The 54,712-nt window shown below is 65.5% G+C and carries 53 protein-coding genes (2 of these 53 running past the window's edge); 28 read left to right on the top strand and 25 right to left on the bottom strand.

The annotated features are described in order from the left end of the window. A protein-coding gene (locus AC1D0O_RS21705) for a phosphonate utilization associated transcriptional regulator (RefSeq protein ID WP_477655569.1) crosses the window boundary here: on the bottom strand, window positions 1-613 show its 5' portion. 197 nt of this gene lie to the left of the window's left edge; 613 of the gene's 810 nt are visible here — the first part of the coding sequence; the start codon lies at window positions 611-613; its stop codon lies off the left edge, out of view. 184 nt (window positions 614-797) lie between these two features. On the opposite strand from AC1D0O_RS21705, the gene AC1D0O_RS21700 reads away from it, so the two are divergent. From AC1D0O_RS21700 to AC1D0O_RS21685, 4 genes are all read left to right on the top strand, one after another. After that, window positions 798-1,847, top strand: a complete 1,050-nt coding sequence (locus AC1D0O_RS21700) for a putative 2-aminoethylphosphonate ABC transporter substrate-binding protein (RefSeq protein ID WP_477655568.1) — start codon at window positions 798-800, stop codon at window positions 1,845-1,847. A 133-nt stretch (window positions 1,848-1,980) separates the two neighbouring features. Continuing rightward, window positions 1,981-3,033, top strand: coding sequence for a putative 2-aminoethylphosphonate ABC transporter ATP-binding protein (locus AC1D0O_RS21695; protein ID WP_477655567.1), 1,053 nt, complete (start codon window positions 1,981-1,983; stop codon window positions 3,031-3,033). Beyond that, on the top strand, window positions 3,033-4,748 hold the full coding sequence (locus AC1D0O_RS21690) for a putative 2-aminoethylphosphonate ABC transporter permease subunit (protein ID WP_477655566.1): 1,716 nt from the start codon (window positions 3,033-3,035) through the stop codon (window positions 4,746-4,748). Before AC1D0O_RS21695 ends, AC1D0O_RS21690 begins: the two co-directional genes overlap by 1 nt. 48 nt (window positions 4,749-4,796) lie before the next feature. Next, window positions 4,797-5,915 (top strand): 2-aminoethylphosphonate--pyruvate transaminase, encoded by a 1,119-nt coding sequence (locus tag AC1D0O_RS21685; protein ID WP_477655565.1) that lies wholly within the window; start codon window positions 4,797-4,799, stop codon window positions 5,913-5,915. A gap of 141 nt (window positions 5,916-6,056) precedes the next feature. Here AC1D0O_RS21685 and AC1D0O_RS21680 read toward each other — a convergent pair whose 3' ends face one another. Then, window positions 6,057-7,013 (bottom strand): helix-turn-helix domain-containing protein, encoded by a 957-nt coding sequence (locus AC1D0O_RS21680; RefSeq protein WP_477655564.1) that lies wholly within the window; start codon window positions 7,011-7,013, stop codon window positions 6,057-6,059. A 190-nt stretch (window positions 7,014-7,203) separates the two neighbouring features. On the opposite strand from AC1D0O_RS21680, the gene AC1D0O_RS21675 reads away from it, so the two are divergent. The 8 genes from AC1D0O_RS21675 (at window position 7,204) to AC1D0O_RS21640 (ending at window position 15,918) form a co-directional block, all read left to right on the top strand. After that, window positions 7,204-8,694 carry an amino acid permease gene (locus AC1D0O_RS21675; RefSeq protein ID WP_477655563.1) on the top strand — a complete coding sequence of 497 codons (1,491 nt, stop codon included), beginning with the start codon at window positions 7,204-7,206 and terminating at the stop codon, window positions 8,692-8,694. A gap of 20 nt (window positions 8,695-8,714) precedes the next feature. After that, complete coding sequence (locus AC1D0O_RS21670) at window positions 8,715-10,100, top strand: glutamine synthetase family protein (RefSeq protein ID WP_477655562.1); 1,386 nt, start codon at window positions 8,715-8,717, stop codon at window positions 10,098-10,100. Between the two features lie 7 nt (window positions 10,101-10,107). Continuing rightward, entirely contained in the window at window positions 10,108-10,617 is a 510-nt protein-coding gene (locus tag AC1D0O_RS21665; protein ID WP_477655561.1) for an N-acetyltransferase family protein, read from the top strand. Between the two features lie 28 nt (window positions 10,618-10,645). Then, complete coding sequence (locus AC1D0O_RS21660; RefSeq protein WP_477655560.1) at window positions 10,646-11,779, top strand: iron-containing alcohol dehydrogenase; 1,134 nt, start codon at window positions 10,646-10,648, stop codon at window positions 11,777-11,779. Further along, window positions 11,776-12,576, top strand: coding sequence for a gamma-glutamyl-gamma-aminobutyrate hydrolase family protein (locus AC1D0O_RS21655; protein ID WP_477655559.1), 801 nt, complete (start codon window positions 11,776-11,778; stop codon window positions 12,574-12,576). The genes AC1D0O_RS21660 and AC1D0O_RS21655 overlap by 4 nt, the downstream gene beginning before the upstream one ends. Next, complete coding sequence (locus AC1D0O_RS21650; protein ID WP_477655558.1) at window positions 12,573-13,946, top strand: aldehyde dehydrogenase family protein; 1,374 nt, start codon at window positions 12,573-12,575, stop codon at window positions 13,944-13,946. The genes AC1D0O_RS21655 and AC1D0O_RS21650 overlap by 4 nt, the downstream gene beginning before the upstream one ends. A gap of 4 nt (window positions 13,947-13,950) precedes the next feature. Then, window positions 13,951-14,610, top strand: a complete 660-nt coding sequence (locus AC1D0O_RS21645; RefSeq protein ID WP_477655557.1) for an HAD family hydrolase — start codon at window positions 13,951-13,953, stop codon at window positions 14,608-14,610. Between the two features lie 87 nt (window positions 14,611-14,697). Beyond that, window positions 14,698-15,918 carry an MFS transporter gene (locus AC1D0O_RS21640; RefSeq protein ID WP_477655556.1) on the top strand — a complete coding sequence of 407 codons (1,221 nt, stop codon included), beginning with the start codon at window positions 14,698-14,700 and terminating at the stop codon, window positions 15,916-15,918. Window positions 15,919-15,943: 25 nt separating this feature from the next. Here the strand turns inward: AC1D0O_RS21640 and AC1D0O_RS21635 are convergent, their stop codons facing one another. Together AC1D0O_RS21635 and AC1D0O_RS21630 are read right to left on the bottom strand one after the other, a co-directional pair. Continuing rightward, a complete protein-coding gene (locus tag AC1D0O_RS21635; RefSeq protein WP_477655555.1) occupies window positions 15,944-18,898 on the bottom strand; it encodes a DNA topoisomerase III in 2,955 nt (984 codons plus the stop codon). Continuing rightward, complete coding sequence (locus tag AC1D0O_RS21630; RefSeq protein ID WP_477655554.1) at window positions 18,895-19,416, bottom strand: TlpA disulfide reductase family protein; 522 nt, start codon at window positions 19,414-19,416, stop codon at window positions 18,895-18,897. The genes AC1D0O_RS21635 and AC1D0O_RS21630 overlap by 4 nt, the downstream gene beginning before the upstream one ends. Window positions 19,417-19,590: 174 nt before the next feature. Here AC1D0O_RS21630 and AC1D0O_RS21625 point away from each other — a divergent pair, with 174 nt between their 5' ends. The 3 genes from AC1D0O_RS21625 (at window position 19,591) to AC1D0O_RS21615 (ending at window position 21,811) form a co-directional block, all read left to right on the top strand. Further along, window positions 19,591-20,202: an SET domain-containing protein gene (locus AC1D0O_RS21625; protein WP_477655553.1), complete on the top strand. Its 612-nt coding sequence runs from the start codon at window positions 19,591-19,593 to the stop codon at window positions 20,200-20,202. 65 nt (window positions 20,203-20,267) lie between these two features. Further along, window positions 20,268-21,149, top strand: a complete 882-nt coding sequence (locus AC1D0O_RS21620; RefSeq protein WP_477655552.1) for a biotin--[acetyl-CoA-carboxylase] ligase — start codon at window positions 20,268-20,270, stop codon at window positions 21,147-21,149. Further along, a complete protein-coding gene (locus AC1D0O_RS21615; protein WP_477655551.1) occupies window positions 21,143-21,811 on the top strand; it encodes an SPOR domain-containing protein in 669 nt (222 codons plus the stop codon). Before AC1D0O_RS21620 ends, AC1D0O_RS21615 begins: the two co-directional genes overlap by 7 nt. Before the next feature lie 4 nt (window positions 21,812-21,815). Here AC1D0O_RS21615 and ypfH read toward each other — a convergent pair whose 3' ends face one another. The 3 genes from ypfH to AC1D0O_RS21600 all read right to left on the bottom strand — a co-directional run bounded on the left by ypfH (window position 21,816) and on the right by AC1D0O_RS21600 (window position 23,928). Further along, a complete protein-coding gene (ypfH, locus tag AC1D0O_RS21610) occupies window positions 21,816-22,463 on the bottom strand; it encodes an esterase (protein WP_477655550.1) in 648 nt (215 codons plus the stop codon). Between the two features lie 78 nt (window positions 22,464-22,541). After that, window positions 22,542-23,465 (bottom strand): NAD(P)/FAD-dependent oxidoreductase, encoded by a 924-nt coding sequence (locus AC1D0O_RS21605; RefSeq protein ID WP_477655549.1) that lies wholly within the window; start codon window positions 23,463-23,465, stop codon window positions 22,542-22,544. Continuing rightward, entirely contained in the window at window positions 23,455-23,928 is a 474-nt protein-coding gene (locus AC1D0O_RS21600; protein WP_477655548.1) for an Rrf2 family transcriptional regulator, read from the bottom strand. The genes AC1D0O_RS21605 and AC1D0O_RS21600 overlap by 11 nt, the downstream gene beginning before the upstream one ends. 174 nt (window positions 23,929-24,102) lie before the next feature. Between AC1D0O_RS21600 and AC1D0O_RS21595 the strand changes: the two genes are divergently transcribed. After that, window positions 24,103-24,579 carry an FKBP-type peptidyl-prolyl cis-trans isomerase gene (locus AC1D0O_RS21595; RefSeq protein ID WP_477655547.1) on the top strand — a complete coding sequence of 159 codons (477 nt, stop codon included), beginning with the start codon at window positions 24,103-24,105 and terminating at the stop codon, window positions 24,577-24,579. Window positions 24,580-24,748: 169 nt separating this feature from the next. After that, window positions 24,749-25,147 carry a response regulator gene (locus AC1D0O_RS21590; RefSeq protein WP_477655546.1) on the top strand — a complete coding sequence of 133 codons (399 nt, stop codon included), beginning with the start codon at window positions 24,749-24,751 and terminating at the stop codon, window positions 25,145-25,147. A gap of 647 nt (window positions 25,148-25,794) precedes the next feature. Here the strand turns inward: AC1D0O_RS21590 and AC1D0O_RS21585 are convergent. The 4 genes from AC1D0O_RS21585 to speD form a co-directional block, all read right to left on the bottom strand. Beyond that, complete coding sequence (locus tag AC1D0O_RS21585; protein ID WP_477655545.1) at window positions 25,795-26,541, bottom strand: FkbM family methyltransferase; 747 nt, start codon at window positions 26,539-26,541, stop codon at window positions 25,795-25,797. Window positions 26,542-26,694: 153 nt separating this feature from the next. Beyond that, window positions 26,695-28,086, bottom strand: coding sequence for an aminopeptidase P N-terminal domain-containing protein (locus tag AC1D0O_RS21580; RefSeq protein ID WP_477655544.1), 1,392 nt, complete (start codon window positions 28,084-28,086; stop codon window positions 26,695-26,697). 21 nt (window positions 28,087-28,107) lie between these two features. Next, window positions 28,108-28,818, bottom strand: a complete 711-nt coding sequence (gene murU, locus AC1D0O_RS21575) for an N-acetylmuramate alpha-1-phosphate uridylyltransferase MurU (RefSeq protein ID WP_477655543.1) — start codon at window positions 28,816-28,818, stop codon at window positions 28,108-28,110. 20 nt (window positions 28,819-28,838) lie between these two features. Then, window positions 28,839-29,216, bottom strand: coding sequence for an adenosylmethionine decarboxylase (gene speD / locus AC1D0O_RS21570; protein WP_477655542.1), 378 nt, complete (start codon window positions 29,214-29,216; stop codon window positions 28,839-28,841). A gap of 132 nt (window positions 29,217-29,348) precedes the next feature. Here speD and tkt point away from each other — a divergent pair, with 132 nt between their 5' ends. From tkt to AC1D0O_RS21555, 3 genes are all read left to right on the top strand, one after another. Then, window positions 29,349-31,391 carry a transketolase gene (gene tkt, locus AC1D0O_RS21565; RefSeq protein WP_477655541.1) on the top strand — a complete coding sequence of 681 codons (2,043 nt, stop codon included), beginning with the start codon at window positions 29,349-29,351 and terminating at the stop codon, window positions 31,389-31,391. Between the two features lie 64 nt (window positions 31,392-31,455). Further along, window positions 31,456-32,454, top strand: coding sequence for a type I glyceraldehyde-3-phosphate dehydrogenase (gene gap / locus AC1D0O_RS21560; protein WP_477655540.1), 999 nt, complete (start codon window positions 31,456-31,458; stop codon window positions 32,452-32,454). A 164-nt stretch (window positions 32,455-32,618) separates the two neighbouring features. Continuing rightward, window positions 32,619-33,872, top strand: a complete 1,254-nt coding sequence (locus AC1D0O_RS21555; RefSeq protein ID WP_477655539.1) for an adenylate/guanylate cyclase domain-containing protein — start codon at window positions 32,619-32,621, stop codon at window positions 33,870-33,872. A 15-nt stretch (window positions 33,873-33,887) separates the two neighbouring features. Here the strand turns inward: AC1D0O_RS21555 and AC1D0O_RS21550 are convergent, their stop codons facing one another. Beyond that, entirely contained in the window at window positions 33,888-34,349 is a 462-nt protein-coding gene (locus AC1D0O_RS21550; RefSeq protein ID WP_477655538.1) for a hypothetical protein, read from the bottom strand. A gap of 9 nt (window positions 34,350-34,358) precedes the next feature. Here AC1D0O_RS21550 and AC1D0O_RS21545 point away from each other — a divergent pair, with 9 nt between their 5' ends. Further along, window positions 34,359-37,334: a CHAT domain-containing protein gene (locus AC1D0O_RS21545; protein WP_477655537.1), complete on the top strand. Its 2,976-nt coding sequence runs from the start codon at window positions 34,359-34,361 to the stop codon at window positions 37,332-37,334. Window positions 37,335-37,364: 30 nt separating this feature from the next. On the opposite strand, the gene AC1D0O_RS21540 is transcribed toward AC1D0O_RS21545, so the two are convergent. The 8 genes from AC1D0O_RS21540 to AC1D0O_RS21505 all read right to left on the bottom strand — a co-directional run bounded on the left by AC1D0O_RS21540 (window position 37,365) and on the right by AC1D0O_RS21505 (window position 42,845). Next, entirely contained in the window at window positions 37,365-38,453 is a 1,089-nt protein-coding gene (locus AC1D0O_RS21540) for a pirin family protein (protein WP_477655536.1), read from the bottom strand. A gap of 100 nt (window positions 38,454-38,553) precedes the next feature. Then, a complete protein-coding gene (locus AC1D0O_RS21535; protein ID WP_477655535.1) occupies window positions 38,554-39,315 on the bottom strand; it encodes an ABC transporter permease in 762 nt (253 codons plus the stop codon). Then, window positions 39,312-40,271, bottom strand: a complete 960-nt coding sequence (locus tag AC1D0O_RS21530; RefSeq protein ID WP_477655534.1) for an ABC transporter ATP-binding protein — start codon at window positions 40,269-40,271, stop codon at window positions 39,312-39,314. Before AC1D0O_RS21530 ends, AC1D0O_RS21535 begins: the two co-directional genes overlap by 4 nt. Window positions 40,272-40,442: 171 nt before the next feature. After that, complete coding sequence (locus AC1D0O_RS21525) at window positions 40,443-41,063, bottom strand: glutathione S-transferase family protein (protein ID WP_477655533.1); 621 nt, start codon at window positions 41,061-41,063, stop codon at window positions 40,443-40,445. 22 nt (window positions 41,064-41,085) lie between these two features. After that, entirely contained in the window at window positions 41,086-41,433 is a 348-nt protein-coding gene (locus AC1D0O_RS21520) for a YciI family protein (protein ID WP_477655532.1), read from the bottom strand. 13 nt (window positions 41,434-41,446) lie between these two features. Further along, a complete protein-coding gene (locus tag AC1D0O_RS21515; protein ID WP_477655531.1) occupies window positions 41,447-41,881 on the bottom strand; it encodes a VOC family protein in 435 nt (144 codons plus the stop codon). A gap of 40 nt (window positions 41,882-41,921) precedes the next feature. Then, on the bottom strand, window positions 41,922-42,338 hold the full coding sequence (locus tag AC1D0O_RS21510; RefSeq protein ID WP_477655530.1) for a nuclear transport factor 2 family protein: 417 nt from the start codon (window positions 42,336-42,338) through the stop codon (window positions 41,922-41,924). Between the two features lie 33 nt (window positions 42,339-42,371). Continuing rightward, window positions 42,372-42,845, bottom strand: a complete 474-nt coding sequence (locus AC1D0O_RS21505; RefSeq protein ID WP_477655529.1) for a VOC family protein — start codon at window positions 42,843-42,845, stop codon at window positions 42,372-42,374. A 146-nt stretch (window positions 42,846-42,991) separates the two neighbouring features. Here AC1D0O_RS21505 and AC1D0O_RS21500 point away from each other — a divergent pair, with 146 nt between their 5' ends. After that, entirely contained in the window at window positions 42,992-43,660 is a 669-nt protein-coding gene (locus AC1D0O_RS21500) for a TetR/AcrR family transcriptional regulator (RefSeq protein ID WP_477655528.1), read from the top strand. 7 nt (window positions 43,661-43,667) lie between these two features. On the opposite strand, the gene AC1D0O_RS21495 is transcribed toward AC1D0O_RS21500, so the two are convergent. Continuing rightward, a complete protein-coding gene (locus AC1D0O_RS21495) occupies window positions 43,668-44,621 on the bottom strand; it encodes a LysR family transcriptional regulator (protein WP_477655527.1) in 954 nt (317 codons plus the stop codon). Between the two features lie 120 nt (window positions 44,622-44,741). Here AC1D0O_RS21495 and AC1D0O_RS21490 point away from each other — a divergent pair, with 120 nt between their 5' ends. Then, window positions 44,742-45,950, top strand: coding sequence for an MFS transporter (locus tag AC1D0O_RS21490; protein WP_477655526.1), 1,209 nt, complete (start codon window positions 44,742-44,744; stop codon window positions 45,948-45,950). Window positions 45,951-46,024: 74 nt separating this feature from the next. Here AC1D0O_RS21490 and AC1D0O_RS21485 read toward each other — a convergent pair whose 3' ends face one another. After that, window positions 46,025-46,891, bottom strand: a complete 867-nt coding sequence (locus AC1D0O_RS21485) for an oxidoreductase (protein WP_477655525.1) — start codon at window positions 46,889-46,891, stop codon at window positions 46,025-46,027. A gap of 132 nt (window positions 46,892-47,023) precedes the next feature. Between AC1D0O_RS21485 and AC1D0O_RS21480 the strand changes: the two genes are divergently transcribed. Continuing rightward, window positions 47,024-47,989 (top strand): LysR family transcriptional regulator, encoded by a 966-nt coding sequence (locus AC1D0O_RS21480; protein ID WP_477655524.1) that lies wholly within the window; start codon window positions 47,024-47,026, stop codon window positions 47,987-47,989. 16 nt (window positions 47,990-48,005) lie between these two features. Here AC1D0O_RS21480 and AC1D0O_RS21475 read toward each other — a convergent pair whose 3' ends face one another. Next, complete coding sequence (locus tag AC1D0O_RS21475; protein ID WP_477655523.1) at window positions 48,006-48,608, bottom strand: DUF4142 domain-containing protein; 603 nt, start codon at window positions 48,606-48,608, stop codon at window positions 48,006-48,008. Between the two features lie 296 nt (window positions 48,609-48,904). Here AC1D0O_RS21475 and AC1D0O_RS21470 point away from each other — a divergent pair, with 296 nt between their 5' ends. After that, the gene (locus tag AC1D0O_RS21470) at window positions 48,905-51,328 is read left to right on the top strand and encodes a glucose/quinate/shikimate family membrane-bound PQQ-dependent dehydrogenase (protein WP_477655522.1); all 2,424 of its coding nucleotides are present in this window, start codon (window positions 48,905-48,907) and stop codon (window positions 51,326-51,328) included. An 11-nt stretch (window positions 51,329-51,339) separates the two neighbouring features. Here the strand turns inward: AC1D0O_RS21470 and AC1D0O_RS21465 are convergent, their stop codons facing one another. Then, window positions 51,340-52,236, bottom strand: coding sequence for a LysR family transcriptional regulator (locus AC1D0O_RS21465; protein ID WP_477655521.1), 897 nt, complete (start codon window positions 52,234-52,236; stop codon window positions 51,340-51,342). Between the two features lie 168 nt (window positions 52,237-52,404). Here AC1D0O_RS21465 and AC1D0O_RS21460 point away from each other — a divergent pair, with 168 nt between their 5' ends. From AC1D0O_RS21460 to AC1D0O_RS21450, 3 genes are all read left to right on the top strand, one after another. Next, the gene (locus tag AC1D0O_RS21460; RefSeq protein WP_477655520.1) at window positions 52,405-53,157 is read left to right on the top strand and encodes a glucose 1-dehydrogenase; all 753 of its coding nucleotides are present in this window, start codon (window positions 52,405-52,407) and stop codon (window positions 53,155-53,157) included. A 57-nt stretch (window positions 53,158-53,214) separates the two neighbouring features. Beyond that, window positions 53,215-54,114, top strand: a complete 900-nt coding sequence (locus AC1D0O_RS21455) for an SDR family oxidoreductase (RefSeq protein ID WP_477655519.1) — start codon at window positions 53,215-53,217, stop codon at window positions 54,112-54,114. Window positions 54,115-54,190: 76 nt separating this feature from the next. Further along, a complete protein-coding gene (locus tag AC1D0O_RS21450) occupies window positions 54,191-54,532 on the top strand; it encodes a hypothetical protein (protein ID WP_477655518.1) in 342 nt (113 codons plus the stop codon). Here AC1D0O_RS21450 and AC1D0O_RS21445 read toward each other — a convergent pair. After that, on the bottom strand, window positions 54,498-54,712 hold the end of the coding sequence (locus AC1D0O_RS21445; RefSeq protein ID WP_477655517.1) for an AraC family transcriptional regulator. Its footprint extends 679 nt past the window's final position; the window shows 215 of its 894 coding nt (coding positions 680-894); the start codon falls outside the window, past its right edge — the gene reads right to left on this strand; its stop codon occupies window positions 54,498-54,500. The genes AC1D0O_RS21450 and AC1D0O_RS21445 overlap by 35 nt on opposite strands.

Raw genomic sequence — 54,712 nt, 5'->3', positions numbered from 1 at the left:
GGCCGGCCGCATCCGCGTCGCCCGAGGCGATGGCCTTGACGATCAGCCGGTGTTCATTGGCCGACATCGGCATGAGCCAGCCGTCCGCGAGGTTCAGGCGCCGGAACAGCGAAAGCTCCTTGATGAGCTTGCGGTAGATCTCGGTCAGTTTGCGGTTACCCGCCATCTCAACCATGCGGTCGTGGAAGGTGAGGTTCAGCAGGTGGTAGGCATGGGGGTCTTCGGCCTTGACCGCTTTCTCCATGGCATCGACAAGCGCCTTGAGCTCCTTGACCTCCGCCGCGGTGATGTTTTCCGCGAGGCGGCGACCGACGAGTTCATCCATGGCCGCGCGCAGGTCGAAAATCTCGACGGCCTCGTCGATGGGAATGTCGCGCACGAAGACGCCGCGGTTTTTCTCGGTGCGCACCAGGCCGGCCTCTTCGAGCATGCGAAAGGCCTCGCGCACCGGACCGCGCGAGACGCCCATTTTTTCAGCCAGCGTGGCTTCGATCAATTTGCTGCCGGGCTCGTATTCGCCGGCAAGGATGGCACGCTCGATTTCCTGCTGCACCACTGTGGTGAGGGAGCTGTTCTGGAGTTGCGCGATGGTGGGATGCAAAGCAGCGTTCATGCCCTGAATTGAAGCACAAAAATGTAGATTGTCAACAATCTGCAATAAACAATTGACAAGATAGAAGGGTCGGCGTTAAATAAAAAATGAGCTGGGTTGGCAGCCTGTACACAGGTGGTCATCGCAGTGTCACCCCCGACACGAACGAGTCACAACATTGCAGGCTTTCCACAAAGGACTTTTTATGCAGCTGGCTACCCAACTCAAATCCCTGTCAAAGGCGATTGCCCTCCTCGGTCTGCTCGCCGCCTCCACCGGCGCCTTCGCCCAGAAAACCCAGTTGCTGGTGTACACCGCGCTGGAAACCGACCAGATCAAGGCCTACCAGGAAGGCTTCAACAAGGTCTACCCCGACATCGAGATCAAATGGGTTCGCGACTCGACCGGGGTGATCACCGCCAAGCTGCTCGCCGAAAAGTCCAACCCGCAAGCCGACACCATCATGGGCGTGGCCGCCTCCAGCCTGGCGCTGCTCGACAAGCAGGGCATGCTCGAGCCCTATGCGCCCATCAATCTTGATGGGATCATGAGTCAGTACCGTGACAAGAAAAAGGTTCCCGCCTGGTTCGGCATGGACGTGTGGGGCGCCACCGTGTGCTTCAACACCGTCGAAGCCAAGAAGAAGAACATCCCCACGCCGGAAACCTGGCAGGACCTCACCAAGCCCATCTACAAAGGCCAGATCGTCATGCCCAACCCTGCCTCGAGCGGCACCGGTTACTTCGACGTGACCGCCTGGCTCACGCTGTTCGGCGACAAGGACGGCAAAGGCGGCGGCTGGAAGTACATGGACGCGCTGCATGAAAACATCGCGCAGTACACCCACTCGGGCTCCAAGCCCTGCAACATGGCGGCCGCCGGCGAGTTCCTGGCCGGCATCTCGTTCGAGTACCGCGGCAACACCAATAGAGCCAAAGGCGCGCCCATCGACCTGGTGTTCCCCAAGGAAGGCCTGGGCTGGGACCTGGAAGCGTTTGCCATCCACAAGGGCACCAAGAAGCTGGACGCCGCCAAGAAACTGGCCGACTGGGCGTCGAGCAAGGACGCCATGATGCTCTACGGCAAGAACTTCGCGATCACCGCGCAGCCCGGCCTGGCACCGCCGCTGGCCAATGTGCCGAAAGACTATGAAGCCCGCCTCGTCAAGATGGACTTCAGCTGGGCCGCCGACAACCGCGAGCGCATCCTGAACGAGTGGACCAAGCGCTATAACTCCAAAACCGAAAAAAAGTAGCCCCCTGTCAGCGGCCTTTGGCCGCTGTCTCCCCCTCAGGGGGACACCAGCTGTGGCCCGGCAAAGCCGGTTCCACGCTGGTGCTTGCTTGATAGCGCGCCGCCTGTCCAGGTAATCCACGTATGGCCCACGAATGACCCAAGACACCTTTCTGAACCTGCGCCACATCCGCAAGGAGTTCGGCGGCTTCACCGCGCTGCAAGACATCAACCTGGACATCCGCAAAGGCGAGTTTGTCTGCTTCCTCGGGCCTTCGGGCTGCGGCAAAACGACGCTGCTGCGCATCATCGCGGGCCTGGAGGTGCAGACCTCGGGTGAGGTGCACCAGGGCGGGCGCGACATTTCGCGGCTGCCGCCGGCCTTGCGCGACTACGGCATCGTGTTCCAGAGTTATGCGCTGTTTCCGAATCTCAGCGTGGCCGACAACGTGGCCTACGGGCTGGTCAACCGCAAGACGCCGAAGGCCGAAGCGGCCAAACGTGTGAGCGAACTCGTCAAGCTCGTGGGCCTGCCGGGCAGCGAAGCCAAATACCCGAGCCAGCTCTCGGGCGGCCAGCAGCAGCGCATCGCGCTGGCGCGGGCGCTGGCCACTTCGCCGGGCCTGCTGTTGTTGGATGAGCCTCTGTCGGCGCTGGATGCGCTGGAGCGCGTGCGCTTGCGCCAGGAAATCCGCGCGCTGCAGCAAAAGCTGGGCGTCACCACCATCATGGTGACGCACGACCAGGAGGAAGCCCTGAGCGTGGCCGACCGCATCGTGGTCATGAACCACGGCCTCATTGAGCAGGTCGGCACGCCCATGGAAATCTATCGCGAGCCGGCTTCGCCCTTTGTGGCGGACTTTGTCGGCAAGGTCAACGTGATGCCGGTGAAGGTGAGCGGTGGCGAAATGAAATTCGGCGCGCTGTGCCTGCCCTGCGACGGCGCCGACCGCGAAGCCAAGATCTACCTGCGGCCCGAAGACGTGCTGGCACGGCCGATTGCCGCCGGCGACGCCCATGTGTTTGACGCGACCATCGAGAAGATCGAGTTCCTGGGCTCCTTCTGCCATGTGCACGTGGCCTCGCCCGCGCTGGGCGGGCACAAGCTCACGGTCTACCTCTCGCTCAATTTCCTGTCGGAGCAGTCGCTGGAGATCGGCTCCTCGCTGCCCCTCAAGCTGCTGCCCGAGCGCATCAAGGTGTTCTGATGCCGGTCTTCACGCCTCCCGCGCCACCCATGGTCAGGCAGCGCGCGCACTGGATAGACCACATCGCCTACGCGGCCCTGGCGCTGGTCGCCCTGGTCCTGGTCGCCTTCCTCGCCGCGCCGCTGCTGGCCATCCTGCAGCAGGCCCTGCTCGACAAATCCGGCGGCTTCGTCTGGTTCGACAACTTCATCGAGTACGCCAAGACGCCCGCCTTGCTTGAAAGCCTGTGGAACAGCCTTTGGGTGTCGGCGGTCGTCACGCTGGTCGCCGTGCCGCTGGCCTTTGGGTTTGCCTACGCACTGGCGCGTTCCTGCATGCAGTACAAGGCGCTGTTTCGCGGCATCACGCTGATCCCGCTGCTGGCACCCTCGCTGCTGTCGGCGATTTCGCTGATCTACTGGTTCGGCAACCAGGGCGTGCTCAAGGGCTGGATGCAGGGCATCGGCATAGACCAGATCTACGGCGCACCCGGCATCGTGGTGGCCGAATGTTTCGCGGTGTTCCCGCATGCACTGATGATCCTGGTCACGGCGCTGACGCTGTCGGACGCGCGCCTCTATGAAGCTGCCGACGCCATGGGCACCAGCGCCAGGCGCAAGTTCTTCACCATCACCCTGCCCGGCGCCAAGTACGGCCTGATCTCGGCGGCGCTGGTCACCTTCACGCTGGTCATGACCGACTTCGGCATTCCGAAGGTGATAGGCGGCAACTTCAACGTGCTGGCCACCGACGTCTTCAAGCTGGTCATAGGCCAGCAGGACTTCGCCAAGGGCGCGGTGGTCGCCATCCTGCTGCTGGCGCCGGCCGTGCTGACCTTCGCGGTCGACAAATACGTCAGCAAGCGCCAGACCGCGATGCTGACGGCGCGCGCCGTCCCTTACCGGCCCACACCCTCGCGCGGCTACGACTGGGCCATGACGCTGTACTGCTGCACCATTGCTTTCCTGGTGCTGGCCATGCTGGGCATGGCGGTGTTCGCCTCCTTCGCGAGCTTCTGGCCCTACAACCTCACGCCCAGCCTGCGCCACTACACCATGGGCCTGGTCGACGCGGAAGTCGGCGTCGGCTTCGTCAACAGCCTGAAGATGGCGGCGGGCACGGCTTTCTTCGGCACGGCGCTGGTGTTCGTCAGCGCCTATCTTCTCGAAAAAACCAAGGGAATGGACGGCCTGCGCGGTTTTGTGCGCATGCTGGCCATGCTGCCCATGGCGGTGCCCGGCCTGGTGCTGGGCCTGGGCTATATCTTTTTCTTCAACGCACCCGACAACCCGCTGAACGGCCTGTACCACACGCTGACCCTGCTCACGCTGTGCACCATCGCGCACTTCTACACCACCGGCCACCTCACGGCGGTGACGGCCCTGAAGGCGCTCGACGGTGAATTCGAAGCCGTCAGCGCCTCGCTCAAGGTACCCTTTTTCAAGACCTTCTGGCGCGTGACATTGCCGATCTGCACGCCGGCGCTGGTCGACATCGCGCGCTATTTCTTCATCAACGCGATGACGACGATCTCCGCCGTCGTCTTCCTCTACTCGCCTGAAACCAAGGTCGCCTCCATCGCCATCCTGAACCTCGACGAGGCCGGCGAAATCGGCGCCGCGGCGGCCATGGCGGTGCTGATCGGCGCAGCCTCGAGCATTGCCACCCTGCTGTTCATGGCGCTCGCATGGTGGGTCAATCGCCGCACACAAGCCTGGCGCACCAGTTCACGCTGACAACCTTCACCGCTTCCGTTCCCCGCGACTTCCATAAAGAGACAACCCATGGATAGAGACAAAATCCTTTTGACACCGGGTCCCCTGACCACCACCTTGCGCACCAAGCTCGCGATGCTCAAGGACTGGGGTTCCTGGGACAGCGACTTCAACGCCGTCACCGCCAGTGTGCGCAAAAGCCTGCTGGACGTCATCCACGGCCAGGATTCGCACGTCGTCGTGCCGCTCCAGGGCAGCGGCACCTTCAGCGTGGAGGCGGCGGTGGCCACCGTGGTGCCGCGCGACGGCCATGTGCTGGTGATGGACAACGGCGCCTACTGCAAACGCGCGGCCAAACTCACCACGCTGATGGGCCGGCGCTGCACCGTCATGCCTTTTGACGAAGCCGCCCAAGTCTCCCCGGCCGCGCTGGACGCCATGCTGGAGGCCGACACCAGCATCACCCACGTCATGCTGATCCATTGCGAGACCGGCGCCGGCGTGCTCAACCCGTTCAAGGAAGTGGCCGACATCTGCAAGACCCATGGCAAGGGCCTGCTGGTGGACGCCATGAGTTCCTTCGCCGCGATTGAAATCGACGCGCGCAAGGTGCACTTCGATGCGCTGGTAGCCGCCAGCGGCAAATGCCTGGAGGGTGTGCCCGGCATGGGCTTCGTCTTTATCCGCAAGGCGGTGCTCGACGGCTGCGCCGGCCGCAGCCAGTCGCTGGCCATGGACCTGCACGACCAATACGCCTATATGGAAAAAACCACGCAGTGGCGCTTCACGCCGCCCACCCACGTGGTGGTGGCGCTGGCCGAGGCGATTGCACAGTTCGAGGAAGAGGGCGGCCAGCCCGCGCGCCTGGCACGCTATGAAAGCAACTACCGCACGCTGATCGACGGCATGGCGAAACTCGGCTTCAAGCCCTTCCTGGATCCGGCTATCCAGGCGCCCATCATCGTGACCTTCCACGCACCAGCCGACAGCCGCTACGACTTCAAGAAGTTCTATGCCGCCGCGCGAGATCGCGGTTTTGTCCTATACCCGGGCAAGCTGACCCAGGTGGAAACTTTCCGGGTCGGCTGCATAGGCGCGATAGGCCCGAACGAGATGGCACAGGCAGTCCAGGCCGTAGCGGGTGCCCTGCAGGACATGGGCATCACCTCAGCCGCTCCAGCCGCCTGAACAGAGATCCCACGCTCGCGGGTCGTAGGACCTGGCAACGTGTCTTCACCAGCAGGGGCCGCGGAACCGGCTTTGCCGGGCCGCAGGCGCAGCGGCCCCCTCGGGGGGCAGCGAACCACACGAAGTGGGGAGCGTGGGGGCCTAATGGCTTCGGCGAAATGCTTCGGAGGGCAATTCGCCAAACATTTGCTGGTAGTCGTGCGCGAAATGACCAAAATGCCAAAACCCCAGGTCGGTTGCAGCCGCCGTCACGGACGTAGCGGTCTTGAGCGCCTGCCTGGCGGCGTTCAGGCGCACGGCGCGCAGATAGGCCAATGGGCTGATGCCCAGCGCCGTCTGAAAACCGTTTTGCAAGGTTCGCCGGCTCACGCCGAGTTGCTCACACAGCGCCAGCACCGTGGGCGGTTGATCGAGTTGCGCATGCACCAGCTCGCGGGCGCGCCGCGTCAGCGCCCAATGCCCATGGGTGCCGACAGAATCGACGCAACCCGTCGGGGCAAGAACCCGGCCGAGTTGCTCCATCACGCTGTCGAGCATGGCGGCCTGCACGGCAGGCGACTGCAGCAGCGCAGGGGCCGCCTCCACCGTATCCAGCACGCCGGTCACGCACTGCCTGAGCCCCGCCTGCGCCGCGCCATCCAGCCGGCGCAAGCCGGCCTGCGCGCCGAGCCGGGCCTGCAGCGCCGGATCGTGCTCACCGCAGCGGCGCCAGGCGGCTTCATCAAGCTCCAGCCCCAGCATCACATGGCGGCGAGACGAGCGGAACTCAAAACCCGACTCACCCGAAAACACATGCAGCGCCCCTGCATCACTGGGTGCACCGCAAAACACGCTGGGCCCATCAACCTGCAGCGGCAAACCCAAGGCCAGCGCACCATCACGGATCTGGCCGGTCTGGTAGACCGATTCCCGCAGGCTTTCCACAAAGAGTCGCAAGCCCGCGAATTCCAGCTGCCGCACCTCCCCACCAAAAGCCCCGCGCGAAAGCTGCAGGTAGCTCTGGTTCCAGCCCGTGAGCGCAGCTGCCTGCTCGTCCGCGTCGGCAAACGACGCGTGGGACAACAGAGCCGGCAGGGCGGTATCGGAAGGACGTGCCATCGCCGCATTCTTGCAGGATTCGTGCCGCATGCAAGCTACGCTTTGAAACAGTTCGACTTACTTTCGCTCACTTTGCCGGCGCCTCATCCACGCAACTTGCCGAAATGGGATTTCAGCGCGTCCACCCCCGCCCTAGGATGCAAGGCGGCCCCACCGGGCCCTCAACCCTGCAAGCTCTAAGGAGGTACCCATGTCAGAACGTTCCAGCGTCCAGTACGCGAAAGTCGACGGCAGCTACTTTGAAAAGAGGGGACTGCGCCGCTATGCCGGCGTCTGGTCGCTCTGGGCCCTCGGTGTGGGCGCCGTGATCTCGGGCCACTTCGCCGGCTGGAACCTGGGCCTGGCTACCGGCTGGGGCAGCATGCTGCTGGCCACCATCATCATTTCCGTGATGTACCTGGGGCTGACCTTTTCGCTGGCCGAAATGTCGCCCGCGCTGCCGCACACCGGCGGTGCCTACTCCTTCGCCCGCACCGCCATGGGGCCCTGGGGCGGCTTCCTGACCGGGCTGGCCGAGAACGTGGAGTACGTGCTGACGCCGGCCGTCATCGTGTTTTTCATCGGCAGCTACATGGGCAGCATCTTCGGCACGCCGCCGGCCTGGCAGCCGCTGTGGTGGATAGGTTTTTACGTCGTCTTCATCGGCCTGAACATCGTCGGTGTCGAGCTGTCCTTCAAGATCACGCTGGCCGTCACGCTGCTGGCGCTGGCCTGCCTGGTGGCCTTCTGGGTCAGCGCCCTGCCGAAGATCGACTTTGCGCGCTGGGCCATGAACGTGGGCGCCGGCGGCGCCGTGCTGCCCGAGGGCCGCGGCCCCTTCCTGCCGATGGGTTTCGGCGGCGTGCTCGCGGCCCTGCCTTTTGCCGTGTGGCTGTTCCTGGCGATCGAGCAGCTGCCGCTGGCCGCCGAAGAATCGGTGGACCCGCGCCGCGACATGCCGCGCGGCATCATCGCCGGCATCTTCACGCTGATTGTTTCCGCCTTCATGATCCTGTGGCTCAACCCCTCGGTCGCCGGCATAGGCTCGCACGCGCTCAGCACCTCGGCCGAGCCGCTGCTGGACGGCTTCAAGGCGATTTACGGCAGCGGCATCGCCAAGGTGCTGGCGCTGGTGGCGGTGCTGGGCCTGGTGGCGAGTTTCCACACCATCATCTTCGCCAAGGGCCGGCAGATCTATTCGCTGAGCCGGGCCGGCTACTTTCCCTCGGCCTTATCGGTCACCCACGGCAGCCGCAAGACGCCCCACATCGCCATGATCGTCGGCTCGGTGGTCGCGCTGGTGGTGATGTTTGTGCTGTGGTTCACGCTGGGCGTCGACAAGGGCTCCGCCGTGATCGGCGGGACCTTGCTGAACATGGCGGTGTTCGGCGCCATGTTTTCCTATGTGATGCAGGCGCTGTCCTTTATCCGGCTGCGCAGCAAGCTGCCGCACATGGAGCGCCCCTACCGCAGCCCGCTGGGCGTGCCGGGCGCCGTGCTGACCCTGCTGATCGCACTGGTCACCATCTACTTCCAGCTCAGCGACCCGGTCTACCGCATCGGCGTGCTCTGGGTCGCGCTGTGGTTCGCCATCGGCGTCAGCTACTTCGCGGTGATGGGCCGGCACCGGCTGATCCTCTCGCCCGAAGAAGAATTCGCGATCAGCCTGGCCGAAAAGGGCCGGGCCGCCGCCCATCCCTGAACCACAAGGCGACCCACACCATGGCCAAAAAAGCTCCCACCCCCTCCGCCTCACGCGGCGTGCTCGACGCGCTGCGCAAGTCGGGGGCCAACAAGATGAAGGTCGCCGTCAGCGACATCGACGGCGTGCTGCGCGGCAAATACCTGCACAAGGACAAATTCTTCGGCGCGGCCGAACCCTATCCCGGCGGCGGCTTCGGTTTTTGCGACGTGGTGCTGGGCTGGGACATGATGGACAACTGCTACGACAACACCACGGTGACCGGCTGGCAGCACGGCTTTCCCGACGCGCTGGCCCGGCTGGATCTGGCCACGCTGCGCCACGTGCCCTGGGACAACAAAGTGCCTTTTGTGCTGGGCGAGTTCGTCAACGCAGACGGCACGCCGCATGCCGTCTGCCCGCGCCAGACGCTCAAGCGGGTACTCAAGCGCGCCGAAAAGATGGGCCTCATGCCCATGACGGGCATGGAGTTCGAGTGGTTCAACTTCCTGGAGACGCCGCAGAGCTGGGCCGCCAAGAACGGCGTGGGCGCCGAAAAACTCACACCCGGCATGTTCGGCTATTCGCTGCTGCGCATGAACCAGAACCAGGGCTTCTTCAACGCCATCATGGACGAGATGCTGGCCTTCGGCATCCCGATCGAGGGCCTGCACACCGAGACCGGCCCCGGCGTCTACGAAGTCGCCATCGCCTTCAGCGAAGCGCTGGAGCAGGCCGACCGCGCCATCCTGTTCAAAACCGGCGCCAAGGAAATCGGCTCGCGTTTCGGCATCATGCCCAGCTTCATGGCCAAACCGCACCAGCAGCTGCCGGGTTGCAGCGGCCACATCCACCAGAGCCTGTCCGACGGCAAGAACAACCTGTTCTACGACGCGAAAAACCCGCGCAAGATGAGCAAGCTGTTCGAAAGCTATATCGCCGGCCAGGTCGCCTGCATGATGGAGTTCGGCCCCATGATCTGGCCCACCATCAACAGCTACAAGCGCCTGGTCGACGGCTTCTGGGCGCCCGTCAAGCCGACCTGGGGCATGGACAACCGCACCGCGAGCTTTCGCGTGATCGCCGGCAGCCCCAAGGCCACCCGGCTGGAGACCCGCTGCCCGGGCGCCGACGTCAACCCCTACCTGGCCATGGCGGCGGTGATCGCGGCCGGCCTGCACGGCGTTGAAAAAGGCCTGAAGCTGGGCGCGCCCATCACCGGCACCAACGCCGGGGCCGAGCACATCGCGCGCGCGCCGCGCACGCTGATAGAAACCACGCGGATTTTCCAGAAATCGGCGATTGCGCGCGACTGGCTGGGCGATACTTTCGTGGACCACTTCTCGGCCACGCGCGAGTGGGAATGGCGCCAGTGGCTGGACGCCGTGACCGACTGGGAAATGAAACGCTATTTTGAAATCATCTAAGGACTTGATGCAGATCCGCCGCCTTGAAATCTCCGACGCACCGGTGTACCGGGAACTGCGCCTGCGCGGCCTGCGCGAACACCCCGACGCCTTCACTTCCAGCTTCGAGGAAGAAACCCTGCGCCCGCCGGCCGACACCGAAAAGCGCCTGTCCGCTACATCGGACACTGTCATGTGGGGCGGCTTTATCGACGGCACCCTGGCCGGCGTGGTCGGCATGACGCGCGAAACCCGGCTGAAAAACAGCCACAAGGCCACGCTGGTCGCCATGTACGTCGCGCCCGAATACGGCGGCCGGGGCCTGGGCTTGGCCCTGGTCAACACCGTCGTGCAGACGGCCAAAGCCGCGGGCGTAGAACTGCTGGTCCTGACCGTGACCGAAGGCAACCGGCAAGCCGCTGCCCTGTATGAACGCGCCGGCTTCGCGGCTTTTGGCGTGGAGCCCGACGCCATCCGCGTGAACGGCGTACCGTACGGAAAACGGCATATGTATTTGCAACTGACTTCCGCCACCTGACCCTTACCGCAACCCGAAAAAACACCCCATGAGCACCACCAACTTTTCCTTCCCCACCGCCATCCGTTTCGGCGCCGGCGCGCGCAAACAGGTTGCCGAAACCCTGCTGGCCGCCGGCTGCAAGCGCCCGCTGATCGTGACCGACAAGGCACTCGGCGCGCTGCCCGTGCTCGCCGAGTTCAAGACCCACCTGGCCGGCCTCGACGTGGCCGTGTTCTCGGGCGTCTTCGGCAACCCGACCTGCAGCCAGGTCATGGACGGCGCCGCGGCCTATAAAGCCCACAAGGCCGACTGCGTGATCGGCTTCGGCGGCGGCGCGGCGTTGGACGTGGCCAAGGTGGTGGGCATCGCCGCCACGCACGAGGGCGACATCCTCGAATACGTCTGGGACCACCCGAAGGTGCGGCCCATCGTCAACGAACTTCCTTATTTCGTCGCCCTGCCCACCACCTCGGGCACCGGCTCCGAAGTCGGCCGCTCCTCGGTCGTGAGCGAAAACGACACGCACATCAAACGCGTGGTGTTCAGCCCCAAGATCCTGGCCAAGGTGGTGTTCGCCGACCCGGAACTCACGCTGGGCCTGCCGCCGCACGTGACGGCCGCCACCGGCATGGACGCGCTCACCCACAACATCGAAAGCTATCTTTCGCCGGCCTACCACCCGCTGTGCGACGGCATTGCGCTTGAAGGCACACGCATCGCCGCGCGCGCGCTGCTCACCGCCGTCAAGGAACCCTCCAACCTGCAGGCGCGCAGCGACATGATGATGGCCTCCATGATGGGCGCCATCGCCTTCCAGAAAGACCTGGGCGCGGTGCATTCCTGCGCGCATGCGCTGGGCACCGTCTGCGACCTGCACCACGGCCTGGCCAATGCGCTGATGATTGACACCGTGCTGGCCTGGAACTATGAATCCGCGCCCGCCAAGTTCGACGAGTTGGCCCATGTCTGCGGCGTGGCCGGTGGCGGCAAGGCCCTGGTGCCCTGGCTCAAACAGCTGAAGGAAAGCGTGGGCATCACCGGTTCGCTATCAGCCCACGGCGTCAAGCGTGAGCACCTGCCGCGCCTGGTGGAGATCGCCACGGCCGATATCTGCCACCAGACCAACCCACGCCCTTGCAAGGCCGAGGACTTCCAACGATTATTTGAGGCAGCCCTATGATCGCCGCCAGCCGCTTGAAGATTGGTCTGTCAGCGTGCTTCTCGCACGCCGACCCGACACGCTCCTACTTCACCGGCAAGACGCTGCAATACGTCGAACAGTCGATTGCGCACTGGGTCATGTCCTCGGGCGCCATGGTCGTCATGGTGCCTTGCCCCACGGGCAGCACGCAGCGCGGCGACGTGACCTACGAACATTACGCACAGTGGCTGGACGGCTTGGTGCTGCACGGCGGCGCCGACGTCTGGCCCGGCAGCTACGGCGAGGATCCGCTGGAAGAAAAATGGTCGGGCGACCGCGTGCGCGATGAATACGACAAGGCCCTGGTGGCCGCGTTTGAACGAGCCGGCAAGCCGGTCTTCGGCGTCTGCCGCGGCTTGCAACTGCTCAATGTGGCTTTCGGCGGCACGCTGTACCAGGACATCAACACCCAGGTGCCCGACTCCTTTGTGCACCGCGACGCCGCGACCTACGACCAGAACTTCCACAGCGTCAACATCGTCCAGGGCTCACGGCTGTCGGCGCTGTACCCCGGCGTGGAGCGCGCGCGCGTCAACAGCATCCACCACCAGGGCATCAAGGACCTGTCGCCCGAATTCGAAGCCGAGGCCTTCAGCGTGGACGACGGCATCGTGGAGGCCATACGCCGCAAGGACAAGACCAAAAGCTACATCGCCGCCACCCAGTGGCACCCTGAATTCCACAAACCCGGCTCCGACACCATAGACGACGCCGCCGTGCTCGACGATTTCCTCACGGCCGTGGCCGCCGCCAAACACAAAACCAGACCAGCATGAACACACTCACCATCCAGAATCCCGCCACCGGCGCGCTGATCGCCGAACTGCCCGCCGACGACGCGGCCTCCGTCGCCGCCAAGGCCAAACGCGCGCGCGCCGCGCAGCCCGCCTGGGTGGCCGTGCCCCTGGCCGAACGCAAGGCCTGCATCACGCGCTTTCGCGCGGGCATCGTCGCCGAGCTCGACGCGCTGGCCGCCGTCATGACGCGCGAGACCGGCAAGCCGCTCAAGATGTCGCGCAACGAACTCAATGGCCTGCTGGGACGCATCGACTTCTTCCTGGCCGAGGCCGCCGGCGCCACCGACACCCAGACAGTGTTCAACGAAGGCGGCATGACCGAGCAGATCGAGCACACGCCGCTGGGCGTGGTCGCCAACATTTCGGCCTGGAACTACCCCTGGTTCGTCGGCGGCAACGTCTTCATCCCAGCGTTGCTCACGGGCAATGCGGTGCTCTACAAGCCTTCGGAATACGCCGCCATGACCGGCGTGGCGATCGCGCGCCTGCTGCATGCGGCCGGCGTGCCGCAGGACGTGTTCATCCCGCTGATAGGCGGCGGCGCGGTGGGCGCGGCCCTGATGGAGCAGAAAATCGACGGCCTTTTCTTCACCGGGTCGTATGCGACAGGCGCGAAGATCGCGCAGGCCATGGGCCCGCGCATGGCCAAGCTGCAGCTCGAGCTGGGCGGCAAGGACCCGACCTATGTCAGCGAAGACGCCAACGTCAAGAACGCCGCCGAGTCGCTGGCCGACGGCGCGATGTACAACACCGGCCAGAGCTGCTGTTCGGTCGAACGCATCTATGTGCACGAGAAAATTTACGACGCCTTCGTCACCGCCTTCCTGGAAACGGTGAAGACCTTCAAGATGGGCGACCCCATGAGTGAAGACACTTACATTGGCGCCATCACGCGCGCGCCGCAGCTCGACGTGCTGGACGCCCAGGTTGCCGACGCCAAAGCCAAGGGCGCAACCCTGCTGGCCGGCGGCAAGCGCGGTGCCGGCCCCGGCAACTGGTATGAGCCCACGGTTTTCAGCAACGTGAACCACAGCATGGAACTGATGCGCGAGGAAAGCTTCGGCCCCCTGATCGGCATCCAGAAGGTTTCGGGCGATGCCGAGGCGGTGAAGCTCATGAACGACACGCGCTACGGCCTGACCGCCGGCGTGTTCACGCCCGACGAAGCACGCGCCAGGGCCCTGCTGGCCCAGGTCAACGCCGGCAGCGTCTACTGGAACTGCTGCGACCGCGTGAGCCCGCGCCTGCCCTGGAGCGGGTATGGCGACTCGGGCGTGGGCTTGACCTTGTCGACTTACGGAATACAAACCTTCACAAGGCCCAAAGCCTGGCATCTTCGCCAGGCTTGACCCCATGAAGCTCACCCTCTTCGACCTGGACCACACCGTGCTCAACGGTGACAGCGACGTGCTGTGGTGCGATTTCCTGATCAAGAAGGGCATCCTGGGGAAAACCGAGTTCACCGCGCGTAACGCCGACATGGCGGCGCGCTACAAGGCCGGCACCGTCGGGCTCAAGGAGTTCGCCGATTTTTACGTGGGCACGCTGGCCGGGCGAACGGCGGAGGAGTGGGAGCCGCTGCGGCAGGAATTCCTGGCCGACTGGATCGTGCCGCGCGTGACGCCCGCCGCGCTGGCGCTGGTCGATAAACACCTCGAAGCGGGCGACCTGGTCGTCCTGACCACCGCCACCAACCGCTTCATCACCGAACTCACGGCCATCTATTTCGACATCGAGCACCTGATCGCCACCGAGCCCGAGATGCGCGGCGACTTGTTTACCGGCAGCACCACCGGCGTGCTCAATATGCGCGAAGGAAAAGTGGAACGCCTGCATGCCTGGCTCGCCGCGCGCGGCTTGCATTTCAAGGACTGCAAGAGCACGGCCTACAGTGATTCCATCAACGACCTGCCGCTGCTCGAAGCCGTCAAGCACCCGGTGACGGTGAATGCCGACGCGACGCTGGCCGCCATCGGCGGCAAGCGAGGCTGGCCGGCGCTACAACTACATTGAGAGCCGCACCAAGGCCTTCGCAGGTCCGATAACGGCCAGCGCGATAACGCGGCCCCGTGCAGAATGTGAGCCTCATACCGCTTGCAGATGCACACCCCACTCCCCGTCCCCTTCCAGCGCCTGGCCTGGTCCAACCTCGCGGCCCAATCGGCCGAACAGCTGAGCCTGGCGGCCGTGCCGCTGGTCGCGGTGCTGGTACTGGGCGCCGGACCGGGCGAGATCGGCCTGCTGGCGGCGCTGCAGACCCTGCCTTTCCTGCTGCTGGCCATCCCCCTGGGCTTGCTGGCCGACCGGGTCTCGCGCTGCCGCCTGATGGTGGCGGCCGAAACCTTGCGTGCGCTGTCCTTGCTGGCGCTGCTGGCCATGGTGCTCACGAGCCAGCTGTCGATCGCCGGGCTGGCGCTGCTGGGTTTTATCGGCGCCGTGGGCACCGTGTGCTTCAGCGTGGCCGCGCCCGCGCTGGTGCCGGCCATCGTGCCGCGTGAAGCGCTGGCACGCGCCAACGGCCGGCTGGAGTTGGCGCGCAGCATGGCTTTCGCGGCCGGGCCGGCGCTGGCCGGTGCGCTCGTCGCCTGGGCCGGGGCGCCGGCGGCCTTTGTGCTGGCGGCGATTTTGTCAGCCTCGGCCGCCGGCCTGCTGTTCAGCCTGCGCGAGCCGGCCCGCACGCCGGCCGTGGGCCGCCATGCCTTGCTGGAAATCCGCGACGGCGCGCAGTTTGTCTGGCGCCAACCCTATCTGCGCCCTATGGTGCTCACCGGCATCGTCTGGAACATCGCCTGGTTTGTGCTGCAGGCGGCTTATGTGCCTTATGCGGTGCGCGTGCTGGGCCTGACGGCACAGGGCGTGGGCATCACGCTGGGCGCTTACGGCGCGGGCATGGTGCTGGGCGCGCTGCTTTCGCCGCGCGTAGTGGCGGCCATGCCTTTCGGCCGCGCCATCCAGCTCGGCCCGGCCGTGTCGGTGCTGGCCGCCGCGACCATGGTGGCCACGCTGTTTGTTCCCAGCGGCGTGCTGGCGGGCATGGCGTTTTTCCTGTTCGGCGTGGGCCCCATTGTCTGGACCATCACCTCCACCACCCTGCGCCAGAGCATCACACCCCACGCCATGCTGGGCCGCGTCTCGGCCGTATTCCTGGCCGTCAATGCCGGCTCACGGCCCATAGGCGCGGCACTGGGCGGCGTGGTCGGTGCATCCTGGGGCGAAGCCGCCTGCCTGTGGCTGGCGCTGGCGGGCTTTGCCTTGCAGGCGATCGTGATCTTCGGCTCGCAGTTGCACGCACTGCGGCAGCTACCCGAGCCGGTGGCCTGAAAGACCGCCGGCTCTCCGCGAGGCCTTATTCCGCTGTAAGGTGCTTGCCGACGATGCCGGCGAGTTCGAACATCGTGACCTGCGGCTTGCCGAACACCGGCAACAGCTTGGCGTCGGCATTGATGGCACGCTTGTTGGCCGCGTCCTGCAGGCCTTCGGCCTTGATGTAGTCCCAGAGCTTTTTGATGACCTGGGTGCGCGCCACCGGTTCGACGCCTATCACCGCGGCCAGCGCGGCGCTGGGCTTGAGGCCTGCGCCCGGCTTGGCGACGCGCGGTGTTTTGGGCTTGGCGGTTTTGGCGGCGGGGGCCTTCTTGGCCGCCACCTTCTTCGCGGCCGGTGCTTTCGCGGCTTTCACCGCGACTGTCTTGCCGAAGGGCGTTTTCACCGTGCCGGTCTTGGCGGCCGCCGGTTTGCGCGGCGGGAATTTCGACGGCGCGAACTCGAAGTTCACCTTGTCGGCCTCCTTGTCCCAGGCCAGCATGGCCTTGAAGGGACGGCGCGTGCGCATGGAGACAAACTTGTCGAGCAGGTCGGTCTTGCCGGTTTCCAGCAGCTTGTGCATCTGCTCGCGTTCTATGGGCTGCTGCAGAATGACCTGGCCGGTCTTGAAGGTGCAGCTGGGTGTGGGTTGCGCCAGCGTGGGCACGGATTTTTCGCAGACGTAGTTCTTGCCGAGCTCGAACACGCGCGAGGCGCAGCGTGGGCAGGGGCCCAGCGACTGCTGCTCGCCGAAATCGACGATCTCGCCGGTTTCACCGTTCTTGTCGTCGCCGAAGTCGAACTCGAGCTTGTAGTTCTTCGTCTCTTCGTCGAACTTGATCACCATCTCGGCGGTGAAAGGCCAGCCGGCCTTGGAGCGGAAGCCGTCCAGCGGGCCGATTTTTTTGTCGCGCAGGAACTGCTCGACCTCGGCCACTTCAAAGGTGCGTCCGGCCGGCGTCTTGCCGAAGCTGAAGCCGCAGCCGTCATCGCCTTTTTTGCCGGTGCAGGTGTAGCGGCGGTAGTTTTCCTTGATCACGCCGCCGCAGTTGGGGCAGGGCGCCGACAGCGTGGCGTAGTCGCCGGGTATCGTGTCCTTGTCATAGCCCTTGGCCTTGTTGACGAGGTTTTCCGTCATGGCGGCGATCTCGGCCATAAAGGTCTCGCGGCTCAGCTGGCCGTGCTCCATCTGCGCCAGCTTGTGTTCCCACTCGCCGGTCAGCTCGGCCTTGGAGAGTTCTTCCACGCCCAGGCCGCGCAGCAAGGTCATGAGCTGGAAGGCCTTGGCCGTGGGGATCAGCTCGCGGCCTTCGCGCAGCATGTATTTCTCGGCGATCAGACCTTCAATCGTGGCGGCGCGCGTGGCCGGCGTGCCCAGGCCTTTTTCCTGCATGGCTTCACGCAGCTCGTCGTCGTCAATCGTCTTGCCGGCGCCTTCCATGGCGCCCAGCAGCGTGGCTTCCGAATAGCGGGCGGGCGGGCGGGTCTTCAGGCCCTTGGCCTCGACGGTTTCGGCGCGCACCATCTCGCCGGGCTTGACCGGCACCAGGCTCTGGCCCTTGTCGCCGTCCTTGGCGTCGGCCACTTCGTCGGCGGCTTCCTTGCCGTAAATCGCGAGCCAGCCCGGCTTGACCAGCACCTTGCCCTCGGTCTTGAAGCTGTGGCCGACGGCCTGCGAAATGCGCGTGGTCACCAGGTATTCGGCGCTCGGGAAGAACACCGCCATGAAGCGGCGCACCACCAGGTCGTAAAGCTTTTGTTCGGCTTCGCTGAGGCCGCTGGGCGCCTGCAGCGTGGGGATGATGGCGAAGTGGTCGCTGACCTTGGCGTTGTCGAAGATGCGCTTGCTGGGCTTGATGTAATTGCCCTTGATGGCCGTCGCCGCATGCGGCGCCAGGTGGCGCATGCCGCTGTCGGCCAGCATCTCAAAGGTCTGCTTGACCACCGGCAGGTAGTCTTCGGGCAGCGCGCGCGAATCGGTACGCGGGTAGGTCAGCGCCTTGTGGCGTTCATACAGGCTTTGCGCTATCGACAGCGTGGTCTTGGCCGAGAAGCCGAACTTGCCGTTGGCCTCGCGCTGCAAGGAGGTCAGGTCGAACAGCAGGCCGGCCGCCTGCGTGGTGGGCTTGCTTTCTTCCGTCACCGTGGCGGCCTTGCCGCGCACGGCCTCGGCAATCGCCAGCGCTTCGCGCTCGGACCAGACGCGGTCGGCCCTCAGCTCGGCGTCGGGTTCCGTGTTGTCGGCATTGGCCGCGGCTTTCTTCCATTTCGGGTCGAACCATTTGGCCGGGTATTCACCGGCCTCGGCCAGAAAGCTCGCGTGGATTTCCCAGTAGTCGCGGCTCACGAACTTGCGGATTTTTTCCTCACGCTCCACCACCACCGACAGCGTCGGCGTCTGCACGCGGCCCACGGTGGTCAGGAAGAAACCGCCGTCGCGCGAGTTGAAGGCCGTCATGGCCCGGGTGCCGTTGATGCCGACCATCCAGTCGGCTTCGGAGCGCGAACGCGCCGCGTCGGCCAGTCCTTGCATCTGCTTTTCGCTGCGCAGGCTGTCAAAGCCCTCGCGGATCGCGGCCGGCGTCATGGACTGCAGCCACAGGCGCTTGACCGGCAGCTTGCTGCCCGCGTACTGCTGGATCAGGCGAAAAATCAGCTCGCCTTCGCGGCCCGCATCGCAGGCGTTGACGAGGTTGCCCACGTCCTTGCGCTTGGCCAGCTTGACGATGGCGTTAAGCCGCGTCTTGGTCTTGTCGATGGGCTTCAAGTCAAAGTAGGGCGGGATCACCGGCAGGTTGGCGAAACTCCACTTGCCGCGCTTGACGTCGAACTCCTCGGGCGCCTGGATTTCGACCAGGTGGCCGACGGCCGAGGTGACCAGCCAGTCGTCGCTCTCGAAATATTCATCGTGTTTTTCAAACTTGCCGGCCGTCGGCGTGATGGCGCGGACGATGTCCTGCGCCACCGAGGGCTTTTCTGCAATCACAAGGGTTTTCATATGTACTTCTTCAAACCTTCTACATCTTCAGGGAACATTTCCCCGCTTTCAGCGAATACGACTTTGCCTTCACGGCCATCCGCCGACACCTTGAGCACCACCACCACGGGCAGGCCCACCGGCTTGGGCAGGAATTTGGCGACTTCGGGGGTCAGCATCCCGGCGGGAAAGCTGTAGCCCTTGGTCTTCATATATGTGGCCGCGGCGGCCGGCTGCTTATCGATGGACAGCGCCAGCACCTCCAGGCCCTGGGCCTTCCAGGCGCGCCACAGTGCTTCTATATGGGGCGATTGCACCGCGCAAAAAGGGCACCAGCTGGCCCACCAGTACACCACAAGCGTCTTTCCGCCCACCCCGGAGGGCCTCCAGGCGCTGCCGTCCAGCAGCGCCACGGGCGGCAAAGCCAGGGTGGCGCCAACCTTGGGCAGGGGGCTTTCCCCGCCCTTGGCCCACGCCGGCAGGCCCAGCCCGGCCGCGAGGGCGGCGGTCGTCTGCAGCAGGTTTCGGCGTTTGAACATGAGAGGCTCCTGGGGGACTTCGCGAGGCATCACTACAATAGCGGCTTCTCGCGCATGTACGCGCGCGGGTGCGCACGCATACGCGCGCACGCGCACATGCATGAATTAACCATACCAAAAAAATACGTCGTGTCAAAAAACCAGGCTTCCGCGTCGCTCGCGCCACTCTCTTCCATGCCCACCGCACCGGCTCCCGCCACCGACGGCCGGCGCATCCAGACACGGCGCTCCGGCGTGCACGGCAAGGGCGTCTTCGCCGTGCAGGACCTGGCCGAAGGCGAGACCCTGATCGAATACGTCGGCGAGATCATCAACTGGAAAGAGGCGCTGCGCCGCCACCCGCATGATCCCAAGGACCCGAACCACACCTTCTACTTCCACATCGACGAAGAGCATGTGATCGACGCCAAGCACGGCGGCAACTCCTCGCGCTGGATCAACCACAGCTGCAAGCCCAACTGCGAAGCCGACGAGGAAGGCGGCCGCGTCTTCATCAAGGCGCTGCGCAACATCAAGGCCGGCGAAGAACTGTTCTACGACTACGGGCTGATCATCGACGCGCCCTATACCAAGAAGCTGCTGGCCGAATACCCCTGCTGGTGCGGCGCCAAAAACTGCCGCGGCACGCTGCTGGCGCCCAAGGACGACGACAAGAAGTCCAAGGGCAAGAAGAAGTCGGCCAAAAAAGCCGATAAAAAGGCCGAGGCCAAGGCGGACAAAAAGAAGGCGGAAAAGAAGGCTGAAAAAAAAGCCGACAAAAAGCCCAAGAAGAAAAAGAAGGACTGAGCAGGCCCCTCACCCGCGCCAGCCGCCGGTCCCGGCCGCCGGCCACGCCCGGACCCTGAGCTTTCATGAGCACGCCCCCTCCTTCCCCCATCCGATGGCCCGCCGAAGCGCTCTGGGAGGCCCTGGCGCCCTCGCTGCCGGGCTTTACGGTGGAGGTGCTGCCCGAGATCGACTCCAGCAACACCGAACTGATGCGCCGCTTCCGCGGCAGCCCCACCGCCGAACCCCGGCCCGAGCCGTTGCTGCTGGTGGCCGAGCAGCAGACCGCCGGGCGCGGCCGCTTGGGCCGCCAGTGGCAAAGCCGGCGCGGCGACAGCCTGACCTTTTCCCTGGGCCTGCCGCTGGCGCCCGCCGACTGGTCCGGCCTGTCGCTGGTGGCAGGTGTCAGCGTGGCCGACAGCCTGGAGCCCCTCACCGCCAGTCCCGGCGGCAAGCCGCGCATAGGCCTCAAATGGCCCAACGACCTCTGGCTGTCCACACCCCAAGGTGAACGCAAGCTGGCCGGCATCCTGGTCGAGACCGCCAGCTGGGAAGGCCTGCGTTATGTGGTCATCGGCATAGGCATCAACATCCGTGCCGTGACGCTCGACGCCCCGCCGGCCCCGGCCGCCGCGCTGCCCGCCATCCCGCCGGGCAGCCTGCAGGAGTTGCTGCCCGACATCGATGCACCAGCCACGCTGCTGCGCGTTATCCCGCCGCTGGTGCAGGCCGTGCAGGCGTTTGAGCGCTTTGGCTTCGCGCCCTTCCAGGCGCGTTTCGCGGCCCGCGACGTGCTGGCCGGCCGGGCCGTGCAGCTCTCCGACGGCACCACCGGCACGGCCCACGGCGCGGGCGAAAACGGCGCGCTGCTGGTGCATACTGCGGCTGGCATGAAAGAAATCACCAGCTCCGAAGTCAGCGTGCGGCCCGCGGCGGCACACACCCCGCAAGGCGCGCGCCCATGCTGAGGCTGCTGGTGCTGGTGTTGCTGCTGGCCAATGCCGGCTACTTCGCCTGGACGCAGGGCCTGCTGGCCGACTACGGTTTTGCCCCGGCCGTCCAGGCCGAACCGCAGCGCCTGGCCCAGCAGGTACGGCCCCAGGCCATGCAGCTGCTGACGGCCGCCGACGCGCGCCAGCTCGAAAACGCCGCATCCCCCGCCGCCCCGGCGCAAGCCGCCGCCGAATGCCTGCAGGCCGGCCTGTTCAGCCCCGAACAAAGCACCGCCCTGCGCACCGGCCTCGAAAGCAGCCTGCCCATCGGCAGCTGGACGCTGGAAAGCAGCGTGGAGCCGGGCCGCTGGATCGTCTACATGGGCAAGTACAACAGCGAAGACGCCCTCGTCAAAAAACGCACCGAGTTGCGCGGCCTGGGCGTGTCCTTTGAGGCCCTGGTCAACCCCGCGCTGGGGCCCGGCCTGTCGCTGGGCCACTACAGCTCGCAGGCCGAGGCCGAGCGCGAACTGGCCAAGGCCGCCACGCGCGGCGTTCGCACCGCCAAGGTGGTGCTGGAGCGGCCCGAGGCACGCGGCCAGCTGCTGAAGCTGCCGGCCGCCGATGCGGCGATCAAGGCGAAACTGGACGCGCTCAAGCCACAACTGGCAGGCAGAGCGCTCCAGGCTTGCCAATAACTTTCTAGACGGCTTTCCAGGCGCGTAGCGGCACGCAAGTCTGCAGCCGCGTCACCGCCTGATCCATCAGCGCCGGATGCAGCTCATGGCCCAGCGAGCGGGCCACGTCCAGCGTCGCGTCGGCGCCCAGTTCCATCAGGTGATCAAAATCGCTGCGCGTGCGCGCCAGCGGCACGACCTCGTCGTTCTGGCCGTGCAGCAGGTGCAGGGTGGTCAGCGCGGGCGCGCGGGCCGGCCAGACCTGGTAGCCGCCGCCGAAGGACAGCAGGCGGCCCGCCAGGCCGTCGTGCGCGTCGCTGAAAGCCAGCGCCAGGCTGGCGCCCGCGCCAAAACCGGCCAGCGCCGTGTCCGACTGCAGGATCTCAAAACGCTGCTGCTGCGCGCGCACAAAGGCGGCCAGCGCTTCCACGCGCGCGGCCAGGGCCGCCGCATCGTCCAGCCCGGCCGCCGCGGCGCCCGCCGCATCGGCGTGCGGGCCCGACAGGCCCTCGGGGATCAGCACGGCGGCCCCGGGAAAAGCGCCGCCCAGCAGGTTGCCCAGCTCCAGCATGTCGGCGGCAGAGCCGCCCGCGTCGTGCAGCAGCACAAACAGCTGGCGCGGCGTGGCGCCGGCGGGCAGCAGTTCAATGGTTTCGGTATCGAGCGGGTTCATGGCGGGCGGGCGTTGAGGCAGGGTCAAAAAAGGCACTTGGGGCCTCCGCGGCGGCTTTCAAGCACTGTACCCGGCCCGCTATGCCGGCGCCATGCGGTGGGCGTCCTCCATCACCAGCGAGGCATGCAGGCCTATGCCGGCCGCCACCCCACCGGCGCAGGCAAAGGTGATGCTGTGCGGCACGCGGGCCATGTCGCCGCCCGCGTAGACGCCGGCCACGCTGGTCAGGCCCCAGGCGTCGATGCGCACGATGGGACCGAAGGGCGAATCGTCAAACGCGCAGCCCAGCGCCGCCGCCAGTGGGCTGGTCATGCGCACCTGCGTGCCCACCAGCAAGGCCTTGATCGCCACCTGCCGGCCGTCCCGCAGCAGCACGCCGTCCAGCGCGGGCGCGGCCCCCTGCAGTTCGGCGATAGGGCTGGACTCGACCTTGACCTTGCGCGCGGCCAGCAGCGCCTGCTCTTCGGCAGACACCGCCACCACGCCCTGGGTGAACAGCGTCACCTCGCCCCAGTCGGCGAACAGCACGGCCTGGTGCACCGACATCGGCCCGGTTCCCAGCACGCCGATGGCGCCGCCGCCGATCTCATAACCATGGCAATAGGGGCAGTGCACCACGGTTTTGCCCCAGCGTTCCTGGAGGCCGGGAAGCTCGGGCAGCACGTCGGCCACGCCGGTGGCCAGCAGCAGGCGACGCCCGGTGAACCAGCGCATGCCGTCCTCGGCCTCGACGACAAAGCCCGCCTCGCCGCTGTCCACCCGGCTCACGCGTCCGTTGAAAATCTGCACCGTCGGATAGGCCCGCAACTGCTGTCTGGCCTCGGCCAGGACCTGCGAACCCGGCTTGCCGTCATGGCCCAGCACGCCGTGCGACTCCGACGCGAAACGGTTGCGCGGCAGGCCGGCGTCGATCACCAGCACCTGGCGCCGGGCGCGAGCCAGCTGCAGCGCGGCGGACAGCCCGGCAAAACTGCCGCCCACGATGATGGCGTCATGCAGCATGGCCGGCCTCCGGTGAATGGGGGTGCGCGGCGTGGCCGGCATGAGCCGCCATGGCGCGGTTGAAGTCGGCCGACAAGTCGGCCAAGGTGACCTCGGCCAAGCGCTTCGCCAGCAGGGCCTCGGCCTCGCGCAGGCTGCCGGCCAGCGCGCGCTGCACCGACTGCTCGATGACGCAGCCGTCGGCATGCGGGGCCTCGCCGTCCGCCTCGAGGCGGTCTCCCAGAGCCATCTGCACGTCAAGCAGCGTGACCGAAGCCAGGTCCCGCGCCAGCACCCAGCCCCCGCCGTGGCCCCGCTCAGACACCACAAAACCGGCCTCGCGCAGGCCCGCCATGGTGCGCCGCACCACCACCGCGTGCGTACGCAGGCATGCCGCGAGTTCGTCCGAGGTCATGGGCTCGCCGCGGTGGGCCATGTGCAACAGCGCGTGCAGGACGGCCGAAAGCCGGCCTTTTGATTTCATGTAACTTATCATGTTGCATGATTCTACGGATGCCGTTTGCCGGCGCCCGCGCCCGGCCGCAAATCCCCACGCGGCGCGGGGCCAATACCGGGCGATCCGGCGTCTTCCGGCCCCGGCCCGCCGGCTGGGCGAAAATCAGCGCTTTTACGCATCCCGGCCATCCGGAGTTACCACATGAAAATCGCAAAAGACACCGCCGTCACCCTCAGCTACAAGGTGGCGGACGCCCAGGGCAAGCTGGTCGAGCAGAGCAACACGCCCATGGTTTACCTGCACGGCGGCTACGGCAACACCCTGCCCAAGATCGAGGAAGCGCTGGACGGCCAGGAAGCCGGCTTCCAGACCGTGCTGGCGCTGGAGCCACAGGACGCCTTCGGCCTGCGCGACGAAAGCCTGGTGCAGACCATCCCCCGCACGCAGTTTCCGCCCGGGGTCAAGGTCGGCGGCCAGCTCGAGGGCCGCGGCGAGGACGGCCGCCAGCACGTCTTCAACGTCATCAAGGTCAAGGGCGACACCGTCATGCTGGACGGCAACCACCCGCTGGCCGGCAAGGCCTTGCGGTTTACCCTGAAGGTCACCGCCGTGCGCGCTGCCTCGGAAGAGGAAATCGCCCACCGCCACGTGCACGGCGAGCACGGCCACCACCACTGATCCGCGTTTCACCACCGATTAGCGGTTTTATTCACCACGTTACCCCCCGTTACGGCTAAAAAACGCCCGCTGGCCTACAGTGGGACTGAGCCTACGCATCCCGAAGGCGGCCGACGACAGGCCCCGCGCGGGATGACGGCTAAGTTCGTGGATTAACTTCGGGGGTTCCATGGTGATCAACGCGTTCCTTGTCGAGGACAAGCCGGACATACGCAATACCTTGGTGGAAGCCATGGAAGAAATCGCGCCGCTGCGCTTTGTCGGCCACGCCGATTCCGAGACCGGCGCACGCCTGTGGCTTCACAACCATGAAGACTGGGACCTTGCCATCGTCGACCTGTTCCTCGCCGAAGGTTCCGGCTTTGGCGTGCTCAAGGACTGCCAGCGGCGCAAGCCGGGCCAGAAAGTGGTGGTGCTGACCAGCCACAGCCAGGAAAACCTCTTGCTGCGTTGCCGCGAGTTGGGCGCCGATGAGGTGTTTGACAAATCGCAGGATGTGGAGAAGCTGGTGAGGTTTTGTCAGCATCATGCTGAAAGTCTGGATGGGGTGTTGCCACCGGCGCAGTGAGCCGGGGCTTGCTCCCGGTTTGCTTGCCCGCGCCCTTTGCAAAGGCTTGCTGGCCGGGAGTCGCCCGGCATGCGACTCACTTTCTTTTGCTTCGCCAAAAGAAAGTAAGCAAAGAAAAGGCGACCCTGGTTGCTGCGTCCCTCCGCTTCGCTGCGGGCAACCTGCGGTGCTCGGTTCAGGCGGGGTCTCGCTAAACTCGCCTTCGGCTCAAACAACGCGATCCCTGATCCGCCTGAACCTGCGCTCCTCAGCGCATCCACAAGGGGTGGGGAAGGAATGCCAAATTCAAATACCGAATGCTTGAAGAAACAAGGACTCGCCGCGGCGAGTCCTTGTTTGTATTTATCTTCTTTGCATTTCTGTCTTCGGTTCCCGCTCCCGATTGCCCCGTCCTGGCTGGGCCGAGGAGCGCAGACGTAGGCGGATCAGGGATCGCGCTTGTCTGAGCGAAGCGAGTTTGCGCGAGACCCCGCCGTAGTCGAGCACCGCAGGTTGCCCGTAGCGAAGCGTAGGGACCCAGACTGCGGGTCGCCTTTTCTTTGGTGACTTTCTTTTGGCGAAGCAAAAGAAAGTTACTTGCCGCCGGGCAATCCCCGGCCAGCAGAACTCAGCAAAGAGCGCCAAAGCCGGAGCAAGACCCGGCCAACTCACCCCGAGATGAAATTGATGTTGGCGCGCGTGGGGTCGTTCCCATGAACCGCGAAAACGTTGATCCCCATCTGGTAATACTTGTAGCCGTGCGCGTCGAGAAGAGCACGCAGCGCGTCCTGGTCGGTCTTGAGCCACTCGATCCACAGATGAGGTTTGTGGGCCTCGATGGTTTTGAGTGCGCCTGCCAGTCCTTCAAGTTCCATGCCTTCGATGTCCATCTTGATGAAGTCCAGGCGGGGTAGCTTGAGGCCGTCCACCGTGATCATCCTGACCGTCTGGCTGTTCTGCTCGGAATAATCGATGGGCTGCCCGATAAATTCGTTTTTTTCGCTTTGGCGCAATTCGAGAGAGCCGAAACTCCCGGGTACCAGGTAGTCGGGTCTGGGAATTTTCATCTCGCCTTCCTCGGCGCCCAGCGCAGCGTGGTAGGCCCTTGCGTTAAAGCAGTTGTTGATGGCGATGTTGCCGGCGAGGGCGTAATAAATCCTTTCCTGGGCTTCGACGGCGATGACCTTTCCCCAGCCGTGCATATGCCTGGCCCACTCGATGGTGTGAACGCCCATGTTCGCGCCGATGTCAAGCGCGACAACGCCGTCGCCGAAAGCGTCCCGGCGCAAAGTCAGCAGTTGCAAGACCGTGTCGACTTCCCCGGGATCAAACTCCGAGTTCTGGAGAATTTGATAGCCGACGCCGTAGCCGCGCCCGTCGTCGGTCATGTGGTGGTCGTTGCGATTGACGATCATGGTTCCATGATTGGATGAGGCCAATACAAAGGGCAGGGGGCGAGCAACAAAAGCCATGGCAAATCTTTCTGGTCGAGCAAAAAATCCCGAACTTGCGGTTAACGCAAGCCCGACGTCGCGGCAAGGTTACGCCCGGCACGCGTTCACGCAGCATCAGGCGCGCATCAAGGCCTCAATTTCATCCCCATCCACCGGCACCCCGCGCGTCATCAGTTCACACCCCTTGGCCGTGACCAGCGCGTCGTCCTCAATCCGGATGCCGATATTCCAGAACTCCCTGGGCACGTTCTTGCCGGGGCGCACATAGAGGCCGGGCTCTATCGTCAGCACCATGCCGGGCCGCAGGATGCGCGAGGGCTTGCGCATGATGGGCTGGCCCATGGCGTCCTTGTCGGGGCGTGGTTTGCTGCCGGGTTCGCTGTAATCGCCGCAGTCGTGCACGTCCATGCCCATCCAGTGGCTGGTGCGGTGCATGTAGAACTGGCGATAAGCGCCGGACTCGAGCACGTCGTCGACCTTGCCGTGTTTGGCCTTGGGTAGCAGGCCGGTGTCCAGCATGCCCTGGGCCAGCACGCGCAGCGCGGCCTCGTGCGGGTCGTTGAAGCGCTTGCCGGGCTTGGTCGCTTTCACCGCGGCGTACTGGGACTCCACCACGATGTCATACAGGCGGCGCTGGGCCGGCGTGAATTTTCCGTCCGCCGGGAAGGTGCGCGTGATGTCGCTGGCATAGCCGTCGAGTTCACAGCCCGCGTCTATCAGGCACAGCTCGCCGGCCCTGAGTTCGGCGTCGCCGGCGCGGTAGTGCAGCACGCAGGCATTGGCGCCTGCGGCGACGATGCTGGTGTAGGCCGGGAACTGCGAGCCGTGGCGGCGGAACTCGTGCAGCAGCTCGGCTTCCAGGTGGTATTCGCGCAGGCCGCCCTTGACGGGATCACGCAGCATGGCGGCCGAGGTCTGCATGGCGCGCACATGCGCGCCCGCCGAGATTTTTCCGGCGCGGCGCAGGGTGGCGATCTCGTGGCTGTCCTTGAAGAGGCGCATCTCGTCGAGCACACCGCACAGGTCATGCCGGCTTTGCGGGCATTCGTCGCCCAGGCGCACGCGGGCGCGCACCTTGTCGAGCCAGCCGTCGACGCGGGCGTCCAGGCCTTCATGCGTGGCAAAGGGGAACCACACCGACTTCTGGTTGGCCAGCAGGGCCGGCATCCGCGTGTCCAGCGCCTCGATGCTGGAGGCGGCATCCACGCCCAGCCGGGCCGGTGCGGCCTTGGGGCCCAGGCGTATGCCGTCCCAGATTTCGCGCTCCAGGTCCTTGGGGCGGCAAAACAGCGTGCTCTTGCCGCTGGCGTCTATCGCCAGCCAGGCCTCGGGCTCGTCAAAGCCGGTCAGGTAATAGAAGTAGCTGTCGTGCCGGTACGGAAAATCGCTGTCGCGGTTGCGCGGGTACTCGCGCGCGGTCGGCAGCAGGGCGACGCCGCCGCCGGCTGCTTTCAAGGCGCGGGCCACGGCGGCACGGCGTTTCTGGTAAATCGTGGTGGTGCTCATGGTGGCTGCGCTTTGGGTTTGTTAGTTCGTGGTGGCGGCTGCCCGGTTCAACTCATCCAGCCGGGCCGGCGTGCCCACATCGGTCCAGGGCCCGGTGTACAGCTCGGCGCTGACCCGGCCATTGTCCATCGCGGCGCGCAGCAAGGGGGCCAGTGGGGCTTTGAGGCCTTCGGGGTTGCCGAAGGGCATGCTGTTGAAGAGTTCCCGGCGGTACAGGCCTATGGTGCTGTAGGTGAATTTGGGTTGCGGACTGTCCTTGGCCAGGTTCAGCGCCAGGCCGTCCGGGCCCAGGCCGAAGTCGCCCTGCGGGTTGTGGGGCGGGTTGGCCACCAGCCAGAGGTGGGCCAGCTTGCCGCCGGCGGCAAAACAGTCTACGGCGGCCTGGCTGAATTCAAAGCCCGGCACAAACACGTCGCCCGCCAATAGCCAGAACACCTCGCCCAGCAGCGGCATCGCGCGCGCGATGCCGCCGGCGGTTTCCAGCGCGCCGCCGAAATCGACGCCTTCGTGTGAATAGGCAATCGACAGCGGCGTGCGGCTTGGCTGGCTGAAGTGGTTTTCAATCTGCTCGCCGAGCCAGGCGGTGTTGATCACCAGGTCGGTGAAGCCGCCGCGCGCCAGCGCCTCGGCATGCCAGTCGATCAGCGGCTTGCCGCGCACCTTCAGCAGGGGCTTGGGCGTGCTGTCGGTCAGCGGGCGCATGCGCTCGCCGCGGCCGGCGGCCATGATCATGGCTTTGATGGCCGGGCCGCTCACTGCGTATCCCCGCGGTCCAGCGAGCGCTGCTCGGTCCATTCCGGGTTAAAACGCCGTATCAGCGCATCCATCAGGCCGCGCGCGCGCGCCGAGTGGTCGGCGCCGAAGTTGCACACATATACGTCCAAGGTCACGGCTTTTTGCTCGGGCCAGGTGTGAACGCACACATGCGATTCGGCCAGCAGCACGGTGGCCGTGATGCCGCCCGGGCCGTGCACGGTGTCGGGAAAGGTGTGGAACAGCTGGTTGACCGCCTGCAGGCCGGCGGCTCGCACGGCTTCGACGCACCAGTCGCCCAGGCGGGCGGCATCGGTGAGCCAGGCGGGATCGCAGCGGCATTTGTAAAGGTCGGCGGTCAGGTGTAAGCCTTGCATCCCCCGACTTTAGACGATGCGCGGCCCCGTTCCGGCCGTAACTTGGTTCCATATCCCGCCAAATTCCCGGGCCGGGGCCAGACGGTAAAATACCGGGTTACCCCTGATCTTTCCCCCTCCGGAGCAGCCTACATGGCAAACACGCAAATGATGGCGAATGCGATACGCGCACTCGCAATGGACGCCGTACAACAAGCCAATTCCGGACATCCCGGCGCCCCCATGGGCATGGCCGACATGGCTGTTGCCCTCTGGGGCCGCCACCTCAAGCACAGCCCGCACAACCCCAACTGGTTCGACCGCGACCGTTTTGTGCTCTCCAACGGCCACGGCTCCATGCTGATTTACGCCGTGCTGCACCTGACCGGCTACAAACTGCCGATCGCCGAACTGAAAAACTTCCGCCAGCTGCACAGCAAAACCCCCGGCCACCCCGAATACGGCTACACCCCCGGCGTGGAAACCACCACCGGCCCGCTGGGCCAGGGCCTGACCAACGCCGTCGGCATGGCGCTGGCTGAAAAGCTGCTCGCCAAGGAATTCAACCGCGAAGGCCACACCGTCGTCGACCACAACACCTATGTGTTCATGGGCGACGGCTGCCTGATGGAAGGCATCAGCCACGAGGCCGCGGCCCTGGCCGGCGCCTGGAAGCTCAACAAGCTGGTCGCGCTGTATGACGACAACGGCATTTCCATCGACGGCCAGGTCGCGCCCTGGTTCATCGACAACACCGCCGTGCGCTTCGCCGCCTACGGCTGGAACGTGCTGGGCCCCATCGACGGCCACGACGCCGAGCTGGTCGCCAATTCCATCGAAGGCGCGAAGAAGTCCAGCGACAAGCCCACGCTGATCATCTGCAAGACACACATCGGCAAAGGCTCGCCGAACCGCGCCAACACCGCCAAGGCCCACGGCGAGCCGCTGGGCGCCGAAGAAATCAAGCTCACGCGCGAAGCCCTGAACTGGCCCCACGCCCCGTTTGAAGTGCCGAAAGAAACCTACGACGCCTGGGATGCCAAGGCCAAGGGCCTGGCTGCTGAAGCCGCCTGGGACGCGAAGTTCGCCGCCTACAAGGCCGCGCACCCCGAACTCGCCGCCGAACTGGTCCGCCGCATGAAGGGCGAGCTGCCCAAGGCCTTCGCGCAACTGGCGGTCGACACCGTCATCGGCTCGCACACCAAGGCCGAGACCGTGGCCTCGCGCAAGGCCTCGCAGCTCGCGCTGGAAGCCTTCACCGCCGGCCTGCCCGAAATGCTGGGCGGCTCGGCCGATTTGACCGGCTCCAACCTGACCAACACCAAGTCCACGCCCAGCCTGCGTTTCGACATGAACGGCGAAGTCGTGCTGACGGCCAACGCCGACGGCGTGAGCTCCATCGGCCGCCACATCAACTACGGCGTGCGTGAATTCGGCATGGCCGCCATCATGAACGGCATCGCGCTGCACGGCGGCTACATCCCCTACGGCGGCACCTTCCTGACCTTCAGCGACTACAGCCGCAACGCCATCCGCATGGCCGCGCTGATGAAGCTGCGCGTGGTGCACGTGTTCACCCACGACTCCATCGGCCTGGGTGAAGACGGCCCGACGCACCAGTCCATCGAGCATGCCGCCAGCCTGCGGCTGATACCCAACCTGGACGTCTGGCGTCCGGGCGACACGGCCGAAACCGCCGTCGCCTGGGCCGTCGCGCTCGAGAACAAGAACAAGCCGACGGCACTGCTGCTGAGCCGCCAGAACCTGCCCTACGCGCCGAAGAAAGACCTCGGCAATATCAGCCGCGGCGCATACGTGCTGGCCGAACCGGCAGAGGTCGGCCTCAACAAAAAGGCCCAAGCCGTCATCATCGCCACCGGTTCCGAAGTGCAGCTGGCGCTCAAGGCGCAGGAAATACTGGCGGCCCACAAGATCGCCGTGCGCGTGGTTTCCATGCCCAGCACCACCACCTTCGACAAACAGAAAACCGCCTACAAGAGCGAAGTCCTGCCCGAAGGCCTGCCCCGCATCGCGGTGGAGATGGGCGTGACCGACGGCTGGTGGAAATACGGCTGCGCGGCCGTGGTCGGCATCGACAGCTACGGCGAATCCGCACCGGCGCCCGTCCTGTTCAAACACTTCGGCTTCACGGCCGAAAACGTCGCCGACACCGTGCGCAAGGTGCTGCGCAAGTAAGCGCACGCATAAGGTACACGGCCCGGCCGATTCAACCAATTTCAACTTCCAGGAGCAACAGCAGATGACTATCAAACTTGGCATTAATGGTTTTGGCCGGATCGGCCGCAACGTGTTCCGCTCGGCGATCAAGAGCTTCGGCGACATCGAAATCGTCGGCATCAACGACCTGCTCGAGCCCGACTACCTGGCGTACATGCTGAAGTACGACTCGGTGCACGGCCGCTTCGAAGGCGACGTGTCCGTCGAGGGCAACACCCTCATCGTCAACGGCAAGAAGATCCGCCTCACGCAGGAACGCGACCCCGCCAACCTCAAGTGGGGCGACATCGGCGCCACCGTGGTGCTGGAGTCCACCGGCCTGTTCCTCGACAAGGCTTCCGGCGAGAAGCACCTGGCCGCCGGCGCGAAGAAGGTCATCTTCTCGGCGCCGTCGAAAGACGACACCCCGATGTTCGTCTTCGGCGTCAACGACAAGACCTACAAGGGCGAGGCCATCATCTCCAACGCCAGCTGCACCACCAACTGCCTGGCGCCCGTCGCCAAGGTGCTCAACGACAAGTGGGGCATCAAGCGCGGCCTGATGACCACGGTGCACGCCGCCACCGCCACGCAGAAAACCGTGGACGGCCCGAGCAACAAGGACTGGCGCGGCGGCCGCGGCATCCTGGAAAACATCATTCCTTCCAGCACCGGCGCCGCCAAGGCCGTCGGCGTGGTGATTCCCGAGCTCAACAAGAAGCTGACCGGCATGTCCTTCCGCGTGCCGACTTCCGACGTTTCGGTGGTCGACCTGACCTGCGAACTCAACAAGGAAGCCACGCTGAAAGAGATCTGCGCCGAGATGAAGGCGCAAAGCGAAGGCGCGCTCAAGGGCATCCTGGGCTACACCGAAGACAAGGTGGTCGCCACCGACTTCCGCGGCGATGCCCGCACCTCCATCTTTGACGCCGACGCCAGCATCGCGCTGGACGGCACCTTCATCAAGGTGGTGGCCTGGTACGACAACGAATGGGGCTACTCCAACAAGTGCCTGGAAATGGTGCGGGTGGTGGCGAAGTAATTCGCCACGGCTTCATCAAAAAAAACGCGCCTTCGGGCGCTTTTTTTTCGGCCGTCGCACATGAAAAGGCCGCGGGCGGTCAATGTCCGTTGACCCAAAGCCGGCCGGCCCGTATGGTCGCCCGATGCCGCGCCCATGCCGCGCGGCGCAAGGGGAGGAACATCATGGCGCTGCAGCCGTTTCGGGAGTGGCTCGTCCAGAAAAGCTGGGCGTATGGGGTGTATTACGCCAAGGCGGTGGCCTGCCTTTTGCCGCCGGCCGCGCTGGCCGCGGATGCGCAGTACCTCGGTACCGCATCGCAGCACTGGCCGCCGGGCTTCGCGGGCCTGCTGGCCTGGCAACTCACGGCGGAGCTGTTTTTCATCGCCGTCGCGCTGGCGGATCGATTCCTGCCGCGGCTTCGAAACAGCGAAGCAGCGCTCAATGCGGCCTGTGCGGGGGCGATGGTGCTGGCCACCTGGGTCGGGGCGGTCCATGGCTGGATGTGGGGCGACCTGGCCATCTACGCCGCCGGCGCGACCTTTGTGGCGGCCGTGATGTGCACGCCCAGCCCGGTGCGCCGGCCGATGTACGTGCTGAGCTTTGGGGTGCTGGCCCTGGCCGCCGGCATGCGGGAGGGGGACGGTGTGGCGCTGCTGGCCGCGCTGGTCAATCCGTTCTGCGTGGTCGTGCTGTGCATCGAACTCGACAGGTTCATGCATGCGCGCAACGCCGAGCTTTACGCCGAGATGCAGCGCGCGGACACCGAACGCGCGCGCGCCGACAAGGTGCTGTACAACGTGCTGCCGGCCTCCATCGCCGACGAGCTCAAGCGCGACGACAAGGTCAACGCGGTGAAGTTCGACAACATGGGCGTGCTGTTCGCCGACATCGCCGGCTTCACGACTTTTTCGCGCGCCCTGCCGCCCGACGCGCTGGTCCTGGTGCTGAACCAGATCTTCTCGGCCTTTGACGGCCTGGTCGAAAAATACGGCCTCGAAAAAATCAAGACCATAGGCGATGCCTACATGGTCGTCGCGCACCATCGGCTTGAGGCCCTGGGTCGGCTGGCGCTCGACATGGGCGAGGCCCTGCGGCGCTACAACACCGGCAACGGCACGGAACTGGCCATACGCATCGGCATCCACACCGGGCCCGCGGTGGCCGGCGTGATCGGCGTCAAGCGCTTCCTCTACGACGTCTGGGGCGACACCGTCAACGTGGCCAGCCGTATGGAATCCACGGGCGAGCCCGGCGCCGTCCACGTCAGCGAAGCGGTGTACCTGCAGACGCGCCAGCATTTTTCATTTGCCGCGCGTGAGCCCATTGACATCAAAGGGCGCGGCAGGATGTCCACTTACTGGCTGCTGGGGCCCGCGCGGGAGGCGGGCCCGGAAGCGGCGAGGCGCGACACCGAGGCTGGAACGCTTGCGGCCTGACCCGGCCTTGTAGGCTCAGCGACTCAGCAGTTCAGCCGGCAACGCCAAGCCGGGCCGCTCGTCGTCCCAGGCCATCGCGCTCATCTTCCAGCCTTCGGGGGTCTTGATGAACTGTGTCGAGATCACACCGCGTGCTTCAAAGTCCTTGCCGTTCTGGGTGCCTGCTTTGCCGTAGGCGCTGTAGCGGTGCGCGATGTTGCCGAAGATTTGCGTGTGCTCCGACAGTTCCCACTCCTTGAAGCGTGTCAACGCGCCACTGTCTACCAGGGCCTGGCGGGGCGCGATGAATTCGGCGACGGTCGATATCTCGGGCGTGGACGCCGTGTTCTTGATCAGCAGGCCGTCGGTGATGAACAGCCCGCGGATGTTGCCGTAGGACGGCGCTTCACCGTTTTCAAACGACACTGCCTGAAAAAACCGGGCGGCGAGGCTGGCCAGTTCCTGCCTGGCGGCGGTGTGGCTGGGATCTTCGTTCATGCGTGCTCCTTGCAGATACCGCAGTGTAGAAGCCTGCGGCAAAGCCTGCAGGCCGGCTTTAATGCCCGCCTGCGCATTCGCGAACAAACACCGACATTGGCCGGCCAGGACAAACAAGGTAGCATCGCGCGGGGGATCAACCCCGTCAGGAAGGCATGGATGATTCTGCTCAAGATCAAGGGTGTCGCTTCTGGATCGAGCGGGTACCGGACCTGCCTGTACGCCAAGCCGCTTCTGGCCGTCACGTTGTGGCTGGGATCAACCGGCCTTACCGTTTGTCACGCGCAGGAGATGGCGGTGCCCGCCGACCTGACGGAGCGCAGGGCCAGGCTGAACGGCAGCGGCGCCCCCCTCGCCGAAAGGCGGCTGGAGTGCGCGGCACTGGTTGCGGAAGCAAACCGGCGTTTGCCGGCCAACCATTCGGTGCGCCTGCGGACGGCGCTTGACTGCGCCGATACGGACGCAACGGCAGGGTACATGCTCGTGGCGCTGGAAAAACTGGATGCCTTGCTCCTGGAGATACGGTCGATTTCAGCGCATCCGGCGATGGAGGTGATTGCCATCAAATTCCGCGCCAACGCATTGATGGGTCTCGGCAGAAATCCGGAAGCGGTGCGCGAGCTGGAGAAGGCGCTGGAAATGGCAAACCAGCGTTTTGGTCCTGGTTCGGAACATTCGCAGGATGTGGCAATGCGCCTGTGCGGAGCCTATAGGAACAATGCGCAAGGCGACGATGCGGTCAAGTTGTGCGGCTCAATAGCCAGGCAACGCGCATCCGCGCCGGCCGGGGACTACTTGCGCGCTTATGCGAATTTTTATGGGGGTGCCGCTCTCGTTCGCCGCGATGATGAAAACGACATCCGGCGAGGCTTGGCGTTGCTTGCGTCCAGTGTCGTGGATTTTTCAACGAAGCTTGGCCAAAAGAACCTGAATACGCTGGGGGCGCGCCGTGAATACGCCTATGGCTTGATGCGCAACAAGCAAATGGAAGAAGCGGAAAAGGAGCTTCACACGCTCAGGGATGAGTTTTCGCGCTCTTACGGAGAAAACTTCATAGGAACCATAGAGACCGACGCACTGCTGCGCATTGTTTACATAGGCCAGGGTAAAAAGGAAGCGGCATACCAGCTCCAGGACCGCCTTCATGTGGATGCCGACGGAGAAAACCCCATGGATCGCCTGCGCCGGGATATGGCAAAGGGCATCAATCTGCTGACCCTGCAACGCGATGACGAGGCGCTGGCCACCTTGACGGACTGGGCCGAGCGGGTCGAACGCTCACGCGCGCAGGTGACGCTCGACGGGATGGGAAAAGCGCAGGTCGCGCAAGAATGGCACCAGGGCTACCTGATGCTGGCGGTTGCCAACAGGCGCAAATCCAGGCCCCGTGCCGCCCTGGTCAGCCTCGAGTTGTCGAAGGCCCGGTCTCTTCACGAGTCAATGGGCGACATGGATCGCTTGCGATCCCTTCCCGAGCAGGAGCGTGCCACCGCGCTGGCGCACATGCGAGAGGCATCTTTTCAGCGGCAGCGCTTGCAACTTGCCCAGCCGGCCACGCCGCTGGCGCTTGAGTCCAGCCGCCTGGCCGTCAATTCGGAGAAGCTTTTCGCCGCTGTGCTGAAACGCGCGGAGGCCTCCAGCGAGGCCGCGGGTATTGATGCGGTTCAAGTCGACAAGACGATCTCGGCATTGATTGGTCAAATGAATGAAGACGAGGCCTATTTGAGTTTCGGCTTCAGCCCTACGCAACCCGACGCCCTGATGCCGATGCTGCTCTGGAGAGGGCGTGTTCATACGCCTCAACGGCCTTTTCTTCAAATTCCGAATTTTGAACGAACCGTTTATGCCATGCGCATGCTGACCCAGCATGGAAACAGCGGCTTGCGCAGGATGGGCCTTAAAGTCGTCGCCAAAGAACCGGCCGGATTTGATGTGGTGCCTGCCAATTCCGATGAAAGGGAAATTTCCAATCCTCGATCAGTGGTGGAATACCTTTCCCAAAAAATTCTGGGACCGTTTCAACAGGAATTAAGGGGTGTGCGCAAACTCGTGGTCTCAGGTGATGGGCCTTCGTGGCTGATCCCTTTCGATTTACTGGAACTCGGTGGGCAACCTCTTTTCCGCACCGTCACGATAAGTTTTGCACCCTCCGTTTCCGTGCTCAGCCTCCAGAAGAACAGATTGCAGGCGAAATTGCCGGACCGTTCAGCCGCGAGATTGTTTGCCATGGGCGGAGCCCGTTACCAGAGGGTGGTGCCGCTCGAGCCCGGCAGTTCGATCTTTATCAGCCGTTTTAAAACGCCGCCCATGCTGTCTGCTTACGATGCCGCCGCGCTGGCTGATGCCGGCAGCGGCGCTCAATTTTTGGGGCATTTCATGAGCATGGTGAATGGGGGCCGCGATTTGCCGGGTTCCCTGCTGGAAGTGGAGAGCATATCGCGGCGCTTCTCCCCGGCCAATGTCACCGTTCTGACGGAGGAAGCCGCGACCGAAAAGCGGATCGATCATTGGGCCGCCACCAATCAGCTGGCCAGCTTTGATTACCTTCATTTTGCGACACACGGCATCGCCCAGGTTAAGCGCCCCCTGATGAGCGCGCTGATCACCGGGCTGGATGAGCGCGACAGCCGGCATGACGGTTACATCAGTGCGCAGGAAATTTCCGCCTGGAACCTGAAGGCGCGGATGGTCGTGCTTTCGGCGTGCGACTCCGCCGTCGGAAAAAACATCAGTGGCGAGGGCATTTTGGGTTTGCCGTACGCTTTTCTGGTTGCCGGCGCGGCAACGACGGTCCAAACCTCATGGACCATCCCCGACATGGAAACGGCGCAATGGATGGACCAGTTGTATGAACGCGTGCTCACGGGGGAAATTCCATCCCATGCCCTCGCGCGGGTCAAGCAGCAAATGGCTCTGGCGCAAAAATGGGAGCCGTCTTATGAGCGCGGAACTGCTTGGGCTGCTTTCGCGCTGTATGGCTGGTAGTGCCCAACTGCTTGTGCACGCAGTTGCCGCTTAATCGGAAAGTTCTCCGGCCTCTGCCGGCCGCTCTTCGCGCCCGCCCGGGTAGCGCGCAAAACGCGCCGGCTCGCGGCCGTGCACCGGCGCGTCGTCCGCGAAGGACCAGCCGCCGAACTGCGTGCGCTGGTAGTCGGCCAGGGTCTGCGCGATTTCGGCCTGTGTGTTCATCACGAAAGGACCGTACTGCACCACCGGCTCGCCAATCGGCTTGCCTTGCAGCAGCAGGAACTCGGCTTCGTCGGCGCCGCTGTTGGCCAGCTCCACGGCCGCATCGGCCCGCAGCGTAATGGCCGCATGGCCGCTGACGGGCTGGCCGGCCACGCCGGCCGACGTGCCCTTGAAAAAATACAGTTGGCGCTGCGTACCGCTGCCCTTGGCGGCGGGCAATGTCCAGCGCGCGCCGGGCGCCATGCGAATCGTCCAGATCGCCACGTCGGCATCGGCCTGTGCGGCCCAGGAGTCGGGCGGCGGCGCGAGCGGAGCAGCGTCGGCCTCGCCCAGGCGGCCGGCGATGACGGCGACCTCGGTAGTGCGGCCCGCGCAGTCCGCCACCACCTGGCGCGGAATGTCCCGCGACCAGAACATGGTGAAGTGCGGGTCCGCCATCTTGCCGGCCGCCGGCAGATTCAGCCAGATCTGGAACAGCTCCAGCGGGTTGGGGTTTTGGGGGTCCAGCAGCGGGAACATCTCGGAATGCACCACGCCCTTGCCGGCCGTGAGCCACTGCACGTCGCCGCGGCCGAAGCGCGCGGTGGCGCCCAGTGAGTCGGAGTGGTCGACCAGGCCCTTGCGCACAATCGTCACGGTTTCAAAACCGCGGTGCGGGTGTGCCGGAAAGCCTGGCACCGTGCTGCCGTGGTACATGCTCCAGCCGTCCTTGCGCGCGAAGTCCTGGCCGATGTCGCGCCCCGCGAGCGAGGCGTCCGGCCCCATCTGCGCATTGGCCCGGGGGTAGGCGTCGTCGTGATAGACGCAAAAGAGGAAGGGGTCCAGCGTCGCCCACGGAAAGCCGAGCGGCTTGACCTGCAGGACGGGGTGATCGGCGGCGTCGGTGGCGGAAGATGCGGCGGGCGTGGCAGGCATGAAAAAGCCTTTCTGGCGTGAGACGTTCAAAGAAAACATATGAGGCCGGCCGCTGATGCTTCAAGCGAAGAGCCCGCCAACGGGGCTTCCTGCCGGTTCTTCAGCTCTTGAGTTTCCAGCCCGTGCGGAAAATCCACCACACCACGCCCAGGCACAGCCCCAGGAAGCCCAGGATGGCCAGTACGCTGAGGCCCACGTTGACGTCGGCCACGCCGTAAAAACTCCAGCGGAAGCCGCTGATCAGGTAGACCACCGGGTTGAACAGGGCGATGTTTTGCCACAGCGGCGGCAGCATGTTGATGGAATAAAACGCGCCGCCCAGGAAGGTCAGCGGCGTCACCACCATCAGCGGCACGACCTGCAGCTTCTGGAAGTTGTCGGCCCACAGCCCGATGATGAAACCGAACAGGCTGAAGGTCAGCGCGGTCAGCAGCAGGAAGCACAGCATCCAGAAGGGGTGCGCAATGCTGTAAGGCACGAAGAGGCGCGCCGTGACCAGGATCAAGAGGCCCAGCATGACGGACTTGCTCGCCGCGGCGCCCACATAGCCGATCACCACCTCCATCGACGACACCGGCGCCGACAGCAGCTCGTAAATCGTTCCCGACCACTTCGGCATGTAGATGCCGAAGGCGGCGTTCGAGATGCTCTCGTTGAGCAGCGACAGCATGACCAGGCCGGGGATGATGAAGGCGCCGTAGCCGATGCCGTCGATGTTGCCCATGCGCGAGCCGATGGCGGCCCCGAACACCACGAAATACAGCGAGGTGGAAATCACCGGCGAGGCGATGGACTGCATCAGCGTGCGGAAGGTGCGCGCCATTTCAAAGCGGTAGATCGCGCGGATGGCGTGCCAGTTCATGCGGCCTCCTTGATGTTGGCGGCGGGTTTGTCGGCATGAACCAGGCTCACGAAGATGTCTTCGAGCGAGCTCTCGCTCGAATGCAGGTCCTTGAAGTCGATGCCGAGTTCGGCCAGCTGCTTGAGCAAGGCCGCGATGCCGGTTTCCTCGGTCTGCGTGTCGAAGGTGTAGACCAGGGCGTGGCCTTCCTTCGTCAGCTCAAGCGGCAATCCGGCCAGGACGGCCGGAATGCTTTGCAGCGGCGTTTGCAGCTGCAGGCTCAGTTGCTTCTTGCCGAGCTTGCGCATCAGCACGGTTTTGTCCTCGACCAGAATCAGCTCGCCCTTGTTGATCACGCCGATGCGGTCGGCCATCTCCTCGGCTTCCTCGATGTAGTGCGTGGTCAGGATGATGGTGACGCCGCCGTCGCGCAGCTCCCGCACCATCTGCCACATGCCCTTGCGCAGCTCGACGTCGACGCCCGCGCTGGGCTCATCCAGGAACAGGATGGTCGGCTCGTGCGACAGCGCCTTGGCGATCAGCACCCGGCGCTTCATGCCGCCCGAAAGCGCCATGATCTTGCTGTCCTTCTTGTCCCACAGCGACAGGTCGCGCAGCACTTTCTCGATATAGGCCGGATTCGGCGGCTTGCCGTACAGGCCGCGGCTGAAGCTCACGGTGGACCAGACAGTTTCGAAGGCGTCGGTCGAAAGCTCCTGCGGCACCAGGCCTATCTTGGAGCGGGCGGCGCGGTAGTCGCGGACGATGTCGTGCCCGTCCGCCGTCACCGTGCCCGAACCGGGGTTGACGATGCCGCAGACGATGCTGATCAAGGTGGTCTTGCCCGCGCCGTTGGGGCCCAGCAGGGCGAAAATCTCGCCGCGCCGGATCTCCAGGTCCACCGACTTGAGCGCATGAAAGCCCGAGGCGTAGGTCTTGCTGAGTTGCTGTATGGAAATGATGGGATTGGCTTGCACGCGGCATCCTGGTGTGAAGTGGGCCCCCGAAAAAGAGGCCCGAATCATTCTATCGAGCGCGGGTGAAACGCCGGGGACTAGGGGCTTTTCAGGGCCTTGCTGCCGCGCGCGCGCCGGGACGGACGCCTCACGCCGCACGGCGTCCCGAAGCCCGACGGGCTTGCACCGCCTTCAGGCGGCGCGCTGTTCGGGCCAGGGCTCGCGCCAGGCCGGCAGCTGGTTCAACCGGTCGTGCCAGCGCCGGATCGCCGGGAAGCCCTCCAGCGGCAAGCGTGTTTTTTCGGCGTAGGGCAAGGTGATGGCCACCGCGAAGTCAGCGACGGTCAAGGTGTTGCCGACAAGGTACTCGCGCTCCTGGAGGTGCCCCTCCAGCACGCCGGCGTAGCGTTCGAAATCCGGCGTCACCCGGGCAATCTCGGCCGGGTCGGCCTCGCGGCCCAGGAAGCGCGGCTTGATGATGTGCTCGAAGTAAAAAGTGCCAACGGCAGGTGCGAACTCGGTCGCATCCCACATCAGCCAGCGCATCACCTCGATGCGGCGTTCATCGCGCGGCCAGAGTTCCGAGCCGGCTTTCTCCGCCAGGTGGCACATGATGGCGTTGGATTCCCATAGAACCAGTTCGTCATCGACCAGCACCGGCACCTTGGCGTTCGGATTCATCGCGCGGAATTCGGGCGTGCGGTGCTCACCTTTTTCCAGCGCGACAGGAATGAATTCCAGCGGCGACTTCAGGTACCGCGCGACGGCGCAGGCCTTGCGCGGGTTCAGCGTGTCCGAGTAATAGAGCTTCATGGTTTTTTCGGTCGTGTGTTTGTCAAGCCGCCATCCGCGGCAGGTCGGACCAGACCGCCCTGACCTCTATGGTCGCGGCGCTGGCCATGGGGTGGCCGGCCGCGATGTCGATGGCTTCCCGCATGCCCGCGCATTCAATCAGCCCGTAGGCCGACATTTTTTCCGCACTGTCGGTAAAGGGGCCGTCCGTCACCACGCGCTTGCCGCCGCGCACCCGCACCGTGGCGGCTTCGCCCGGCGGGCGCAGCGGGTTGCCGTGCTGGAGGATGCCGCGGCCTTGCATGTCCCTGACCCAGGCGCCTATTTCGGCGACCAGGGCCGGGGTTGGCGCGAAGGCCGCGTCGTGGCAGATGATCAGCAGGAACTGCATGGGATGCGCCGCCTCAAGGCATGGGCAGCGGCTTGATCACCATCCATGACACGCCGAAGCGGTCGACCACCACGCCGAAGGACGAGGCGAAAAAGGTCTTGGCCATCGGCATTTCCACCTTGCCGCCCTCGCCCAGCAGCTTGAACAGGCGCTGCGCCTCGGCATCGCTGGCCGCGGACACCGACAGCGAGAAGCCCTTGAACTCCGCCTTGCCGCCGCCCATGCCGTCGGAGGCCATCACTTCGGTCTCTCCAATCTTGAAGCTGGCGTGCATGATGCTGTTGGGGTCGGGGGCCGGGCCGCCGTCGGGGCCGCAGCCATCCGTCATGGGCTCTGGGTTTTCCTTGAAGCGCATCATCATCGTGACCTGCGCGCCAAGCGCTTTGCGGTAGAACTCGATGGCCTCTTCGCAGCGGCCGTTAAAAAAGAGGTAGGACTGAACCAGCATGGGAATCTCCTTGGGGTTGGTTGGGGGTGGGGATGCGTGCCTAGCGCGGAAACAGCGCGGCGGTGGCCGGCCAGTCGGCCATCCGCGCGGCGGGAACAAGTGCGGGAACGGGTATGACCGGCCGCGTGTCGCGGCCGAAATACACCTGCACCTCCACGAGCTTGCCGCCCTGGAAGCGCAGCCATTCGGTGTTGCGGAATTTTTTGCCCGTGGTGCTTTCGGCCTCATAGCGTATGAAGGCTTCGTCGCCCTGGTCAAATATCTTCTCCACCGTGAAGCGGCGCAGCGTGCGGCTGTTGGGCCAGCAGCGCGCGAAGTAGGCGGCGCGGTTGATGCGATCGTCCAGCGGGCTGCTGAAGGTGAAGCGCTCGTCCAGCAGGTCTTCAAGGACTTGCCGGTCCTGCGTCTCGTACGCCGAAAAATACCGGCGCACGAGGGTGGCGATGGGGCTGTTCATGGCGGCGGCCTTTCTTGCAAATGCTGTCCGGCTTCAGGCCCTGTCGTAGGCCTCTTTCAAATCCTTGATGCTGATCTTGCGCATCTTCAGCATGGCGCTCATGGCGGCGCCGGCCTTGGCCGGGTTTTTGTCGCCCAGCATTTCACCGAGCGCGGTCGGGATGATCTGCCAGGACAGGCCGAACTTGTCCTGCACCCAGCCGCACTGGTTGGGCGCGCCGCCGGCCGAGAGCTTGTCCCACAGCTCGTCCACCTCCGCCTGCGTCTTGCAGTCCACAAAGAGCGAGATGGCCGGCGTGAAGCTGAAATGCGGGCCGCCGTTGAGCGCCATGAACTCCTGGCCCTCAAGCTGAAAACTGCCGGTCATGACCGTGCCCTCGGGGCCCGGGCCTTCCTTGCCGTAGCGCCGCAGCATGGTGATCTTCGAGTTCTTGAAGATCGAGACATAAAAGTTCATGGCTTCTTCGGCCTGGTCGTTGAACCACAGGAAGGGGGTGATTTTCTGCATGGTCGGGGTCCTTGTAAGGCGGGTTTTGCAGGAGAAATTCAGGATTCAGGGGCTTGTGCGGTGGCCCAATCAGCAGTATTGTGTACACCGTCCACAAAAGAATAGCAAAGATAATGAACGCTGTCCACATAAATACGTAACAAGCCATGTCGAGCGCGCCGCAGCCCCCGCCACCCCGCAGCACCTACCGCCACGGGGACTTGCGGCGCGCGCTGCTGGAAGCCGCGGTCGAACTGGCCCGCGCGGGCGGCCCCGAGGCCGTGGTGCTGCGCGAAACCACGCGCCGCGCGGGCGTCGCGCCCAACGCCGCCTACCGCCATTTCGAAAGCCGCCAGGCCCTGCTCTATGCGGTGCGTTCCGCCGCGCTGGCGGCCGTGGCCCGCGCCATGGAGGCCGAACTGGCCGCGCTGCCCCCGGATTTACCGCCCGCCGAATTCGCCCGCGCCAATGTGCGCGCGGTCGGCACCGGCTACCTGCGCTTTGCGCAGGCGGAGAGCGGGCTGTTCCGCACGGCCTTCGGGCCTTCGGACGATTTGAAAGAAAGAGCCCAGGGTGCGCCGGCCGATAGCGAGCGCAAAGGGCAAAGCGGCCTGGATCCGTTTGAACTGCTGGGCGCGGCGATCGACAAACTCGTGAGCGCCGGCGTGATGTCGCCCGAACGCCGCCCCGGCGCCGAGTTCCTGGCCTGGTCGGCGGTGCACGGCCTGGCCATGCTGGTCATCGACGGCCCGCTGGGCCCCATCCTGGGCCCGCAGATGTTGCAGATCGGCGAGCGCCTGATCGATATGGTGGAAAAAGGCCTGTGCGAGAAGTAGCGGGGGCTCAGGCCACGCTGGCCGCTTCCGCCTGGCGCGAGGGCAAGCCCATGCCCGTGGGCAGCCCCTCGCGCAGCGCCTCGATAAAGCGGCGCAGCTTGGCCGGGTAAAAATTCGAATAGGGATAGATCAGGTAGACCGGCAGCGGCGCGGCGCACCACTGCGGCGCCAGGTGCAGCAAGCGGCCTTCCGCCACGTCCTCGGCCACCAGCCAGGTCGAGGAAATGCTCGCGCCCAGGCCCAGCAGCGTGGCATTGCGCAGCGCGAACAGGCTGTCCGTGCCCAGGCGCGGCTGTATCGCGAAGCGGAACTCCTCGCTGTCGCGGCCGGCATGGCGGCGGGTCAGCGCCACCTCGTTGCGGTAAAAAGTCTGCAGCGCCAGCCAGGGCAGGGCCTGCAGTTCGGCCGGCTGCAGCGGCGGCGGCCGGCCCTGCAGCAGCGAAGGCGCGGCCACTACGATGCGCCGCACCTCGGCGATCTTCACGGCCACCAGCGAGGGATCTTCCACCGCGCCCACATGCACCGCGCAATCGATGCCCTGGGCGATGAAGTCCGGCGTGCCGTCGTGCAGCAGCCATTCCACCGTGACCCGTTCGTGGCGCCGCAAATAATCGACCAGCGGCCCCACCAGCCGCTGCTGGCCCAGCGCATGCGGCACCACCACGCGCAGCGTGCCCTCCGGCACTTCCTGCGTGCCGCGCAGGTCGGCCTCGAAAGCGTCCCAGTTGCCCAGCAATTCCTTGGCGCGGGTAAAACAGCGCTCGCCGTCCTCGGTCAGCTTCATCGCGTGGGTGGAGCGCTGCAGCAGCTTCAGGCCCAGTGAACGCTCCAGTGCCTGCAGGCGCCGGCTCACCGTCGGCTGCGTGGCGTTCATCTGCGCGGCGGCGGCCGACAGGCTGCCCGCCTCCACGATGCGCACAAAGGTCTGCATCAGTTCAATCCGGTCCGGCGCGGTTTTCATGGGGTGTCCGTTCTTCGTTTTGCATGCGTATAGCGTATGACCATTGTGCCCAATAGCCGCCTTCACAGCGTAAAACCGGGCCCGCATACTCACATCCTGCCTTAAATCGGGATTTTCGACATGACCACCACCATCAATACGCATGACCACGCCACCCAGGGGCTGCCCTTGTCGCTGATCCTCCTGCTCGCCACCGGCGCCGGCCTGGGCGCGGCTTCGCTTTATTACAGCCAGCCCATGCTGGCCCTGCTGGTCGCCGAATTCAGGGCCACGCCCGCGGCCATCGGCCTGGTGCCCACGCTGACCACACTCGGCTACGCGCTGGGCATAGGCCTGCTCGCGCCGCTGGGCGACCGTTATGACCGGCGCCGCATCATCGTGGGCAAAGCCGCCGCGCTGGTGCTGGCCTTGCTGCTGGCCGCCTGCGCGCCTTCGCTGGCGGTGCTCGCGCTGGCCAGCCTTGCCATCGGGCTGGCGGCCACGCTGGCGCAAGACATCGTGCCGGCCGCCGCCACGCTCGCGCCCGAGGCGCAGCGCGGCAAGACCGTGGGCACCGTGATGACCGGCCTGTTGCTGGGCATATTGCTCTCGCGCGTGGTGGCCGGCGTCGTGGCCGAGCAGTTCGGCTGGCGCAGCATGTTTGTCGCCGCCGCCCTCGGCATCGCGCTGCTGGGCGCGGCCATGTGGCGCCTGCTGCCGCGCTTTGTGCCGACCACGCAACTGCCTTACCTGGCGCTGCTGGGTTCGCTCGCCACGCTGTGGAAGCGGCACCCCGCGCTGCGCCGCGCGGCCATCGCCCAGGGCCTGGTCAGCATAGGCTTCAGCGCCTTCTGGTCCACCCTGGCCATCATGCTGCACGCCGCGCCTTTCAACCTGGGCAGCGGCGCGGCCGGCGCCTTCGGTCTGGCGGGCGCCGCCGGTGCATTGGCCGCGCCGCTGGCCGGCCGGCTCGCCGACCGCAAGGGCCCGGAAGTCGTCACGCGCCTGGGCGCCGCGCTGGTGGCCGCTGCTTTTATCGCCATGGCTTTAGGCCCAGACCAGCTGTGGCTGATCGCGCTGGGCGCGGTGGTCTTCGACCTGGGTGCGCAGGCTACGCTCATTGCGCACCAGACCCTCATCTATGGCATAGAGCCCGCCGCGCGCAGCCGCCTCAATGCGGTGCTCTTCATCGGCATGTTCAGCGGCATGGCGAGCGGCGCCTGGCTCGGCAGTGTGGTGCTGGCGCATGCGGGCTGGCAAGGTGTGTGTGTGATGGCCGCGGTGTCGGGTGCGGCTGCGCTGATGGTGCGCATGTGGCCCGCGAAGAAGCTCGCGCCCTGCGCGGCCTGATGCGGACTTCTTGCGCCGATAAAAAAGGGCCTCTCGCGAGGCCCTTTTTTTATTTCTTATCCACGCAACGCGGTTCAGGCGGCCAGCGCTTCCTTCGGAAAGTCCGTCGACGCGGCCAGCGCCTTCCAGTCCTTCAGTTCGGCCTCGACAAACGCATGCTTGTCCGCAATCGTCTGCAGTGTGTCGGTGCCCAAGGGCAGGCGCAGCGGCGGCATGGCGGAGTCCACCAGCGCCAGCATGGCCTGCGCCAGCCGCAGCGGGTCGCCGGCCTGGTTGTGGTTGATTTGCGTGGCGGCCGCGCGCACCCGGCCGGCGCTCGCGGCATAGTCGTCCAGGATGCGCGGCGACACGGCCAGCGAATTGCCGTCCAGGAAGTCGGTGCGGAAGTAGCCCGGCTCCACCACCGTCACGTGGATGCCCAGCGGCGCGAGTTCGCCGTGCAGCGCTTCGCTCAGGCCTTCCACCGCGAACTTGGTCGAGCAGTACACGCCAAAGCCCGCACCGGACTGGTAGCCGCCCAGTGAGGAGATACTGATGACGTGGCCGCTACGGCGCTCGCGCATGGACGGCAGCACGGCGCGCGTGACGTTGAGCAGGCCGAACACATTGGTTTCGTAAAGGCGCCGCACTTCGTCGGCCGTGGCTTCCTCCACGGCACCCAGCAAGCCATAGCCCGCGTTGTTGACCAGCACGTCGATGCGGCCGAAGCGCGCCAGCGCGGCTTGTACGGCGGCGGCCGCCTGCGCCTCGTCCGTCACGTCCAGCGGCAGCGCCAGCAGCGCATCGCCCGCGGGGAATCTTTTCTGCACCGAAGCCGCGTCGCGCGAGGTCGCCACCACCGCCTCGCCGCGGGCCAGGGCCGCTTCAGCGATTCGCGCGCCTATGCCGCGCGCCGCACCGGTGATCATCCAGACACGTTTGAAATCCGTCTTTGCATTCATGGCCAGGTCCTTCAAAAAAAGTTGTTGAGGAGGGCAATGTAGGATTTCCATTGGGTGTTGAATAGCCAGGAGTCGCTGGGTTCATAATCAAGCAAATCGTGATAATCACCACCCAGCCCCGAGGGAAGCACCATGGCTTTGAATGAACTGCGCGCCATCGCCACCTTCGTCAAGGCCGCCGAACTCGGCAGCCTGCGCCAGGCCGCCGCGGCGCAGGCCATCACGCCGCAGGCCGCCAGCCAGGCGCTGGTGCAGCTGGAACGCCACCTGGGCGTGCGCCTGTTCCACCGCACCACGCGCAGCCTGAGCCTGACGGAAGAGGGCGAGCAGTTCCTGCAGGCCGCGCAGCCCGGGCTCTCCACGCTGCAGCGCGCGCTGCACGGCGCGCGCCGCAGCCGCGAAGAGATCGCCGGGCCGCTGCGCATCGTCGCGCCGCGCTCCATCATGCTCGAGGTGCTGTGGCCGGTGCTTGAAGAGTATTGCCGCCGCTACCCACAGGTCGAACCCGACATCCAGATGGACGACCGCATCGGCAACTGGGTCGAAGACCGCGTCGACGTCGGCTTTCGCGCCGGCTCGCCGCCCGGGGGCGGCATCATCTCGCGGCGCATCCTGCCGCTGCAGCTCATCGTCTGCGCCGCGCCGGCCTACATCGCCCAGCACGGCGCGCCGGCCAGGATAGACGAGCTGGCGCACCACCGCTGCACCGGTTTTCACAACACGGGCAGCGGCAAAACCATGCCCTGGGAGTTCAAGGTCGGCGAAGAGGTCGTGGGCCGCACGATCGCCTCATCATTCCTGGCCAACGACGTGGACCTCGAAGCCCGCGCCGTCGTGGCCGGCCAGGCCATAGGCCAGCTGATAGGCGTGACCGCCGCGCCGCTGGTGCGCGCCGGGCGGCTGGTGCCGCTGCTCACGCAACACGTCACCGACCACCTGGGCTTGCATGTCTATTACGGAAGCCGCAGCGCGCAGCCGGCGCGTGCGCGCGCGTTTATCGACCTCGCGGTCGAGCGGCTGGTAGGCAACACGCAGTTCTACCTTGAGCCGCATGAGCTGGCGCCGACCAAAAACGGCCGGCGTCGCAAGCGGCCTTGAGGTAGACGCTCAGCGATCAGGACTTGGCTGCGGCGGTAGAAGACGCAAGAGACCTGGCCATCTCCAGGTGCTGCTCCACCGTCGGCAGCATCTTGCCGGCAAGCGCCTTGAGGTCGCTGTCTTTGCCGTCCTTCTGCATCTTCTGCAGCAGCTTCACGGTGCTTTCGTGGTCGCCCACGCCGGCACGCTTGGCGTATTCCTTGTCGAACAGGGTGCCCGACAGTGCTTTCAGCGCGGTGGCCTTGGTCTTGGCCATGGCGCCGGCGCCGTCCGGCAAGGTGACGTTCTTGGCGGTGGCCAAGGCCTGCACCTCGCCCAGCGCCTTGGTGTGATCGTCCACCATCTGCTGCGCGAATTTTTTCACCTCGGCACTCTGCGATTTTTCCAGCGCCATCTTGCCGGCGTCGACCTCGGCCATATTGCCCTGTGCCAGGTCCTGCAGCATCTTGCGGTCGCTGCGGTCCAGTTTGGAATCGTCTGCGGTATTGCTGGTGGCGGGTGCAGCGGGTGCGGTGCTGCTTTGCGCCCAGACAGTGGGCGCGACGGACAGCGCCAGCGCCGCCAGTACGGCAAGCGCCAGGCCGTAGGTGCGAAGTGAAGGTGTGGGTTTCATGGGCATGGAAAGCTCCTGGAAAAGTAGGTGAAATGCAGCGCCCGCGCATCACGCGCGAAAGCGCTGCCGACCTCCCAAGATCGCCTCTGCCGCCCGTGCGCGGCGCCGGGCATTTCCGGCGCTGCATGTAGGAATGCACCGCATGCCCGGTGCGAGATGGCCCGCCCGCGTTCCTACAGCCACGTCAGCCGCAGGCTGACGCACCAGGCGGCGCGCACGCGCTAGATTGGCTGTCTGCCGCTGCGCTTTTTTTGAATGCTGTGTGGGATGCCACGGCTGAGCGCGCCGGCCCAAGAACAACAATGCCTTCTTCCAACATAGACCCCCTCCGTCGCCGCACGCCCTGGGTCACGGGCCTTGTGCTGCTGGTGCTCGGCGTGCCCTTGCTGCTGGCCGGCTCCTGGCTGGGCGTGCTGGGCGGCACCTGGTATTACCTGCTGGCAGGCCTGGGCTTTGTGCTCACGGGCGTGCTGCTGATGCGCCGCAGCCCGGCCGCGCTCTGGGTGTTTGCCGTGCTGATTGGCGGCACGCTGGCCTGGGCGATCTGGGAGACCGGGCTGGACTGGTGGCCGCTGGCCGCGCGCGGCGGCGTGGTGTTTGTCATCGGGCTGTTCCTGGCGGCGCCCTGGATCGCCCGCACCTGGCCCATCGGCGAGGCCGGCCATGAAGGCCTGACGGGCGCGCGCGGCGGCCGCTGGGCCTTGGGCGCGGTGCTGGGCGCGTTTCTTGTCGCCGCGGTCGTCACCTGGTTCCACGACGACAACCGCCTGGTGGGCATGCTGCCGCTGCCGCCCATGGGCGCCGTGGCCTCGTCGCCGCCCGCCGACGGCGTGCCGGCGGAAGATTGGCACGCCTACGGCCGCACCGGCCACGGCCAGCGCTATTCGCCCCTGGCGCAGATCACGCCCGACAACGTCAAGCAGCTCGAGATCGCCTGGCAGTACCGCACCGGCGATATGCGCGGCCGCCCCGGCGACCCTGAAGAAACCACCTTCGAGGTGACGCCGCTCAAGGTCGGCAACCGGCTGTTCTTCTGCACGCCGCACCAGTCGGTGATCGCGCTCGACGCCACCACCGGCGCCGAGATCTGGCGCTTCAACCCCGAGATCCAGAACAAGCTCGCGCTGCAGCACCTGACCTGCCGCGGCCTCTCCTACCAGCCGCCGCCCGCCGCACCTGTTCCGGCAACTCCGGCCGCCGGCGGCGGATGCGCGGCCAAACTCTTCATGCCCACGGCCGATGGGCGCGTCATCGCGCTGAGCCCCGACAGCGGCAAGCCCTGCACGGCCTTCGGCGGCGGCAAGGGCGAGATCGACCTCTGGGCCGGCATGCCCAACCTCAAGCCCGGCGCCTACTATTCGACCTCGCCCGTGGTGGTGAGCTCGCGCCTCCTCATCGTCGGCGGCACCGTGCTCGACAACGTCTCCACCAAGGAGCAGTCCGGCGTCATCCGCGCCTTCGACATCAACACCGGCGCGCTGGTATGGGCCTGGGATTCAGGCCGGCCCGACAGCAGCGCGCCGCTCAAGCCCGGCGAAACCTACACCGCCAACTCGCCCAACAGCTGGTCCATCTCCAGCGTCGACGAAGCGCTGGGCATGGTCTACGTGCCCCTGGGCAACCAGCCACCCGACCAGTGGGGCGGCCAGCGCAGCCCCGCGGTCGAAACCTATTCATCCTCGGTCGTCGCGCTGGACCTGGCCACCGGCAAGGTGCGCTGGAATTTCCAGACCGTGCACCACGACCTCTGGGACTACGACGTGCCGGCCCAGCCCAGCCTGCTGGACCTCAACATCAACGGCAACCGCGTGCCCGCCCTCGTGCAGCCGACCAAGCAGGGCGAGATCTTTGTGCTGGACCGCCGCACCGGCACGCCGCTGCTGCCCGTCAGCGAAGTCCCCGCGCCGCAGGGCGCCGCGCAGGGCGACCGCAGCGCGCCCACGCAGCCAAAATCGGCGCTGTCTTTCAACCCGCCGCCGCTGACCGGCCGCGACATGTGGGGCGCGACGATGTTCGACCAGCTCTATTGCCGCATTGCCTTTCACCGCCTGCGCTACGAGGGCCGCTTCACGCCGCCGTCCACGCAGGGCACGCTGGTCTACCCAGGCAACTTCGGCGTCTTCAACTGGGGCGGTGTGGCCGTCGACCCGGTGCGGCAGATGGCCTTCACCACGCCGACCTACCTGGCCTTTGTCTCGCAGCTGGTACCCCGGGCCGACGACACCTCGCTGATGGTGCAGGGCAAGCAGCGGCCCGAAGGCAGCCTGCCTTCGCTCAATGAAAACTTCGGCGCGCCCTTTGCCGTCAAGCTCAGCGCGTTTTTGTCGCCGCTGGGCATACCCTGCCAGGCGCCGCCCTGGGGCTATGTGGCCGGCGCCGACCTCACCACGGGCAGCATCGCCTGGCAGCACAAGAACGGCACGGTGCGCGACCTCACGCCCCTGCAACTGCCCTTCCGCATGGGCGTGCCCAGCCTGGGCGGCCCGCTCGCCACGGGCGGCGGCGTCGCCTTCCTCTCCGGCACGGTAGACAACTACCTGCGCGCCTACGACGTCAACAACGGCGACGAACTCTGGGCCTCGCGCCTGCCCGCCGGCGGCCAGGCCACGCCCATGAGCTACACCGGCGCCGACGGCCGGCAGTATGTGCTGGTGGTGGCCGGTGGCCACGGCTCATTGGGCACCCGATCGGGCGACTATGTCCGCGCTTACGCGCTGCCTCGCTAGTTGAACCGCTCTTATCTGGCCCGGCTCATCGTGTCGGCGACCCAATCCACGAACACGCGCACGCGTGGTGAGAGCTGGCGGTGGTGCGGGTACAGCACCGACACCGGCATGGGCGCCGGCCGGAACTGCGGCAGCACTTCCACCAGCGTGCCCGCCTCCAGCTGCGCGGCCAGGTGGTAGCGCGGCACCTGGATAAAACCCAGGTGCGCGGCGCAGCAGGCTTTGTAGGCGTCGGCGTCCGTCACCGCCACCGAGCCCTTGAGCTGCACCTGGCGCGGCGCGCCGTCCACGATGAAGTCAAAAGGCAAGGCCTTGCCGGTGCGGCTGGATAAAAAATTCACCGCGCGGTGGCCGCGCAGCGCCTCCAGCGTGTCGGGCCTGCCGTGTTGGTCCAGGTACTCGCGGCTCGCGCAGGTCACCTGTTCGAGCAAGGCCACGCGCCGCCCCACCATGCTGGACTCAGCCAGCTCGCCCACACGCAGCACGCAGTCCACGCCCTCGCGCACCAGGTCCACCAGCCGGTCGCCCATGCCGATTTCCAGTTCGATGTCCGGGTAGCGCTCGAAGAACTGCCCAATCACCGGCAGCAAAAAATGCTTGGCCAGCGTGCCGTGCAAGTCCACGCGCAGCTTGCCGCGCGGCTTGCTGCCCGTGTTGACAAAGGCCGACTCGGCCTCTTCCAGGTCCGTCAGCAGGCGCAGGCAGCGCTCGTAATACGCCGCGCCGTCCTGCGTGGGGCTCACATGCCGCGTGGTGCGCTGCAAGAGCCGCACGCCCAGGCGTTTTTCAAGCTGCTGCACGGCGTGCGTCACGGTGGCGCGCGGCAGGCCCAGGTCGTCGGCCGCCTTCGTAAAACTGCCCAGTTCCACGATGCGGGTGAAGAGCTGCATCGAACTAAAACGGTCCATGGATCACGACTTGATTATTGATATTAATTGAACAGTGATGGCAAGTTTACGGTATTTATCGCATGTGGATTGAATAGAACAATAGCTTCACTGGCTCACCAAAAGCGCAAGCAAAGCAGGCGCCGCGGGCAGTCAGAGCCACCCACTTTTAACCATCAGGAGTTTCAAATGACCGCTTCAAACAACACCACCCAGGTTGCCATCGTCACCGGCGCCTCGCGCGGCATAGGTGCCGCCGTGGCACAGCGCCTGGCGCAAGAGGGCTATGCCGTCGTTGTCAACTACGCCGGCCAGGCCGAAGAAGCCCAGGCCGTGGTGCAGTCCATCACGGCTGGCGGCGGCAAAGCGCTTGCCGTGCAGGCCGACGTCGCCAGTTCCGCCGCCGTCAGGCAGTTGTTCGACGACAGCATCCAGGCCTTCGGCCGCGTCGACGTGCTCATCAACAACGCCGGCATCATGCCGCCCAGCCTGCCCGCGCTGGCCGACACCGACGACGAGACCTTTGACCGCCTGTTCGCCGTCAACGTCAAGGGCACGTTCAACACCCTGCGCGAAGCCGCGGCGCGCCTGCAGCCCGGCGGCCGCATCGTCAACTTCTCGACCAGCGTGATCGGCCTGGCCCTGCCCGGCTATGCGGTCTACGGCGCGACCAAGAGCGCGGTCGAAACCTTCACGAACATCATGGCCAAGGAGCTGCGCGGCAAAAACATCCGCGTCAACGCCATCGCCCCCGGCCCCACGGCCACCGCGCTCTTTCTCAACGGCAAGACGCCCGAGACGGTGGAGCGCATGTCCAGGATGGCGCCGCTGGAACGCCTGGGCACGCCCGAAGACATCGCGAGCGCGGTCGCCTTCCTCGTCAGCGACGACTCCGGATGGGTCAACGGCCAAACCCTTCGCGCGAATGGTGGTGTGGTCTAAGCACGCACTCATTGGCGCATCAACAACTTTTCAACCCTCTTCAGAAAGACACACACCATGAAATCCATCATCCTCGTCACCGGCGCGTCCACCGGCATAGGCCACCTCAGCGCCCGCTCCCTGGCCCAGGCCGGCCATACCGTGTATGCCAGCATGCGCGACACCGAAGGCCGCAACGCGCCCAAGGTGCGTGAGTTGCGCGACTGGAGTTTCGCCAAGGGCCTTGATGTGCGCGCCGTCGAACTCGACGTGCTCTCGCAGCCCTCGGCCGACGCCGCCGTGGCCCGCATCCTGGCCGAGCAGGGGCGGCTCGACGTGGTCGTGCACAACGCCGGCCACCTGGTGGTCGGCCCCAGCGAGGCCTACACGCCCGAAGAGATCATCAAGGTGCTGGACACCAACTTCCTGGGCACCCAGCGCGTGAACCGCGCCGCGCTGCCGGCCATGCGCCAGGCCGAAGCCGGCCTGCTGCTGTGGGTCAGCAGCAGCACGGTGCGCGGCGGCTTCCCGCCTTTCCTCGGCCCTTACGCCGCGGCGAAGGCCGCCATGGATTCGATGGCCGTCAGCATGTCCTATGAGCTCGCACGCTTCGGCATCGAAACCTCCATCGTCGTGCCCGGCGCCTTCACCAAAGGCACGGCCCACTTCCCCAGCGCCGGCAAGCCGGCCGACGCGGCCCTCGCCGCCGCCTATGCGCGCTACGACGGCGTGATGGACAAGGTCGGCGAACGCCTCTCGGCGCTGAGCCCGGCCGACGCCGACCCGCAGGCCGTGGCCGACGACATCACCCGCATCGTCGGCCTGCCCGCCGGCACACGGCCCTTCCGCTCGGTGACCGATTTCATCGACGACGGCGCCGCTGAAGTCACCGTGGTGGCCGAACGCGTGCGCGAAGAGTTCGCCCAGCGCATAGGCATCGCCGACATGCTCAAGCCCGTGGTGCGCCGCGCGGCCTGAGCTTGACTTCGAAGCGGATGGCGGCGCAGGCCGCCATCCGCTTTCTACCTGCTTCTATATAGAGAGGATCCTCACCATGAACCCCACGCTTGTCCTTGCCCTGGGCCGCACGTTGATGGCCCTGGCCTTCATAGGCCCCGGCGCTTCGCATTTCCTTGATTCAGCCAAACAGCGCAACTACACGGCCGCTGCTGTGGGCGCCGTCGAAGTCGCCGCCGGCCTGGCACTCGCCTTCGGCTGGCAGGTGCGCTGGCTGGCTCTCGCCGCCGCGGCCTTCCTGCTGGTCGACGCCGTTCTCGCCCACAACTTCTGGGCGGCCACGCCGCAGGAGCTGCGCAACCAGGTTTTGCACTTCTTCAAGAACCTTGCGCTGGCCGGTGGCTTTATGTTGCTGGCCCTGATGCCGCAAGGCCGCTAGGAAAGCACTGTGGCCCCTTGGCCCAGTCACGCGGCGAGACGCCCGTCTTCTGCACAAAAAGGCGCGACAGCGCCGATGCATTCGCGTAACCGAGCTGCGCGGCAATCGCTTTGAGGGACTGGCCGCCGCGCAGTTCGGCCTGTGCGATCGCCAGCCGCCAGCAGGCCAGGTAGTCCGCCG

It is taken from the genome of Polaromonas sp. P1_F2 (assembly GCF_056405735.1).
This window is presented reverse-complemented; position numbering and strand designations above follow the sequence as displayed.

What these genes read in the sequence shown, in the direction of transcription:
- AC1D0O_RS21700 (WP_477655568.1), top strand. Translation starts at nt 798, where the DNA reads ATGCAGCTGGCTACCCAACTCAAATCCCTGTCAAAGGCGATTGCCCTC.
- AC1D0O_RS21695 (WP_477655567.1), top strand. Translation starts at nt 1,981, where the DNA reads ATGACCCAAGACACCTTTCTGAACCTGCGCCACATCCGCAAGGAGTTC.
- AC1D0O_RS21690 (WP_477655566.1), top strand. Translation starts at nt 3,033, where the DNA reads ATGCCGGTCTTCACGCCTCCCGCGCCACCCATGGTCAGGCAGCGCGCG.
- AC1D0O_RS21685 (WP_477655565.1), top strand. Translation starts at nt 4,797, where the DNA reads ATGGATAGAGACAAAATCCTTTTGACACCGGGTCCCCTGACCACCACC.
- AC1D0O_RS21680 (WP_477655564.1), bottom strand. Translation starts at nt 7,013, where the DNA reads ATGGCACGTCCTTCCGATACCGCCCTGCCGGCTCTGTTGTCCCACGCG.
- AC1D0O_RS21675 (WP_477655563.1), top strand. Translation starts at nt 7,204, where the DNA reads ATGTCAGAACGTTCCAGCGTCCAGTACGCGAAAGTCGACGGCAGCTAC.
- AC1D0O_RS21670 (WP_477655562.1), top strand. Translation starts at nt 8,715, where the DNA reads ATGGCCAAAAAAGCTCCCACCCCCTCCGCCTCACGCGGCGTGCTCGAC.
- AC1D0O_RS21665 (WP_477655561.1), top strand. Translation starts at nt 10,108, where the DNA reads ATGCAGATCCGCCGCCTTGAAATCTCCGACGCACCGGTGTACCGGGAA.
- AC1D0O_RS21660 (WP_477655560.1), top strand. Translation starts at nt 10,646, where the DNA reads ATGAGCACCACCAACTTTTCCTTCCCCACCGCCATCCGTTTCGGCGCC.
- AC1D0O_RS21655 (WP_477655559.1), top strand. Translation starts at nt 11,776, where the DNA reads ATGATCGCCGCCAGCCGCTTGAAGATTGGTCTGTCAGCGTGCTTCTCG.
- AC1D0O_RS21650 (WP_477655558.1), top strand. Translation starts at nt 12,573, where the DNA reads ATGAACACACTCACCATCCAGAATCCCGCCACCGGCGCGCTGATCGCC.
- AC1D0O_RS21645 (WP_477655557.1), top strand. Translation starts at nt 13,951, where the DNA reads ATGAAGCTCACCCTCTTCGACCTGGACCACACCGTGCTCAACGGTGAC.
- AC1D0O_RS21640 (WP_477655556.1), top strand. Translation starts at nt 14,698, where the DNA reads ATGCACACCCCACTCCCCGTCCCCTTCCAGCGCCTGGCCTGGTCCAAC.
- AC1D0O_RS21635 (WP_477655555.1), bottom strand. Translation starts at nt 18,898, where the DNA reads ATGAAAACCCTTGTGATTGCAGAAAAGCCCTCGGTGGCGCAGGACATC.
- AC1D0O_RS21630 (WP_477655554.1), bottom strand. Translation starts at nt 19,416, where the DNA reads ATGTTCAAACGCCGAAACCTGCTGCAGACGACCGCCGCCCTCGCGGCC.
- AC1D0O_RS21625 (WP_477655553.1), top strand. Translation starts at nt 19,591, where the DNA reads ATGCCCACCGCACCGGCTCCCGCCACCGACGGCCGGCGCATCCAGACA.
- AC1D0O_RS21620 (WP_477655552.1), top strand. Translation starts at nt 20,268, where the DNA reads ATGAGCACGCCCCCTCCTTCCCCCATCCGATGGCCCGCCGAAGCGCTC.
- AC1D0O_RS21615 (WP_477655551.1), top strand. Translation starts at nt 21,143, where the DNA reads ATGCTGAGGCTGCTGGTGCTGGTGTTGCTGCTGGCCAATGCCGGCTAC.
- ypfH (WP_477655550.1), bottom strand. Translation starts at nt 22,463, where the DNA reads ATGAACCCGCTCGATACCGAAACCATTGAACTGCTGCCCGCCGGCGCC.
- AC1D0O_RS21605 (WP_477655549.1), bottom strand. Translation starts at nt 23,465, where the DNA reads ATGCTGCATGACGCCATCATCGTGGGCGGCAGTTTTGCCGGGCTGTCC.
- AC1D0O_RS21600 (WP_477655548.1), bottom strand. Translation starts at nt 23,928, where the DNA reads ATGAAATCAAAAGGCCGGCTTTCGGCCGTCCTGCACGCGCTGTTGCAC.
- AC1D0O_RS21595 (WP_477655547.1), top strand. Translation starts at nt 24,103, where the DNA reads ATGAAAATCGCAAAAGACACCGCCGTCACCCTCAGCTACAAGGTGGCG.
- AC1D0O_RS21590 (WP_477655546.1), top strand. Translation starts at nt 24,749, where the DNA reads ATGGTGATCAACGCGTTCCTTGTCGAGGACAAGCCGGACATACGCAAT.
- AC1D0O_RS21585 (WP_477655545.1), bottom strand. Translation starts at nt 26,541, where the DNA reads ATGATCGTCAATCGCAACGACCACCACATGACCGACGACGGGCGCGGC.
- AC1D0O_RS21580 (WP_477655544.1), bottom strand. Translation starts at nt 28,086, where the DNA reads ATGAGCACCACCACGATTTACCAGAAACGCCGTGCCGCCGTGGCCCGC.
- murU (WP_477655543.1), bottom strand. Translation starts at nt 28,818, where the DNA reads ATGATCATGGCCGCCGGCCGCGGCGAGCGCATGCGCCCGCTGACCGAC.
- speD (WP_477655542.1), bottom strand. Translation starts at nt 29,216, where the DNA reads ATGCAAGGCTTACACCTGACCGCCGACCTTTACAAATGCCGCTGCGAT.
- tkt (WP_477655541.1), top strand. Translation starts at nt 29,349, where the DNA reads ATGGCAAACACGCAAATGATGGCGAATGCGATACGCGCACTCGCAATG.
- gap (WP_477655540.1), top strand. Translation starts at nt 31,456, where the DNA reads ATGACTATCAAACTTGGCATTAATGGTTTTGGCCGGATCGGCCGCAAC.
- AC1D0O_RS21555 (WP_477655539.1), top strand. Translation starts at nt 32,619, where the DNA reads ATGGCGCTGCAGCCGTTTCGGGAGTGGCTCGTCCAGAAAAGCTGGGCG.
- AC1D0O_RS21550 (WP_477655538.1), bottom strand. Translation starts at nt 34,349, where the DNA reads ATGAACGAAGATCCCAGCCACACCGCCGCCAGGCAGGAACTGGCCAGC.
- AC1D0O_RS21540 (WP_477655536.1), bottom strand. Translation starts at nt 38,453, where the DNA reads ATGCCTGCCACGCCCGCCGCATCTTCCGCCACCGACGCCGCCGATCAC.
- AC1D0O_RS21535 (WP_477655535.1), bottom strand. Translation starts at nt 39,315, where the DNA reads ATGAACTGGCACGCCATCCGCGCGATCTACCGCTTTGAAATGGCGCGC.
- AC1D0O_RS21525 (WP_477655533.1), bottom strand. Translation starts at nt 41,063, where the DNA reads ATGAAGCTCTATTACTCGGACACGCTGAACCCGCGCAAGGCCTGCGCC.
- AC1D0O_RS21520 (WP_477655532.1), bottom strand. Translation starts at nt 41,433, where the DNA reads ATGCAGTTCCTGCTGATCATCTGCCACGACGCGGCCTTCGCGCCAACC.
- AC1D0O_RS21515 (WP_477655531.1), bottom strand. Translation starts at nt 41,881, where the DNA reads ATGCTGGTTCAGTCCTACCTCTTTTTTAACGGCCGCTGCGAAGAGGCC.
- AC1D0O_RS21510 (WP_477655530.1), bottom strand. Translation starts at nt 42,338, where the DNA reads ATGAACAGCCCCATCGCCACCCTCGTGCGCCGGTATTTTTCGGCGTAC.
- AC1D0O_RS21505 (WP_477655529.1), bottom strand. Translation starts at nt 42,845, where the DNA reads ATGCAGAAAATCACCCCCTTCCTGTGGTTCAACGACCAGGCCGAAGAA.
- AC1D0O_RS21500 (WP_477655528.1), top strand. Translation starts at nt 42,992, where the DNA reads ATGTCGAGCGCGCCGCAGCCCCCGCCACCCCGCAGCACCTACCGCCAC.
- AC1D0O_RS21495 (WP_477655527.1), bottom strand. Translation starts at nt 44,621, where the DNA reads ATGAAAACCGCGCCGGACCGGATTGAACTGATGCAGACCTTTGTGCGC.
- AC1D0O_RS21490 (WP_477655526.1), top strand. Translation starts at nt 44,742, where the DNA reads ATGACCACCACCATCAATACGCATGACCACGCCACCCAGGGGCTGCCC.
- AC1D0O_RS21485 (WP_477655525.1), bottom strand. Translation starts at nt 46,891, where the DNA reads ATGAATGCAAAGACGGATTTCAAACGTGTCTGGATGATCACCGGTGCG.
- AC1D0O_RS21480 (WP_477655524.1), top strand. Translation starts at nt 47,024, where the DNA reads ATGGCTTTGAATGAACTGCGCGCCATCGCCACCTTCGTCAAGGCCGCC.
- AC1D0O_RS21475 (WP_477655523.1), bottom strand. Translation starts at nt 48,608, where the DNA reads ATGCCCATGAAACCCACACCTTCACTTCGCACCTACGGCCTGGCGCTT.
- AC1D0O_RS21470 (WP_477655522.1), top strand. Translation starts at nt 48,905, where the DNA reads ATGCCTTCTTCCAACATAGACCCCCTCCGTCGCCGCACGCCCTGGGTC.
- AC1D0O_RS21465 (WP_477655521.1), bottom strand. Translation starts at nt 52,236, where the DNA reads ATGGACCGTTTTAGTTCGATGCAGCTCTTCACCCGCATCGTGGAACTG.
- AC1D0O_RS21460 (WP_477655520.1), top strand. Translation starts at nt 52,405, where the DNA reads ATGACCGCTTCAAACAACACCACCCAGGTTGCCATCGTCACCGGCGCC.
- AC1D0O_RS21455 (WP_477655519.1), top strand. Translation starts at nt 53,215, where the DNA reads ATGAAATCCATCATCCTCGTCACCGGCGCGTCCACCGGCATAGGCCAC.
- AC1D0O_RS21450 (WP_477655518.1), top strand. Translation starts at nt 54,191, where the DNA reads ATGAACCCCACGCTTGTCCTTGCCCTGGGCCGCACGTTGATGGCCCTG.